This is a genomic window from Desulforamulus ruminis DSM 2154 (assembly GCF_000215085.1).
Lineage (GTDB): Bacteria > Bacillota > Desulfotomaculia > Desulfotomaculales > Desulfotomaculaceae > Desulfotomaculum > Desulfotomaculum ruminis.
This window is the reverse complement of the sequence record NC_015589.1, coordinates 2,249,190-2,306,654: the sequence shown is the minus strand read 5'-3', so window position 1 is coordinate 2,306,654 and position 57,465 is coordinate 2,249,190. Positions and strand designations below refer to the sequence as shown.

The following is a 57,465-nucleotide window of genomic DNA, read 5'->3' as shown; positions in this document are numbered from 1 at the left end:
AGAGGTTTGTACAATGTGTCGTGTTTTTTCTTTTAAATCCCTTGCTACTGTCGGTTTTTGTCGTGGGAAACCCCTTTTTAAATATTTATGGGCCTATTAAAATCAAGGGCTGGCGGGTTCGCAGAAGCCATCAATAATTTTATCCGTTCTCCGGGCCAGAGACCAAATGTTTGGCACAAGAATTGCGTTATAGAAACCAGAGGGGGTATCGAGTCATGCGTATTGAACAACATCCAATCTTGGAATTTAAAACCGGACGCAAGGTAACTTTTATCTTCGACGGTAAGAAACTTGAAGGATACGAAGGAGAAACCATCGCCGCCGCCCTTCATGCCGCCGGTGTCCGGACCCTGCGCGAAAGCGGGCATTTACACCGTCCCCGGGGACTTTTTTGTAATATTGGCAACTGTTCTTCCTGTCTGATGGTGGTGAATGGCGAACCCAATGTAAGAGTTTGCGTGGAGCGCCTGCAGGAAGGAATGGTTGTTGAAGCCCAGAAGGGGAAGGGTGAGTTGAAATGAAATATACCGAGATTGCCATTGTCGGAGGAGGACCTGCGGGTTTGGCCGCAGCCCTGAATGCTGCAAAACTGGGGGCCAAGGTGGTTTTAATTGACCGCAATGATTATTTAGGCGGTCAATTAATCAAGCAAACCCACCGTTTTTTCGGCTCCAAACAACAGCGAGCCTCTGAAAGAGGAATTGATATAGCCAGGGAACTGGCCGATGAAGTAATGGCCAACCCGCAGATTAGAGTGCTGACCGAAGCCACTGCCCTGGGCTTTTATGAAGACGGAGTGCTGGCGCTGGAGCAGCATAACAAAATTATCACCCTTCAAGGGGAACGCTTGATTATTGCCACCGGAGGGGCGGAAAAGTCCTTATTGTTCCCCAACAATGACCTGCCGGGGGTATACGGTGCCGGAGCGGTGCAGACCCTGGTCAACGTTTTCGGCGTAAAACCCGGCCAAAGAGTGCTTATGGTGGGCGCCGGAAACATCGGGGTTATTGTCAGCTACCAATTGCTGCAGGCGGGCGTAGAGGTGGCCGCCATTATTGAGGCCGGTCCCCGCATCGGAGCCTACTGGGTCCATGCAGCCAAAGTAGTTCGGGCCGGGGTGCCCATTTATACCCGGCATACCATTCAGCGGGCCCACGGGGAAAGAGAAGTAACCGGAGCCACTCTGGTGCAGTTGGATGATCGCTGGCAGCCCATTCCCGGTACAGAGAAGGAAATGGAGGCGGACGTAATCTGCCTGTCCGTGGGGCTGTCGCCGCTGACGGAACTGCTCTGGCAGGCCGGTTGTAAAATGGCCTTTGTTCCCGAACTGGGCGGGAATGTTCCCTTGAGAAATGAATATCTGGAAACTTCCAAGTCCGGTATTTATGTAGCCGGGGATGTGTCCGGCATTGAAGAGGCTTCCGCAGCCATGATGGAAGGAGCCCTGGCCGGGTTAAATGCTGCGGCCAGTTTAGGATACAGCAGTGATGGTCTGGAACTGGAGAGACAAAATGTCCTTGACCAGTTGGCGGGCCTGCGTTCCGGTCCGGTGGGGGAGAAAATTCGCCAAGGCTTAGCCCAGGCTATGCTTTAGGCTAAAAGGAGTGATACAGATGCTGGCAGTGAACGGCATTCCAACACCGGAAAATCTGGCCGAAGTCTTTCCCAGCCAGGAACGGTTGGCCAAGGGTCCGGTGGCCATTGCCGAGTGTTTTCAAAATATTCCCTGTGATCCCTGCTACCATAGCTGCAAGCAGGGAGCGATCCAGGAATTTGCAGATATTAACGAACGGCCCCGGATTCATTTCGATCAATGCAATGGGTGCGGCACCTGCATGAGCCGCTGCCCGGGATTAGCTATTTTTGTGGTGGATGCCACCTTCTCGGATAACGAGGCGCTGGTAAAAATCCCTTATGAATTCCTTCCGCTGCCCCAAGTGGATGAACGGGTCATTGCCGTGAACCGGGCCGGGCAGGAAGTGGGCGAGGTCCGGGTGATCCGGGTACAAAACAGCAAAATACAGGATAAAACCGCTATTGTATGGCTGGCGGTACCGAAGGAACAGATGATGGAAGTACGGCACTTCAAAATAAAGGAGGTGCGGTAAATGGCCGATGAAAAAAAAGACCTGACCATCCTGTGCCGCTGTGAGGATATTACCGCAGAGGAAATCCGCAGCTACATTGAGCAGGGTATCACGGATTTGGAGCAGTTAAAGCGATTGCTGCGGGTGGGGATGGGCCCCTGTCAGGGAAGAACCTGCACCCCTTTGATTGTTAACGAATTGTCCAGGGCCACCGGTCATCCGGTAAAGGATATACCCCTTACCACCTTCCGCCCACCCACCACACCGGTGAAGCTGGGTGTCTTGGCAGGAGGTGTTGAGCATGAATAAAACGGCGGATTATGTGGTTATCGGCGGTGGCGTCATTGGTTGTTCCATTGCTTATAATCTGGCCCGCAAGGGTGCCCGGAAAATTGTATTAATTGAAAAGAAATACCTGACCAGCGGAGCCACCGGTCGCTGCGGCGCCGGTCTGCGTATGCAGTTCGGCACCGAAACCAACTGCCTGCTGGCTAAAAAAAGTATTGAAATTTATGAGCATCTGGAAGAAGAACTGGATTACCAAGGCAGTATTGAATTGAAGCAAGGCGGTTACCTGCTGCTGGCCTACACCGAGAAAATGGTGGAGCAATTTCATAAAAACCTGGGTGTTCAGCATCAATTGGGCATTCCTTCCCGGTGGGTTACACCGGAAGAATCCAAGGAAATTGTACCCCATTTAAATACCCAGGGGCTGCTGGGGGCTACCTTTTGCCAGAAAGACGGGCACTGCAATCCCTTTAAAACCACCGACGCTTACGCCAAAGCGGCCAGCAGGCTGGGTGTGGAAATCATGACCTACACCGAAGTGACCCGGTTATTGAGCCGGGACGGTAAAATTACCGGAGTTGAAACCGATAAAGGAGTCATTGAAAGTCCGGTGGTGATTCTTTGCGCCGGTTCTTACTCCAAAGACCTGGCGGCTACCATCGGCATTGATCTTCCTTTAACGCCGGAGCGCCACCAGATCCTGGTGACCGAACCGGTGGAAATGATGCAGGAGCCCATGGTGATGAGCTTTTATCATGGACTTTATTGTCAGCAGGTGCCCCATGGGAGCTTTGTGATGGGGCTGGGAGATCCCAATGAACCCAAAGAATACAATCAAAACAGCAGTTGGCAGTTCCTGCATGAGATGGCGGCCAAGGTTACCTTCCTACTGCCTCCTTTGGCCAACCTGCGGGTGGTGCGCCAGTGGGCCGGGCTTTATGACCTGACCCCCGACCGCCAGCAAATTCTAGGCAGTGTGCCGGGTATTGAAGGCTTTCATCTAGCGGCAGGTTTTTCGGGCCACGGTTTTATGATTGCTCCCATGACCGGCCGCCTTATGGCGGAATATATCCTGGGAGAGGAAACCAGCCTGCCCATCAGTATGTTTGACTTCAGCCGTTTTGAACGCGGGGAACTCTATGTGGAGCCCTCGGTAGTGTAAAAAAGAATAGAACGCGGATTTAACGGATCATACGGATTTACGTGGATTAAAAATAATTTGAAAATTGCTTTTTAAAAAATCCGTGGAAATCCGTAAAATCTGCGTTCCATTGGTTCTCTTTTTTTGACAGCATTGGGCAGCATATAAATCCTAAATGAGAATGTATAGGGAAATAAATGGGTAAGAGCGGAAAAACTAAGAAATTGGCTGGTTGACGAGATTTCATTTCAGCGGTACTCTTTTCTTAATTATCAAAATAGTTGGAATAGGAAACGGGTGCCAGGGATGGGGAGTGACTCTGTGAAGGACCGTTCACAAATTCCAAGGCTAAAGCCAACGGGTGTGGTCATTAATCAGGCTTGGTGCAAAAAATGCGGTATCTGCATTGCTTTTTGCAACAAAGGGGTGTTAGCCTTCGGGGAGGGCAACCGGTTGGAAGTGGCTCAACCGGATAAATGCGTGGGGTGTGGTCTCTGTGAGAATTTCTGCCCCGACTATGCCATAACCCTGGAGGTGGCTGAACAATGAACCAGGAACCACGCCTGATGCAGGGGAATGAAGCCTGTGCCGAAGGGGCCATTTATGCGGGAATGCGGTTTTATGCGGGATACCCCATTACGCCTTCCACCGAAATTGCCGAGATTTTGGCCAGAAGATTACCTCAGGTAAACGGGAAATTTATCCAGATGGAAGACGAAATTGCCAGTATGGCGGCGGTGGTGGGAGCCTCTCTCACCGGAGCCAAAAGCATGACCGCCACCAGCGGCCCGGGATTTTCCTTAAAACAAGAAAACATCGGTTATGCCTCCATGGCTGAAATACCTTGTGTGATTGTAAACGTACAAAGGCTTGGGCCCAGTACGGGGGTTGCCACCGCTCCGGCCCAGGGGGATGTTATGCAGGCCCGTTGGGGGACCCACGGAGACCATCCGGTGATTGCCCTGGTGCCTTCATCGGTGCGGGAGACCTTTGATTTAACGGTCAGGGCCTTTAACCTGGCTGAAAGATTCAGAGTTCCGGTGATTCTTTTGATGGATGAAGTGATTGGGCACATGAGAGAGAAGGTCACGCTGCCGGAACCCGGCGATCTGCCCATTTTTAATCGCCTAAAGCCTGACTGTAAAAGGGATGGTTACTATCCTTTCCGGGCCGAGATCCATGAAGCGCCTCCCATGGCCTTCTTTGGTGAAGGCTACCGCTATCACGTTACAGGATTATTTCATGATGAAAGCGGCTTTGCTACCGAAAAATCCCAGATCATTGATACCCAGCTCAAGCGTCTGCATCAAAAGATCTACGCTCATCTGGATGAAATTGTGACCTATCACAGTGACCGGACCGAGGATGCAGAGCTGGTGGTCATCGCCTACGGCGGCACAGCGCGCTCGGTGGCTCGGGCTGTAAAACTGGCCCGGGAGGAAGGCTTAAAGGTGGGCGTTTTTAGACCCCAAACCATTTGGCCCTTTCCGGAAAAGGCGGTGGATCAATTGGCCGCAGCCGGAAAAAAACTGCTGGTGGCTGAAATGAACTACGGACAACTGCTGCTGGAAGTGGAACGGATCAGTCGGGGAAGATGCCTGGTGACCGGCTGTCTGCAGGCGGACGGGGAATTAACCAAGCCGGAAACCATTTTAAATAAAATCAGGGAGGTGTATGGAACATGCTCCCGGTGATTGAACAATATTTTCGTTTGGAGAAACTTCCTCATATGTGGTGTCCGGGCTGCGGGAACGGCATCATTTTACACTGCCTGGTAAAGGCCATTGATCAATTGTGTCTGGATCAGGACCGTACCACCATGGTGTCGGGTATTGGCTGCGCGGCCAGGGCCGCCGGTTACCTGGATTTTGATACCCTCCATACCACCCACGGCCGGGCTCTGGCTTTTGCCACCGGGGTTAAGTTTGCCAAACCGGAATTAAATGTTTTTGTGTTGACCGGTGACGGTGACTGCACCGCCATCGGCGGCAATCATTTTATCCATGCAGCCCGTCGCAATATTAACCTTACCACCATAGTATTTAATAACAACATTTACGGCATGACCGGCGGCCAATATTCACCCATGACACCCAATACCTGCCGGGCCACCACTTCTCCCTACGGCAACCTGGAACGCCCTTTTAATCTGGCGAACCTGGCCATTGCCGCCGGTGCAACCTTCGTAGGGAGGGCCACCACCTATCACACCAAACTGCTGACGGATCTGATCATTGAAGGATATAAAAATAACGGTTTTTCCCTGATTGAAGTGGTAACCCACTGTCCCACCGCCTTCGGGCGGCATAACAAAATGGGTTCGTCGGCAGATATGCTGAAGTGGCAGAAAGATCACGGGATCCCTGCCATGCGTTACGCAAATTTAACGCCCGGGGAACAGGCGGATAAATTTGCGGTGGGGATTCTTCACCGGGGCGAAGCGCCTGAGTATACAGCGGAATACCAGAAGCTGATGGAGAAATTCCAGGGAGGTAGTTAGTATGCCAGGAACATGGGAAGTTCGCTTAAGTGGGTCCGGAGGCCAGGGATTGATTCTTGCCGGAATTATTTTAGCCGAAGCGGCCATTATTGACGGCCAGAATGTGGTACAGACCCAGTCCTATGGACCGGCTGCCCGGGGGGGCGCCAGTAAGGCCGAAGTCATTATCAGTCCGGATGAAATTGATTATCCCAAGGTTGAACGTCCGGATGTGTTTTTAGGGTTAAATCAGGAATCGGTCCTGAAATACATGGGGGACTGTAAGGAGCGGGCGGTAGCCATTGTGGACTCCGGCCTGGTTGCCCATATTCCCCCGGGCAAAGCACGGGTTTACGCCTTGCCCATTACCGAGACGGCCCGTAAAGAAGTGGGCCGGGAACTGGTGGCCAATGTGGTGGCCTTGGGCGCTTTAGCGGCTTTATCGGGTATGGTTAACCGGGAGGCCGTTGCCACCGCCCTGCTGCGCAGGGTTCCCAAAGGGACCGAGGAAATGAACCGGAAGGCTTTGGAACTGGGCTTTGGCCTGGCAGACCAGGCCTTGGCTGGAGCGCAGGTCCATCAAAACTAAATTTTTTACTATTTACAACCTCCTAAGGGGGTTGTTTTTATTTGCTCCAATTTATGTTTTTACAGAAATAGTTCATTTAGAATAAGCTTCCAGTTTATGGTCAAACTAATAGCGGTGATGCGGATGAATATTTGGCAAAACATACGAAAGATTTTTCAGTTTGAGAGTGATGATGAGCGAGAAGGCTTTGTTTTAAAGGAAACACCCCGGGAAAAAAAAGAGGCCCCACAGGTTGGAGGTCAATCCGGGAGCGAAGGGGATAAAAAAAATTCTTCGGCCACAGAGGGGTCCTTGTGCAGTCGTCAAGAGGGTACGGAGAACCGGGGTAAACGCAAGAAGCCCGTTAAGGTATCCCGGTTACAGGAAAATCGCAGCAGCGGTAAAGAAGCAGCGGATGAGGACGGACAAAATCCACCGGAAAAAGAAGGTCATTGGAAAAAACCTTTATCCTTGTCCTGGGCTCAGAAACACCATAATCCGGACCAGGTCAGCAGCAACCTGGATTACAACAAAGAACGCATTGAAGAGATTTACCATCTGCCCCTCAACAAAGATTTTATCATCCGTGAGTTTACGGTGGCCCTGGAGCCTCCGGTGAAAGCCTTTGCGGTTTTTATGGAGGGCTTAAGCGATAAAAACTTGATTGATAATCAGGTCTTGCAGCCCATGATGCTGTTCTCCAATTTTCATGAGCAGGTGGACGGTTTTCTGTTGGAGCATATCCAAAACAGAGTTTTGACCGGTAATCAGGTGACGCCCCACAAAGAATATGAACAAATTATCGGCGGCATCAATTATGGTTCCACCGCCGTGTTTATTGAAGGTTGTGACCAGGCTCTGGTGGTGGAAACCAAGGGCTGGGAACACCGGGCGGTGGACCGGCCGGCCAATGAAACCGTGATACGGGGTCCCCAGGAAGCCTTTGGGGAAACCCTGAGGACGAATACGGGTCTGGTCAGAAAATACATTCGGTCATCGAAACTGACCACCGAAATGATGAAACTGGGGGATGTGGCCCAGAGCGACGTGGCCATCATGTACTTGCGGGGTGTGGCCAATGAAAGCCTGATCCGGGAGGTCAAACGCAGAATTCAGAGCATCAAAATTGATGCCGTCATCGACAGCGGCATCCTGGAACAATTGATTGAGGACCAGCCCTGGAACATTGCGCCTCAGGTCATGGCCACCGAAAGACCGGACCGGGTGGCTTTCATGCTCATGAGAGGAAAAGTGGCCATCTTTATGGACAGCAACCCTTATGTCCTAATCGTGCCTGTGACCATGTTCGACCACCTGCACACCCAGGAAGATTACTACCTGCGTCCCTTTTACGGGAGCTTTTTACGGCTGGTGCGGACGCTGGCCTTTTATGTCTCCTTCCTCACGCCGGGGGTTTACCTGGCTACCGTGCTGTTTCACAAGGAGATGATTCCCACCGAGTTGTTGCTGGCCATCTCCGGAGCCCGGGAGCGGGTGCCCTTTCCCAGTGTTATTGAGGTAATCATTATGGAAGGATCCTTTGAACTGATCCGGGAGGCCGGGGTCCGGGTGCCCGGCGTCATGGGGGCCACCATCGGGATTGTTGGGGCTTTAATTTTGGGACAGGCGGCGGTACAGGCCAACATTGTCAGTCCCATCCTGGTCATTGTTGTGGCCGTCACCGGACTGGCTTCCTTTGCCATTCCTTCTTATTCGCTGCAATTTTCCCTGCGCATCATTCGCTTTGGCTACATTGTCCTGGGTACCATGATGGGCTTTGTGGGCATTGTCTTTGGTCTGTTTGTTCAAATGCACATGATGGCCTCTCTTAAATCCTTTGGAGTTCCTTACCTAGCGCCCATGGCCCCTACCACCAAAAGCGGAGGGGATGTGGTGGTGCGCATACCGGCTTTTAGCTGGGAAAGACGTCCGGATTATCTAAATACCAAGGATGACCGGTTGCAAGGGAATATAGCCAGAGGCTGGATCAGGAAATCGACCCGGAAGAAGAAATAAACCCCAGCGAAAGTCTGTTATAAACTGTAGAGGATGAAACCCTTTGATCAGAGAAGGAAAATTTGGTTTTGCGGAAACCTTTTCCCTGTTGTTTATTTCCAATATCTACAGAATGTTTTTAACCGTGCCCGCATATGCCGTGGAGCAGGGCAAAACCACCGGCTGGTTATTAATCCTGTTAGGAACGCTCAATGGCGTGTTGGTATTCTGGATGATAACCCTGCTGATGAAAAGGCATGCGAATAAAACCCTGGTAGAGGCTACCGAAGAGATACTGGGGCCTTATCTGGGGACCGTTGTGAACATTTTTTTTTCTTTGTATTTTATTAATGTGCTTTTTATTGTTCACAGATCCTATTCGGAAGCCATTCTGACCACGGCGCTGCCCCAAACGCCCATTAGCGCGGTTCTGACAATCTTTATTCTGGGAGCGATTATCAGTTGCTACTATGGCCTGGAGGCCATGGCTCGGGTGGCAAGGGTCTCCGTCACCTTTATTCTGCTGGGGCTGCTTATCTTATTTGTCTCTCTGTTGCCCCGGGTAGATATCGATTTTCTTTTTCCTATCTGGAGCATGGGGCTGGGGGAGGCCTGGTTTTTGGCCGGGAAACACCATAGCGGGTTTAGTGAAGGGTTGCTGGCGGCCCTTATTGTTCAGGCGGCGGGAGGCTGGCAAAATATCCGCAAGGCCGGCGTCACGGCCATACTGGTGGGCGGGTTTTTTTTGATGATGGTGGTTTTGTTTGCCATCAGCATCTTTGGCACCCGTTCGGTGACGGAAATTCTGCTGCCATTCTTTGACCTGAGCCAAACCATTAAGCTGGGCCGGTTTTTCCAGCGACTGGAGGCGGTTTTCCTGCTGACCTGGGCCATGGTGGGCTTTATTAAAATTGCGGTCAGTCTGTATGCGGCCACGGTAATTATGGCCCGGATATTCCGCTTGAAGGATTACCGTCCCCTGCTGTGGATTATGGCCGTATTATCTTACAACCTGGCCATCCTGCCTCCCGATATGGCTTCCGCCACAGCCATAGAGAATAATTACCTGTTAACCTGGGGACTGGTTACCACGGCGTTGCTGCCGGCGTTATTGCTGGTGGTGTCGGTATGGCGTAAGAAAGGGGGAGGAATGCCGGATGAACAGGACCAAAAGTCAAGCTAAAAAATATCTGAGGATTTTTCTGGTGCTGCTGACGACTGTTCTGTTGAGCGGCTGCTGGGGCGGCAGGGAAACGGATGAAGTAGCTTTGGTATTGGCGGTTGGTTTTGATAAGGGCCAACATCAACCCTTGGAAGTCACTCTTTCCATCGCCAATCCCAAAGCCTTTTCCGCGGAGGCCGGAGGGCAGGAAGAACCTTTTTTTAACGTTAGTGTGGAGGGTCCCAGTATTTGGGAGTGCTATACGCTGTTGAACACCTTTGTATCCCGGGAAACCAGTTTTTTTCACACCCAGGCCTATATTTTTGGGGAGGATCTGGCCCGGGAGGGCATTGGTAGATATATTTACGCCATGACGCGCCAGCGGGAGGCCCGCAGGAACAGCTCACTCTATATTTGCCGGGGCAAAGCCAAGGATTTTATAGAAAAAAACAAACCTCCTCTGGAAACCTCCCTGGCCAAGGAATTTTATTTTATTGACAGAACTTCTCAATATACCGGTCTCTTTTACAACCATGATTTACATGATTACTATACCTCCTGGAAGTCACTGCATGGATCCACTCTAGCCTTAGTGGGCGTTCAGGAAAAAAACAATCAAGGTTCAAAGGATGACAGCCCCCTGAAGGTGCCTTACGAGGCCGGACAAATTCCCAAGAGCGGCGGTAATTTGATCGAATTTATTGGCACTGCCGTATTTAACGACGATAAAATGGTGGGGGAACTAACCGGGGACGAAACCCGCACACTGCTGTTACTGCAGGGAGAGTTTGGAGTATCCAACTTTACCCTGACCGACCCACGGCACAAGGATAAAATTATTATGATGCGGCTGCGTCAGGCCCGGAAGCCCCAAATTCAGTTCCGGGAAGAGGCAGGGCAGCTTAAAATTAGCCAGACCGTCTTTTTAGAAGGTGAATTTTTGTCCATCCAGAGCGGTGAAAATTATGAAGTTCCCAATAGACAGAAAATGGTGGAAGAGGCCTTTGATCAGGAGATGGAGGAACTGGCCCATGGGCTCATTGAGAAGACCAAGGAACGGAACTGGAACGATATTTTTCACTATGACAAGGCCTATCGAAGAAAAGTGAGCAGTTGGCAGCAGTGGCGAAGTATAAACTGGAACGATATCTACCAGCAGGCGGAATTTACCGTGGATTTTAAAACCAATATCCGCCGGCCCGGCACCATGCGAAATACTTCTGCACCGCTGCAGGGGGAGTAAGAAGATGAACTATTTATTGTTTTTGATTCCTCTGGCCGTAGGGATATACACCCTTTGCTTCGCCGCCTGGCTTTGGCGGCAAAAGAATCGGCGGGGGGCCCTGGGAACCTTTTTGCTGACGGTCATCACCATGGCAGTTTCTTTTTACACTATTTTCCTGAGGCAACCCTTTTAAAACTATAATCCATTGGTTTAATCGGTGGATTTTAAAAGGATATAAAGAACCTGGTGTGGAATACATACCCCTGAATACTATTTTTGGGGATGTGATGTCTTGGACATTAAGGTTCAGCCAAGGCCTGCGGACGAAGAAGAGAACTTGGCCAGAGCCCTGGAAAAATTATTTACCGAGGAATGGGGCGGCCCCAAAAGCGCCCTGGCCCTTGCCTACCTGCAGGACACCGTCCTACCGGAACTGATTCAATGCTTAAAAATCAACTGGTCTTTTCTGGATAACCCCACCTTCCGGGAGATTCTGGTGGCAAAGCTGAATTCCCAGTTTGCTTACCCCCCTGCCTTTGCCGAAGGACTGGCGGTGGATATTTTAAACTGCTCTAAGAAGATTTTGGGGAGGAGCCCGGTGGCCAGCAACCATCTTTGGCAGCCCTGGGAAGTGATCCTGCGTATGTTTACCATCGGCTACCGTCTGCCGGAGATTGCTGCCAAGACGGGTTATCCGGAAGCCTACCTGGAGTTGTTCCGTCTGCGCTACTATAAATTTCAGGATGTTGCAGAAGGGATGGAAGCTCTGGCCGAGGATACGCTTCTTCATCACCGTGAACTGGCGGGCTTTGGCGTAAATTTACTGCGTTTTATGGTGGATTTTCAAAACCGTTTTACGGAGTTTAATCATTACTACGAGCGGCTGCAGGCCGAGCAAATGATCAGCGATATTGAACTGCACATGGAACCCGACTGCCTGGTGCGAATTTTTACAGGACTTTTTGAGGTGGAAAGGCAAGTTAGTCTCCAACGCTTTGCAGATATTCTGAAAGGGGCTAAAACAGCCTGGTTGACCGGGGAGAGTTATTTTACCAAAACCCTTGGTTACGGTTTACTGGCCGATTGGCCCAGAAAACAAATTACCATGCTGCTGGAGCGCCTGCTGGAAAAAAACCTGCTGGTGCTGGAAGCCGGGAATGAAAAGGGCCTGTGCCTTTCCGAAGCGGCCGCCCGGCTGATTGCTCCCCAGGTGGTGCCCCCACTGGCCGATGAAGTGCAGAGCGCCTTACGCAGTAAAGCCCGGGACAAAATTTCCCGCAGCACCTCGGTGCTGCAGGGGAAAAATCCGGAAATTGCGGTTCACGTTATCGCAGAACTGGTAAAACGGGGGGACCCTGCTGTATTGACTTGTTTTAAAGCCTTGCAGCGCCGGGTGCCCAAAAAAGTGTTTTTAAAAATTATCTGGGCTTGCGGTCAATTGGGCGGCAAGGATGCCATCGGGCTGTTGAGTAAGACCGTCAGCGACAGGGACAGTCTAGTTCGGGTCCGCACTTGTCAGGCCATGAGGGAAATGGCCGATCCGGCCTTTTACTTCGCTCTGATCGCAGCGCTGGATGATCCCGTGGCCCTGGTCCGGCAAAATGCGGTCCAGGCCTTGGGACGCATCAAGATGGCCAGCGCCCTGAAGCACATGGAACGGCTGATGGAAGATCCTGCAGAGGATATCCAGGTCCAGCGGGCCGCCCGGGAAACCAGAATGATTTTACTTAGAGAAAAGGAATTAAAAGACGGAGAGTTCACCGAGTAAATTGTCGACAAGGCCATGGGCCTTGTTTTTTCATGAGATTACCTTTTTCTTACTGTTCCCAATTCTGTCTTGACGGAGTATTTTTAATAATGAGATAATATATATCAGTGGTTTTTTGGATCTATAAAAACCGTAAACATGGAGGTGCCCATTTTGCTAGAAAAGGAACTGGTAATTATCGGCGGAGGGCCGGCCGGGTATGCCGCCGGTTTATATGCGGCCCGGGCCGATATTGATACGATGCTGGTGGAGCGGGGTATGCCCGGCGGCCAGGCGGCTTCTACCGAGTGGATTGAAAATTACCCCGGTTTTCCCGGAGGGGTGGGCGGTGTTGATTTAGCCATGAAAATGGATGAACAGGCCCGTTCCTTTAATTTAGATGTGGAATTTGCCGATGTGGAGAGACTGGAGCAGCGGGAGGGCGGGTTTATTGTTCACACCACCCAGGGGTCCATCGGGACCAAGGCGGTTATTTTAGCCACCGGAGCTAAACCCAAGTTTCTCGGGGTAGAAGGGGAAGGGAAATTTCACGGCCGGGGTGTTTCCTATTGCGCCACCTGCGACGGAGCTTTCTTTCGGGATAAGACCGTAGCGGTGGTGGGAGGAGGCGACTCCGCCGTGGAAGAAGCCATTTTCTTAACCAAATTTGCGGCCAAAGTCTATATCGTTCACCGCCGTGGCCAACTGAGAGCCACCAAGATTTTACAGAAACGGGCGGTGGATAATCCTAAGATCGAATTTTTATGGCATGCGGTGGTTGAGGAAATTGTAGGGGAAAACAAAGTGGAAGTTATCAAGGTGAAAGATGTGCAGACGGGGGACCAGACCCGTGTCCTGGTAGACGGTATTTTTGTTTATGTGGGAACCCGGGCCAATTCCGAATTAGTGCAGGATTTGGTGAAGCTGGATGACCGGGGCTACATTATAACCGATGAAAACATGAGTACCGGTGTTCCCGGACTTTATGCCGCCGGAGACGTACGTCAGAAATCCTTGCGCCAGGTGGTAACCGCTACGGCTGACGGAGCCATTGCCGCCGTGGAGGTAGAAAAATACCTGGCAGGACACTAATAATCTTTCATGACAGAAAAAAAGGCTGTATCAAAAAATTGATACAGCAAAAAGGGAGAGGAGATTAGGTTGAGATATCAACCTATGGAACCTAGTATGCCCATTAAAACCAAAAATACAAACACCGTTACGGCGGTGTTTGTATTTTTTAATCATGACGTCAAACCGCAAGCAGCTCTTTTATTGGCGGCAGCTGGAATTAATGACCGGACCGATTTAAAGAGAGTTTATTAGGCATTCACCTTAAGGAAGCAGAGCTCGACTTCGAGGAATTCAAAGAAAAATGGGGTAGTAAATACCCTGTAGTAATTAAACCTGGGAAAACAACTGGGTTTGAATTAACCACCTATTTTCAATATTCCAGAGAAATACGCCGATGATTTACCTAAATTTTATAGTTCATTTTTTATTTAGTGGTTTTTAACAGGATACTTTGGGTTTTTAAATAGATAATGCAACATCATACTTGTGGTGGCTAACTTGTACCTTTTTTCGTAATCAATCAAATTAGCATCTTTCATAAAGTTTTCAACATCTTGCTTTTCCAATCCCGCATATAGTGATATAGTTTCATATTCAAGTCCAAATATTTGCACAAGCACTTCAATAACACCCTTTATTCTCTCATCTTCGCGAATCATTTTTATTCCTTCTGATAAAAAAATGACTATCTCGAACAGAGATCCATATTTTTCAACCCTTAAATCACTTATTTCTTTTTTTCCATTCACATAATCTAAAAGCCAATTAGTATCAATTCCAGTTACTTTATTTAGAGTATCTAATGTAATATGGTATTTTTTAATAGCTATCAATAATTTTTCTCTTATTATATCTTTAGGCATCTCTGTTCCAACGCTTTGCATTTCTTTCCCCTCTTTTCTATTTCCTATTAAATTAGATTTAAAGTAAAGCATTGTTATGGTCCAGAAAAACAAATAGCACAGGAACCGTGTTAATAGCTCGTTTTAGCATTGCAATCCTATTGTTGAAGTATACCTACATATATACAACTCTTTGCAGCTTAGTGTAACACTGTTTTTGATGCTGGTGCTTTAATTATTTGGCTTCTGAAATATAACATTATCAATTTTTTACCTAGATTACAAGCACCACATAAAAAACTTAGAACTTGTTTAGCGAGTAGGTGCAGATGTTCATGTTATGTTGACTAACATTCCCCGTGGTACTAAACCTTGAGGCAGGTTGACCTGCCCCCAGGTTTTGTACCACAGGGGATGTTAGTCACGAAATTTGTTCACAGGTTTTTTTAGCCAGATCTGTAGCATATTCTACTGGTGTTTTGTTGCTCAGTCCGCTATGTGGACGAACTGTATTGTATTCATGACGCCACTCTTCAATAATTCGACGAGCCTCACTTACGCCTCTGAACCAGTGTTCATTAAGGCATTCATCTCGGAGTTTTCCATTAAAGCTTTCTACATGGCTATTTTGCATTGGTTTACCGGGGTCTATAAACAGTTGGATAACCCTATGTTCATAAGCCCATTGATTCAAGGTCAGTCCTGCAAATTCAGGTCCGTTATCAGAGAGGATTTCTTTGGGATAACCTCTGTAAATAGCAATTCTATCTAGTACTCTTGTCACACGCCGTCCTGTTATTGAAGTATCCACTTCGCTGGCCAGACACTCTCGAGTTGCTTCATCAATCACTACAAAAACTCTAAATCGCTGCCCAGTTGCTGTTGAGTCACTAACAAAATCCATAGACCACCTTACATTCGGTTGAGGCGTAACTGTGGGGGGGCGGCCCCTTCCAGAGAGAACACGTTTTCTTTTGCGGCGACGGACAGCGAGTCCAGCAAGCCGGTATAGCCTATATACTTTCTTGTGGTTAACTTTCTGTCCTTCACGCTGAAGTAAGGCATGGATTCGTCTATATCCAAAGCGACGCCACTTAAAGGCAAGTTCAGATATTCTCGTTTTCAATGCCTCGTTCTCTTCTGAAGTAGAAGGAACATATCTATGACTGGAGCGTCCGATACCAACAAGCCTGCACGCTCTGCGTTCACTCATACCAAAAGTATCTTGGAGTTCTTTAACAAGCTTTCGCTTGCGAGCAGGCTTTACTTGTTTTTTTCAATAACCCACTTTAGAGCCTGGTTGTCGAGGGTTAGTTCACCTACGAGTAGCTTAAGTCTGCGGTTTTCCTCTTCCAACTGCTTAAGTTTCTTCGCATCACTTGCTTCCATTCCGCCGTATTTAGATTTCCAGCGATAAAAGGTTTGTTCGCTAATGCCATGTTGCCGAAGAATGTCAGCTACCGGCATCCCATTCTCATGGGAGTTAAGTATTCCAATGATCTGCTCTTCGGTGAAACGTTTTCTCATAACTGTCCCCTCCTGACTTAGTTATACTACATCAGGACTAACATTTCCTTTGGACCAGTTTTCGGGGAGCAGGTCAAGGTCAATGCGGATCTTATTTTTATAACAGAATAATAAAATAGGCTAAGGTTATCCAAACTACTAAGGCTCCCTGTAATTGCTTAGAAAACGCCCCAGGTAAACTTGTAAATCACTATTAGCTATAATTAAATAAAAAGGAATATCTCTAAATAAATAGAGATATTCCTTTTTGCTATTTCTTTTTAGTTTATCCAAGTTATATAGTTAGGAACTACAGTTGCTACTAGTTCTGCACCAAAAAAAGCCGCGCCGCTCAATGAAGCACTATATTGATGTCCTGAAAGATTAGAAGTAGGAACAGATCCATTAAAACTAACTACAGGAGTACGTCCACCACTAAGACCGGAAGTAAGGTCTGTCACTGTCATTATGCCTGAAAAAGATGATGCTGGAATATGCATTGTTATACTGTAATAAACCCTACCAGCAGATGGCCATAAATCTAAAGTTCCCGCATCACCGGGGAAAGTGGTCTCTGGTTGAATATCAGAATTAGAATTATTTATTGAAGTAAGCGGTATCTCGGCCTTTTCACCCTCCTTTAATTCTATCGTTGTGTCCCCGATCGTTACTTCATATATGGTATTTGCATCTATTTCTTTAGTAGATGGGGAATGAGCAAAGGCTGTTGCAGATATGGAAAGTATCGTTACTAATACAAGTATAATTCTAGACATTTTTACGAGTAAATTTTTCATAATATCCTCCTCGAAAAATAATTTTATTTCTACGGTATTGAATTTTAAAGCACATTAATCACCCCCAATCTGTAATTTTAAAATTTATTCGAAAACCACTTTTCTTTGACATTTCTGTTAATCAAAGTATAATCAACCAATTACATATTTCTAGTGTTTTTCCCTAAATAGCCATATAATGGGCGCAAATAACCATTTATATATTTATTAAGAACAAAAAATTCCCCTTTCTACAAAGGGGTAAACATTCGCCTATGTTTTTCATATTTGTATCTGCTCATCAAGGCAACCCGGTCATATCCGTCAAAATCAATCATATGTGACCGGTTGCCCACTTCTCTGATTCCCCTGATTTTATTAAGGTTCACAATGAATGATCTGTGAACCCTGAGAAAGTTGCTTCCCAGCATGCTTTCAAAGCTCTCCATAGTTTGGTATGATTTATAAATGCCGCTTTCAGTATGAATCAAACTGCACTTGCCCTGCTTCTCAATAAATATGATGTTTTCCAGAGATATAATATATTGTTTATTTCCTGCTTTAACGGTTATTTTTCTCGGACCATGCCCAGTGCCAATCTTGTCTTTCACTTTAACGGCAAGGTTACTAATGACTTCGTCTAGCTTACCCTCTTCCAAGGGTTTAAGAATATAGTCATAGGGGTGAACGGCAAAGGATTCAATTGCATACTCGGAATATCCGGTGATAAAAACAAAATGTGTTTCCGGATTTAAATAATCATGGATGGTCTTTGCCACCTGGATGCCATCCAAACCTTCCCCAGGGGCCAGTTTTATGTCCAGCAGAGCAATGTTTGGTTTGTATTTTCCGGCCAGACCGATTGCCTCTTTGCCGCTGGGAGTGTCGATAACCTTGTCCACCAGAGGATTGCCGGACACCAGTTGCTTGATAAACCTTCTGATATAGTGTTCATCTTCCAGCAGCAGGATGGTTACCATTTACACCAACCGCCTCCTAACAATATTATCAGTTCCTAAGTAATCATAGAGCACCCAAATGATAACTTTATCTTCAGACAGCCTTTTCCTGAAAAATGATCTAAACATAGACGGATGAAAAAGTCTTTTGGTTCAAATTTATACAAATTTTTTTGGAGTATTTAGTTTGTTGAACTGCCAAAGCCGGGACTTACCCGGAGCCTTATTATGGCTATCATGTATATTAAAGGAATAGCATGTTTTTTGGCGAATCTTTGTTCACAAAAGCCCTCTTTAATTAAGGGAGATCTACCATGAAATCGGAAACAATCGTCACCAAACTAAAAAATGGCGATATCGAGACCCTGAAGATTATTTATGAACTATTTTACAAGAGGATATTCCAGGCTGCTTATTTTGTAACCGGCGATATTGATCTGGCCGAGGATGTTGTGCAGGAAGTATTTTTAACGCTCAAGAATAAGATACATCAATTGGCCGACCCCTCCAAGCTGGGTTCATGGCTGTGCCGAATGTCCGCCAACAAGGCTCGGAACATCATCAGGCATCTTGCAAGAAGCTCGCTTGTTGAAGACGTGGGGAATATTTATAAAGAGGAACAATTGATGTCACCTGAAACAGCCGTTGTAACCGGAGAGAAAAGCAAAGAGATAATAAAAATGATCAATCGCCTCACTCCGGAACACAGACAATTAATTTATCTCAAATATTATAAGGATCTGACCTTAGATAAAATAAGTAACGTCACCGGTGTCCCAAAGGGAACTGTGAAATCCCGGCTATATTATGCCAGGAGGGAAATCAAAAGATTGTGGAGTTACCCTTGTTAAAAGGGTAACTTTTTTGGCTATATTATCCGGAGGGGTCTATTATCCGGAGGGGTCAGGCTTGACTTATTGACTTGTTTTGAACCTGGCTATACAAAGAACTAAGAAAACGATATCACCAATAACCAGAGGCCTTCAGAAAATGAAAGAATTAATAAAAAATAAATCAAAAAGTCAAGCCTGAACATCCCGCTCGATTTGTCAAGAGATTTTTATTTACCAGAGCCAATTCAGTAAAATATTGGAAGTTAGGCAGTTGAAACGACATCCCATTCTCCCTAGCTACCATAAAATTATGTAACAGGAGATTGTTTTTTTTCTTCGTATAGACGGTTGTTTTTTACCATGCTCCAAAAGACACGGGTAATGTGTCTACCTAACGAACGCAAGGCCTGATTGTGCCTTTTTCCTTCGGGCCGTTTCTTTTCATAATATGCTTTTGATTCAGCTACTTTGCGGATATGATGCCCCATGCCTACCATCATGGCTGCCTTAGCCCGTTTATTAACTTGTTGCGGCGATTTCGTTCCCTTATGCTTGCCGGACTGTTGTCAAGCGGAGCCATCCCTAAATAGATAGCTAGACTGGCTTCTGACGCAAATCGTGTCATCGTCCCAATTTCGCCACTGACCTCCGCTGCGCTGATCGTCCCGAACCCCGGGATGCTGTCAAGGATTCTTGCTAGTAAAGACTGTTTAACCAAAGCCTCCAGTTGGGCTTCCAGCGAATCAATTGCTTCCTTTAGTTGCAGCAAGCGTTTGGCGTCTTCTACAATCATCGGTCCCACCCAGGCAATTTCCGATCCAAAGACGGCGCTGGACTGCCATCGTGCCAACACCGCCGCTTTGGTCACGCCTATGCCGGGAATGCTTCGGATGGTGGCCGGCCTCAGTCTGGCTAGCTGGCGTAGATCGGAACGAAAGCTGAGGAAGCGCAATACATAGAGCGCATCCACTTTATGAATGATATCAAGAAATCCTGGGCACACAGATTGAAGGTCCACCTGCATGCGGTTTTGCACATTGACTTTCTCCTGTACTAACTGTCTGCGGCGGCGACTGAGCCGTTTGAGCTGCTGTTCGATCTCGCTGACGGTCAGTACGGGTTGCAGGGATTCTTTGACCTGCTCCATAAAGGGAGCCATCATCATAAGCGTGACCATCTGTTGTGCATCAATACTGTCCGTTTTGGCCGGAGACGCAAATATTTCTTTAAACCGCGCTAATTTTAAGTTGTTGACATTCAAGAGGGTATACCCTTTGTCTTTAACAAGTTGATCTAAGGGCCGGGCATAGCCGTTAGTGCCTTCCATACCGACGACAACCGGCAAGCGTTGGCGTCGTGCCTGTTCACTAACACGCCCAAAGAAATACGCAAAGCCGCGAGCGTCATGTGTGATTTCAAATTGTTCTGTGATCCCGCCCGGTCCACCAATGGCGACGTGATGCTTGCGGCACCCTACATCCACGCCGACTAACAGGTGCTGTTGTTGCATATACAACCCCTCCCTTTATGGCGCCACCCTGTTGTTATCCAACATCACGTCTACTAACAGAGCCACTTCCCGCAGGACGGCATCATCCCGGTAAATGTCATGGATAACAACAAAACGAGGGCGGCATTTCAGAGCCGAGTTAACTCATTTTCATGAGCAACTAACCCCACGAGCCACACCCTCGTCTGTTGTCAGTTTATCATCTTTTTATGGGTGTCGCTACCAATTTCCATGGTAGACCCCGGGGTCCTTTTATAATTTACAAATCGTATAAAATTGCATTAATAGGATTTTAAGGTGGTGGAGATTATGGACAAGTGTATTGAGTGGTACAGAGAAAATCAGATTGACAGAACCGTGAACCATTTGGCTAAAAATAATATGTTCGCTTGCTATGTGAGGGATGAAAGGGCACTCCTTGAAAAAATAAGGGAATTGGTCAAAGAAAATTCACTGGTGGCCGTAGGGGATTCCATGACGCTTTTTGAAACCGGTGTGTATCTCAGAAAGGCTAAGGTCCGGTTTTTTTGGATAAATACAGGGAAGGAATCACCCGGGACGAGAAGGATCAAATGTATAGAGAAAGCTTTTACGCCGATACTTTTTTATGCAGCACCAATGCGTTAACGGAAGCGGGGGAATTATATAATATTGACGGCAACGGCAGCAGAGTAGCTCCCATGATTTACGGCCCCAAACAGGTGATTATTGTAGCGGGCATTAATAAAATTGTTAAAAATCTGGAAGAGGCTGAGAAACGGGTTAGAAACTATGCTGCACCACTAGACGCAAAAAGGCTGAATAAAAAGACTCCCTGCGTATCCTTGGGCTACTGTGTGGACTGTAAAAGTGAAGAAAGAATCTGCAACAGCTTTGTGGTGATTAAAAGACAGTTTACAAAGGATCGAATCAAAGTCATCCTGGTTGGTAAATTCTTAGGATATTGACCAATAGGGATGAAATCTCTTGGGTCATAAACAAAAGCCGGATGAAGTTGCCCTTTGTTAAAAGGGTAATTTTTTATGATTTTTTGCTGTAAGGGAGTTATAATTAAATGTTTTCCAGCCCGGATAGTTATAAAAAACAGGGAAGCTCGATACAATAGATACAAACATACGTTCTGGATTGGGAGGGGAGAAAGATGTCACAGGAGGGGTGGAGCAAGGTTATTGAGTTAAGAGTACTGGGAGAGTGGCAGGGCCATCACCCGGCTACCGGCAGAGAGGTGGGAAAGAGCGGCTGTATTGAACTGGTTCGCTTGGCTCTGGACGTTAGTGCCAATCCTGCCATGTCCTTCATAAAGCCCGGAAGTCAGGACTCGGGCATCCGGTCATGGCCAAACCGCCGGTCCGGGGAGGGGGGAGAACCCTTTCCCTTGACCGTGAATTCATCCAGATCCGAGGTTTGGCTGGAAGGACGTTGTCTGGAATTGACCCGGACGCAAAAAAGAATCTTTTTCAAGCTGGCGGAGAGACCCGGTATTTATGTGGACCGGGAGGCGCTTTATTGGTCCGCCCGGGAGGACGGAACCGTCTATGGTCCTGCCGGTGAGGTAAAGGGACAGATTTGCCGGATTCGAAAAATATTGGGGGACAGCGGACAGATTCAGCGCTATATTCAAAGCAAGCGTTCTGTAGGCTACCGGCTGGTTAAAGAGAAGGTGCGGGTTATTCATGAGAAATAGGGGAGTGGTTTAACAGGAATAGAATACGGATTTCCACGGATTCTTACGGATCTTTTAAATCTTATTTAAATTTAAAATCCGCGCCAATCCGTGTTTTATTCTTTTTTATTTCTTAGAAAAGAAAGACTGAGTAATATTAAACCTCTCCTGTATTCTTTTTGTACCAGCCCCCACTTTTATTTTCCTGTTCCATAGAGGAGAACGGCGTTTCGGTGGCGAAAGAGATAATAAAAAAACAAAGTATTTTGTTTTACCCTGGGAGACCAACTATATGAAGTCAAGAGAAAAACAAGAGCAGGAAGAATAAAAGTAGTAGCGAAAAAAGGGCATGCTAAAGCACACTGTCGGGATATCCGGCAGCAAAAAGAGAAAGGAATGGTTAGGCCTGAGGAATAAAAATAGAGTTATTTTTAAGCAAACTAAAAACCACACGAACAAGTTTCTTGCCGACATGGCTCATAGCGACAAAGTGATGCTTACCCTCGGATTTTTTCTTCGCCATATAAGACTTAAAGGTAGGGTCGCGCATGGCAATGAGTCTAGCGGCGTTCATCAAAGCCCAGCGGAGATAAGAGGAACCGCGCTTGACCATCGGAGTGGAATTGGCGGAGAACTTACCGGACTGATAAGTAGAAGGATCCAGACCCGCAAAAGCAAGGAGCTTAGCCGGTGTGGCAAACCGAGCAATGTCGCCGACCTCGGCCAGGATGATGGCTCCAAGGGTATAAGAAATGCCCGGTACCGTGAGAATGGGAGAATCGAGCTCCACCATAACCTCCCTGATGCGGGCATCAATGGCAGTGATCTGAGTCTGGAGAAAGCGGACGGTTTGAATCGTCTGGATCAGCTCGAAGCTGAGCGCAGGAGAGCAAGAACCAATAGAAACTTTGGCAAGCTCGCGAATCTGGATGGCCTTCTCTCTGCCATATCTTCCGCGTGAGGCTTCTGCGAGGAGGTTCGTAAGACGAGCCAAATGACATTGGGCGATGGCCTGAGCGGAGGGGAACTGGCTGAGGAGGGCAAGACAAGAATTCTGATGGATGGACCAGACGGCCGTATGAAGCTCCGGAAAGAGGATCGTAAGCTGCCGGTTATAGGACGTTTTCAGTTTAGAGCGTATAGAAAGCAGACGAAACCGGTGCCGGGTTAGTGCTTTCAGCTCGGAGATATGATATGATGCGGGAGAATAGGGCTTGGTGTCATCGGAGAAGAGCATGGCAGTCAGGAATCTTGCATCCGACTTGTCGGTCTTGGTTTTTCTCAGAGTCTGTGCCTTACGGTATAGATTGACATGGAGGGGATTGAAGGTAGTGACTTCAAACCCCTGTCCATGAGGAAGTTTGTGAGATTCGTGCTGAAATGGCCGGTGGATTCCAGCCCTATTTTTACGTTTAGAGGCCTGGAAGCCGATTTTAAGGAAACAATGTTACTTATCAGAGTCTCAAAACCGTTGCGGTCATTGGTAAAGGTGAAGTTTTCAAAGAGGGCGGAGCCATCGCGATTCAGGATGCAGCAGTCGTGCTTCCGAGACGCTACATCGATACCCACGTAGATCAAAGAATCATCTCCCATTGATTGATTTTGGCGCTGTGTGTCCACGCACTTCAATGCTGAATGTATCCTTTTCCGATATTAAGCGTCAAATGCGCATGAAGCTGTGGTTGTAGCCTCTAAGGTAAAACCAGTCGGACGTACCGCTGTAGGTGATCAAACCAATCCACAGCGCAGGCAACATTTTAACCCATAATCGGGAGAAAGGTAATGGAGCCCTTTACGGACTCCATTATACAAGGTGTAAAGATGACGTCAAAGGAGTCCGGCATTGCGGCACTGGAGCGGGCCATGGATATTGTCATGATGTTCCAGCAGGAAAAACGGGAGCTGGGCGTTACGGAAATCAGCCGTTTGCTGGGACTGCATAAAAGCACCGTTCATCGTTGCCTGAATACCCTGGAACGCAGGGGGTTTGTGCAGCAGAATCCGACTACCAGCCGGTACTGGTTAGGAATTAAGTTTTATATCCTGGGCAGTCTTTACACCGAAACGATGTCTCTGTGTCCCATCGCTTCTCCCTTTATCCAGGAATTAGCCGATCAGTTAAATGAAGCGGTGCACCTGGCGGTTTTGGACCGGTTCTGCGGTGAGAATTTACAGGTCATCGTCATTGACAAGGTGGAAACGCGGCAGCGGTTAAGTATTACGCCGTCCATCGGATCCGGGGCTCCCGTGCACTGTTGCGGGGTCGGCAAGGCCATGATGGCTTTTGCCGGAGAAGAAACCCTGAACAAATTACTGCAATATCGCTTTACCCCTTTCACGGCTCACACCATTACGGACCGGGAGACCTTTTTGCAAGAACTGGAGAAGGTTCGTTCCCTGGGCTATGCCATGGACCGGGATGAACTGGAAATGGGCCTTACCTGTGTGGCCGCCCCTATTTTCAATCACCGGGGGGAAGTGGTGGCGGCGGTGAGCACATCCGGCCCTACAACCAGGATGGTAGCAACCCTTGAAGAAAAAATAATTCCCAGTGTAAAACAAATTGCCGACCGTATCAGTAGCAGGTTAAAATAAGAGAGAGTCTAACTAAAAAATTTTTGCAAAAAATATAGAACAATGTTCCGCATACTAGAACAAATATAGACGGAGTGATGATACGCTTGCTGATTTTAGCCATCAACCCCGGGTCTACTTCAACCAAAATAGCGGCTTTTCAGGGGAAACAAGGTTTATGGAAAGAAACTATTGAGCATTCCGTGGAGGAAGTGGGCTCCTTTTCCAAAATTACTGATCAGTCCGGGTTCCGAACCGCAACCATTTTGAATATCCTCAAAAAAAGAGGCTGCGAAATGGGACAATTCAGCGCCGTGGTAGGCCGCGGCGGATTGTTGAAGCCGCTGGTAGGGGGAACCTACCGGGTGGATGAATACCTAGTCAATGAACTGCAAAATGCCCCGGAGGGCGAGCACGCCTCCAACCTGGGCGGCATTATTGCTTATCAACTGGCTCAATCCGTTTCTGTTCCCGCCTATATTGTTGATCCGGTGGCAGTGGATGAACTGGAACCCCACGCCCGTTTGTCCGGTCACCCGGAGATACCCAGGGTCAGCCTGTCCCATGCTTTGAACATGAAGGCGGTTGCCCGCAAGGTGGCGGCGCAGAGGGGCAAAGACTACCGGGAAATGAATCTGCTCATGGCCCATTTGGGAGGCGGCATTTCGGTAGCTGCTCACAGGAAAGGGAGAATGATTGACGTAAACAATGCCAACGCCGAAGGTCCTTTCTCTCCTGAACGCTGCGGCACCTTGCCTTCCCGTCAACTGGTCAAACTTTGTTTCAGCGGCAGATATAATCAGGAAGAAATGTTTACACTTTTAAATAAAGAGGGAGGCATGTATGCTTACCTTGGCATTAAGGATGTGCGGGAAGCGGAAAAACGCATGGCCGGGGGAGATGAACAGGCCCGGTTGGTATTGGAGGCCATGTGCTACCAAGTGGCCAAGGAGATCGGGGCCATGTCCGCAGTCCTGGCCGGGGAAGTGGAATGTATTGTGCTGACCGGCGGCATCGCTTACTCGGATTTTATTACCGGCGAAATCGTCCGAAGGGTTTCCTTTATTGCTCCGGTGGTGGTGGTTCCGGGCGAAGAGGAAATGGAATCCCTAGCCCTGGGAGCCCTTCGGGTTTTGCAACATGAGGAAGAAGCCCTGACTTACCGGGCTTGATTGGGGGGTTCAGAATGTTGATAAAGAACTTTCAGCAGGTTTTGGAAGAGGTAAAGACCCTGCCCAAGATGCGCATCAGTGTGGCCAACGCTCAGGATGAAGCGGTGCTGCAGGCCCTGAAGGAAGCGGTCAAGGAGGGCTTTGCCGAGCCGGTTCTGGTGGGTTCCCGCAGTGAAATCGAACGGGTGGCCTGGGAGGTTGGCTTTCCTTTGAACGGAGTGGAGATTTGGGAAGCCGACGCCATGGAAGCTCCGGAAATTGCGGTAAAACTAGTGAGAAACGGCTTTGCCCAGGTGCTCATGAAGGGTTTGGTGAACAGCAGCACCTTTTTGAAGGCGGTCATGAACAAGGACTGGGGCCTGCGCACCGGGAAAATGCTCAGTCATATTTCAGTTTATCAGGTCAACGGTTACGACCGGCTGCTTTTTCTGACGGACGGGGGATTAAACATTGCTCCAGATCTGGAACAAAAGAAAAACATTTGCCAGAACGCCATTGACTTTGCCCGGGCTGTGGGAATCACGCAGCCGAAGGTGGCGATTCTCTCGGCCAACGAACAGGTGAACCCCAAAATGCCGGTTACCCTGGAAGCCCAGCAATTGACCCAGATGGCTCAAAAGGGAGAAATCAGAGGTGCTCTGGTGGACGGTCCTTTAGCCTTGGACATTGCCATTAATGAAAAGGCGGCCCAGCACAAAGGGATTAAAGGCCCGGTGGCCGGCCACGCCGATATTTTGCTGGTACCGGACATTGAAGCAGGCAACATGCTGGGCAAGTCCATCATTTATTTTGCCGGCGGGATCATGGCGGGACTGGTCTGGGGCGCCGCAGCGCCGGTGGTGCTTCCCTCCAGGTCCGATACCCCCACCAATAAGTTGATGTCACTGGCTTTAGCCTGCCTGGCAGGACACGGGGTGGCCGGACAGGACCATTACTTTCGATGCCGACAAATAGGGTAACTCTCTTTGGAGGAACTACGGCAGCGGGGAAGTAGGCAAGCCGGGGCTGGCCAATGGGGTGGATACTGGTTGGAATGAATTTAACTCCGGCGACGTGGTGGCGGCTAAAAGGCCGGAAACGCTGTCCATCAACCAACAGCCCTAGAAATAAGTATGAATCATGTAAAAGAGAACGGGTTGTAATGGGGCCGCCCATAAATTCCCATGGACGAAGACGGTTCCCCTTCGGATTTTATATAAAAATAAAGGATGGTGAGCCATAATGCAAGCCCAGGAAATTGTTATACAAATTCATTTTGTGGATCGTCTGGGACTGGCTCATGAAATCTTAGAAATTTTCAAAAACGAGAAAATCAGCCTCCTGGGTATGGAGGCCCAGACCAATCAGGTAATGATGGTGAAATTTGCCTGCCCTTCGGACCGGAAGCTGCAAAGGCTGATGGCTGAACTAAAAAAAATTAACGGCATACAGGCGGTGGCCCAACGGGATCAGATGCCCTACGAACATCGCGAACACCAACTGGAAACCATTTTAAACTCTGTCAGCGAGGGGATTCTGGCGGTAGACAGCCAGGGGCAAATTACTCACATCAACGATGTGGCCTGCCAAATTTTGGACTTTAGCAGGGAGAAGGTACTGGGCAAAACGGTGGAAGAATTGTTTTCCATTGAGATTCCCATTCAGGAGACCTTAAAAACCGGCCGGTCCTACCGATTTACGGAGATCAAAATGAAAAAGGGTTCCAAAGTCATTCACTATTTAACCAGCGGTGTGCCTGTGATTAACGAGAAAGGACAGATCATGGGAGCGGTGGCCACCGTAAAGGATTACCGCCAGGTGGAGGAAATCCTTTCCAAGGTGGAACTGGGGAATAAACGGCTGACCACTTTTGACGATATTGTTCACCAGAGCGGCAGGATGCGGCAGCTTGTGGAAACAGCCAAAATTGTGGCCAGAGGAAACTCTACCATTCTCTTGAGGGGGGAAAGCGGCACCGGCAAAGAACTTTTTGCCAGGGCTATTCACATGGAGAGCCACCGTTCTCTTGCCCCTTTTATTGCTGTCAATTGTGCGGCCCTGCCGGAAACTTTGCTGGAAAGTGAACTCTTTGGTTATGAAGAAGGAGCCTTTACCGGGGCGGCTCGGGGCGGCAAAAAAGGACTCTTTGAACAGGCGGAAAACGGCACTTTGTTTCTGGACGAAATCGGAGAGCTTTCCCCGCACATGCAGGTGCGGCTGTTGCGGGTTTTGCAGGAGAGTACCATCCGCAAAATTGGAGGTATTTTGGAAATCCCGGTAAATGTACGGATTATTGCCGCCACCCACCGGAATTTGGAGGAGATGGTCCGTCAGAAAACCTTTCGGGAAGACTTGTATTACCGCCTGGATGTCATTCCCCTGAGGATACCGCCTCTGCGGGAACGGCCCGAGGATATTCCTCTTACAGCCCAGCATCTGGTACGGAAAATTTGTGCCCGATTGGGTAAGCCGGAAAAATTTCTAACCAAAGAAAGCGCCGATTTTTTAATGAATCAGACCTGGCCCGGCAATGTGAGGCAGTTGGAAAATACCTTGGAACGAATCATCAACGTCAGTGACTCCACCGAAATATTGCCCCGGCATTTTAACCAGTGGGCCTCCACCGAACCCGGATCCTGCATCCTGCAGGGGAATGGGGGCCGGGGCATAAGCGTTCCCCTGGGAGATAAAATTCCGCCCCTTAAGGAAATTGTCGGTGAAGTGGAAAAGCAGGTTCTACAGCACGTGCTGGAAAAATATCCTTCCTCCCGTAAGGCCGGAAATGTTTTGGGCGTTTCCAATACAACCATTTTAAATAAAATAAAAACCTATGATATTATCCTGACAGAGAAAGAGTAAAAAAGGTCAAGAGGCGCTGTTGCAAAAAGAATCCGGAGAGGTTCCTTTTGCGCGGCCCCTCTTTTACTAAAAAATGAATAGGAATAGAACGCGGATTTTACGGATTTCTGCGGATTCGCGCGGCCTTTTAAAATTTTATTAAATTTAAAATCCGTTTATATACGCATCATCCGTGTTCTATTCCTTTTATCCGGTTGTTGGGTTATCTGCGTGTTCTTTGGTGTGTCATATAAAATCGTTTTGTAACACTCCTTTTTTCACCTAAACAAAACCCTGCTCACTTTTCCTTAACCGATAGAACACCGGCGGGTAGTAGAATGGGCTGAGAGAACAGGAAAAGGAGTGTTGGTGATGCCCGCAACCAGGAAAGGAATTCATCCGCTGGTGTACTTTCAGCCGGTGTATCTGCCCCAGGGGGACGGAACGGAATTTGCCGCCGTTTCGGGAAGTGTCCACCGGGATGCCAGAAATGCCCGTAGTTTTCGGAAATCCCTCTGCCGGGAATTTGCTTTGGATTATACCGCCCTGCGTAGGAAATACCGGGAACAGGGCGGTACAGGGCTGACCCCGCTGCTGCTGGCGCCGGAATATGTCCTGATTCCCATAAAAACCCGACCGGCCCGCTGTGGCGGAGATCCCTGTTACGGCTTCTTTAATTTGAACATGGTGAATTTTGTTGAGAAAAGAACAGACGCCCGGTTCCGTTCCGTCCTAAGCTTGAAAAATGGTCTGACCGTACCCGTTCTCAGCAGCGTAAAAACCATCAAAATGATGATGCTGATGGGATACAGCCTGGAGCAGGCCCTGAGGATTCCCCGGAGAGAAAATAATTCAGTTTCCGAAATGTTAATTCGTTTTCTCCGCATCTTAGAAAAGGAAAAAGAGAGAGAATAGAGAACTTTTAAAAAAATAAATCTTTTAGGTGGGAGACTGGGTGTAAAGATGAAACTATACGAGTACATGGGTAAGGAAATATTTCAGCGGGAAGGAATTCCGGTTCCCAGGGGAAAGGCCTTCCTTACTCCCGGGGGAGTGGCCGAATTTGCGGCGGAGCTTCCCTCCAGCGTAGTGAAGTGCCAGGTTTTGTCCGGGGGCAGGGGTAAGTCCGGCGGCATCAAGTTCCCGGCCAACCCTGCGGAGGCCGAGGAAGCGGCTCAGGAATTATTGGCTACCGTCATAAGGGATCTTCCCGTACAGGCGGTGCTGGTGGAAGAAAAATTGAAAATTGACAAGGAATATTATGTGGCCGTCACCGTTGACGGGGGAAGACGAAAGCCTCTGGTCATTGCTTCCGCCCAAGGCGGTGTGGATATTGAAGAGGTCTCCGAGGAACATCTGGTGAAAGCCCATGTGGATGTCCATGCCGGCATCCAGCCTTTTTTTGGCCGGGAAGTGGCCAGGCGCATGGGTTTGCCTGCGGCAGAAACCGGGCCTTTTGCCAGGCTTCTGGTAAAAATGTATGAGTTATTCCGCAAATATGACGCCGAGCTGGTGGAAATTAACCCCCTGGTGGTCAGTGGGGAGCAATTGATTGCTGCAGACGCTAAAATAACCATTGATGACGAGGCCCTTTTCCGGCTGCCCGGTTGGGTACCCAGGGTGGAGGAACGCAGCGAGCGGGAATTAAAAGCCGCGGAAATCGGCATCTCCTTTGTGGAATTGGGGGGGGACATCGGGGTGATGGCCAACGGGGCCGGCATTACCATGGCCACTCTGGATATCATCAACCACTTTGGCGGAAGTCCCCGGAACTTCATGGATGCAGGGGGCGGCGCAGGGACCGAAGCCACGGCCAAAGCACTGGAAATCTTGCTTTCTACCAATCCCAAGGCGGTTTTAATTAATATTTTTGGCGGCATTACCCGCTGTGATGACGTGGCCAGGGCCTTTGCCCAGGTCAAGAAGAATACCGGCATTCATGTACCCATGGTGATCCGGCTGGTAGGTACCAACGAACAGGCCGGAGTGGAAATATTAAATCAGCAGGGTATGAGCGCCTATCGAACTATTCACGAGGCAGTGGCCAAAGTGGTTGAACTGGCTGTGGGCAGGGAGGCTATATAAACATGGCAATCATCATTGATAAGGACGAAGTTATTTTAGTACAGGGTATTACCGGCAAGCAGGGGGCCTTCCATACCGGACAGATGCTGGCCTATGGGGCCAAGGTGGCCGCAGGGGTCTCGCCAGGCAAAGGGGGGCAGGAGGTTCAGGGGGTACCGGTTTACAACACCGTGGCCGAAGCCATGGAAAAGCACCCGATTACCGCCACCATCCTTTTCATTCCGGCCCCCGGCGTAAAGGATGCGGCCTTTGAGGCCATGACCGCCGGCATTCAAACCCTGGTCATTATTACCGAGCATGTACCTCTGCACGACGAACTGGATATCATGGCCTATGCCGAAAGGCTGGGCGTTATCATTGTGGGCCCCAATACCTTTGGTGTGATCTCTCCGGGACAGAGCAAAATGGGCATTATGCCCAACCGCATTTATATTCCGGGACCGGTGGGCGTGGTGGCCCGCAGCGGCACCCTCAGTTACGAAATTGCCTATAACCTGACCATGCATGACCTGGGACAATCCACGGTGGTAGGACTGGGGGGGGACCGGGTGGTCGGTTTGTCCTTTGTTGAAGTGTTAAAAAGGTTTGAGGCGGACCCTGAAACCAAGGTTGTGGTTCTGGTAGGAGAAATCGGCGGCAATGCCGAAGAGGAGGCCGCCCTGTATATAAAAGAGATGACCAAGCCGGTGGTGGCCTTTTTGGCCGGCAGTTCCGCTCCTCCAGGCAAACGGATGGGCCATGCCGGGGCCATTATCGAAAGGGGACGGGGGACTTTTGAAAGTAAGGTGGCTGCACTAACTGCCGCCGGAGCGAAAGTGGTCAGCCTGCCCTGGGAAGTGGCGGAACAGGTTAAAAACATACTAACCCAGAATGATGAGGTATGCTAAGGGGAAGTGGGGACCGCCATCAGGAATAAACTGTCAGATTTTCTGGCATATTGCGGTAGGGATAGGGAGAAGCTAGCATTACCCGTGGAAGGAGTTAGTAAAGATGAAACTTACTTTTCTGGGACATGCCGCCTTTTTGCTGGAAACCGCAGACCTGACGCTGGTCATTGATCCTTTTATTACCGGTAATCCGGTAGCCCCCCGGAACCTGGATCTTCATCCCGATTACATTTTGGTAAGCCACGGGCATGGGGACCACGCCGGAGACGCCCTGGCCCTGGCCCGGAAAACCAATGCCACCCTCGTTTCGGTATATGAAGCGGCCAATTATTTTATGCGCCAGGGGGTTAAGGCCCATGCCATGCACATTGGCGGAGCCCATGATTTTGGTTCCTTTAAAGTAAAATTGACCCCGGCCTGGCACGGCAATTCCACCGGCGGCGACACCGGCCCGGCGGAGTATCTGGGCAATCCCTGCGGTTTTCTGATTTATGCCGAGGGAAAAACCCTTTATCATTCCGGGGATACCGGTTTATTTGGAGATATGGGGCTGATTGGGCGGCTAAACGCCATTGATGTGGCTTTACTTCCCATCGGGGACAATTTCACCATGGGGCCGGAGGATGCCCTGGAGGCGGTAAAAATGCTGAATCCCCGCCAGGTGGTGCCTATGCATTATAATACCTGGCCGCTTATTGCCCAGGACCCCGAAGCCTTCAAACGGGCGGTAGAAGAACAAAGCCCCGGCAAAGTTGTGATCCTGCAGCCGGGAAGTGCCCTGGAACTATAAGGATTTCTTGTGTATATCGGATCTATAACTTATAGACGATGGAACCCCCGAAGGATAATATGAAAATGGGAAGCGATGAGTCAATGCTCAAGCTTCCCATTATGCTTATTTGATTTGGTTATTTTAAATTTTCAATCTCAGGATATTCTGATAATAATTTTTCATTGGCAGTTTCCAATTGCCGACAATGCTTGGCATAAGAATTACTTAACCTTTTCATCGCCGGTATAAAAACATCATAATACCCGCTTGTATTATTGAATTCTTTAAGCGTTGTTTGAATTTTGAACGCAGCAGAATTTTTATATTCATCCGACTTTTTATACTCAAGATACCATGCCAACATTTCCTGGTTTTCTGATAAAAACTGTTCAGGATTTTCAATAGACCTCTTCATTTTTTCATGCATATCACAAATATTTTCTACGCCGATGCTTTGCGTACTTTCATCCAGAAAGTTCCACAGTTCTTTTGAAAAGCTCAGTGCAGGGGCTTCATCAAGAAATGTTACGATTTTATCATAAGCAGCTTGTTGTTGCGGTGTTGAAATTGGCTCATTCAAAAAACGTGCAAAATGCAAGCAAAGAAAGCGGCCATAATACCCCGGAAATGCTTCTAACAGCTTATCCGTAATTGTTTTGTTCTGTTCAATGGCATTCAGAGCGGTTTCTATTTCTGCCAAGCTTTCTCCGGTACTAAGCCGGTCAAGGAGTACTTGTTTTGCTTTTTCTCTTTGTATACTTAACTCTTTTTTTACAGACATTTTCTGTAAAACAGCTTCTTTATCGTCTGCCAGTATAGCTTTAATATCTTCGGTGCTAAAACCAATTTTACGAAAAATAGAAATCCTCTTTAAAAGCTCTACATCATTTTCATTGAAATCCCGATATCCGTTTTCCAAAATTGCAGGGGAAACCAGCCCTTGACTTGTATAGTATTCAATGGCCTTTTTCGTTAAATTAGTTGCCTTTCGCGCTTCGTTAATGAACATTTCATCACCTCAAACCAATGGTAAGCTAACACCCAAGGGAATAGTCAATATGTTTTTGAAAAATATCTCTTCATCAGCGGCAACACCTTCCGGTGTGTTTGGACGCTTTGTGAATACCATCTATAATTTATAGAAACAGTGAAAGAAGGTATGAAAATGGGAAGCAATGAACTATACTAATTGCTTCCCATTATACTCACAAATCTAAGTATTTAATATTTTATTTCCGATCAACAATAACACCCCAAAGACCAATCAAATCTGTCGCTTGAAACATATTGACAATAGCTCCTTTCAGCTCGACCGGAGGGGATGATACCATTGGCATGGCAAATTCATTATTGGTAAAATCTACTGTTGCTAACATTGTTTTAAAGAAATTGTTTTTTACAAATTTGGAATCCCTTGCTTCAAACTTTTTTAGTTTTGCTTCAGCCATGGATGATTCGGTAAAGTCGATATGGTCAAATAAAACATCCATCATTTTTGTTTTGTCGAAATAGGAATACTGAAAATTTGATTGTTCAAAAGCAGTTTGCTTTACAATGGTATCGCGCATATCTACACCAACGCATTTACAATTAATAAATCGACATCGTTGATAATAGGCACCTGTAAATTTGCTGTTTGAGAAATCACAAGATTGAAATATAACATCAATAAAGCTTGCGTTTTCAAAGCTGCAATTACGAAAGGTACAATTCTCGAAAACACTCATTTGTATTTCGATTTTAAAAAATTCCATACCTTCGATTTGCTCGGCATAGCTCTTTATCGCCAAAATTGGTATCTCATCCAATAAAAAATCTTGAACGTAGGAAGAAAAATCATCAATAGGAGAGAGTTCTTTTAATATTTGTGGGCCGGTCATACTCATATTTTTTCTTTCCTCAGCATATGTTGTGGTCCTCGCTATAATGCGGTTGAATTAATGTATCTTTCGTCGCGCGCATAGATAAAGTGGAGGCCTGATCATCAATCCTGGTTATTGTACCATAAGAAGTTATGAGTTAAAAGTCTTTTTGTTCTTTGAAGGTGCCTTTCCCCGTAAGATATGTCCATATCCTTTTACAAAAAGTATGACCATAAGGATGCTTGATAGGAAGTCGGTTACAGGCTGTGCATACCAAAGGCCATCTGTCCCAATTGCCTTTGGCAGAAAATAAATGGTCAATGCCAAGATAACACATTGTCTTGCGATATTCAGCGATACCGCCGCCTGCACCTTTCCTGTCAGCATCATAAAGCCTATTCCAAATGTGGGAATCGCAGCAAGGGGAAGCAGCAGCATATATTTTCTGATTCCATTTACGGCGATACCTGCAAGCTCTACGTCACGGTTAAAAAGCCCCACTACAAATTCAGGGAATATCCATACTAGTAAGGTACCTACTGCCAAAATCATAGCACTGGATGCAACTGCAAGGCTGAGTGTTTTCATCGTCCGGTCATTGCGCTTTTTTGCCCAGTTGAACCCAATAATCGGTTGGAATCCCTGTGATATTCCGTAAACGGGCATCAGGAAAATGGACGCAATAGAGGCGATGACTGTCATGGCTCCGACTGCCAGCTCTCCTCCATATAGATTTAAGGAGTAGTTGCTGACAATTTGTGCGATACTGATAGATAATTGATTGGAGAAAGGGACCAGACCAATTAGAACAATTGCCTTCATTGTGTCAGGTTGAAGTTTGAAATTTTGTTTCATAAGCCGCAAGGTTGCTTTCCTTCTTCTGAAATAGAAAAACCCGAGGATTACAGTCACAAACTGGGATAACACAGTAGCTATGGCGGCACCTTGTATCCCCATATGGAACACAAGAATAAAAAGTGCGTCCAGACCTATATTGAGCACACATCCCGTCAGCGTAATGATTGCGGAAAAGGCGGGACTGCCATCGGAACGGACAAGAATGGGGAAGGCAAATCCTAACATGTTGAAAACCGTGCCTAACACGATGATCGTGATAAAAGCCTTGGCATAAGGCAACGTTTGCCCCTGTATCCCAAGCAAACCTAATATTTGATTTTGAAAAATTAGATAAAGTACTGTAATTGTAATGCCTGCTACAACAGTTAATAAAATCGCATTACCCGCTGTGTTCTCGGCTTCTTCCTGTTTGCCTTCTCCTAATCGGATGGTGATATTGGAAGCGGCTCCAAAAGCAATCAAAGCAGATAGCGCCAATATCACCGTGGTAATTGGTATAGTAAGTCCAATACCCGTTAAGGCCAATGCGCCAATATCCGGGATGTTTCCGATAAAAATCCGGTCAATGACCGTATAGAGTGAATTTACGAATAGGCCGAGTACAGCCGGTAACGAATACTGCACCAACAATTTCGCGACCGGTTTACTTTCGAGTTCATTGATCTTATTCATTAAGTTCTCCTAATAAATATATTATAGATATTTAATATCTGTAATACAAGCATAAAAATTATATACTTTTCGCATAAGCTTAATCTTTGCTTGCTTCACAGACCTTATCTCTTGAAGCCAGTTCAAAGAGCTTCTTGTCTTGTAAATACTGTTCCATGATGTTTTCTGCTTCTTTCATCACCTGATGAATAGGGCATCGCTTTTCTTCCTGAATCCCGCATTCAAATAGTGCGCCGGAACCTTCCGTTGCCCGAATGACATCCATAAAGGAGATGTTTTCAGCCCGTTTGCGCAATGTGTATCCTCCGCTTGCTCCAGAGGTTGATTCAATTAGACCTGCTTTTACAAGCTGTGTCAAAATCTTAGAAAGGTAGGTAACGGATACTTGAAAATGCTCGGCCAGAACATGTACACTTAATTTTTCGTGTTGTCCATGGTCAATCATGTACAACATTGTGTGCAAAGCATAATTGGTTGCCTTTGTATACTTCATTAAAATACTCCTTAAAGATATTAAAGACTGTATTTATCTACAATTATATTGGTCGCTGTTTATTTTGTCAATCGCGATCATTAACAATTTTATCTGTGGTAACAAATACCGCTGGTGGGCGCTCCGGGAGTAAGATAAAGAAGATGAAAAACACCTGACTGGTTCAGGTGTTTTTCATGTGCTATAAAAAACGGGTAGAGTTCCTCTGGCTTTATCGGAATTACTGCATCCGCTTTAGGGCTCTTTCTTCTTTATTTTTATCTCGCCAGGCTTGTTTACAGGGCGTAAATTTCCTCCGCAGGTGCATTTTTGCTCCTTTGTGTCTTGCTGAAATTTACGCAGAAATTCTATGATTTTTCCACACTGGCTGCATTGAAGCCGTATCATTTTGAACTCCTAACAAGGCAAGGGGAGTAAGGTTCCGGAACAGTAAAGGCGTGGCCGTAGCCATATTATTAAGTGTCATCGGGGGTTAGCTTACCTGTTTTTTTACTTTCAGCAGGGTAGGGATGTCTTCAAAAGCCCGGGTAGCGGTATTTTCCACCTGACCGTGGTCACACAACCGTGTAAACTCCGGATCGATAGGGAGAACCTCCAGCACGGTCAATTGATCCAGGACATCTCCCTTCTGCAGGGCCTTACCGAATAGCTCCAATCGCTCTCCACATTTGGGGCAGACGGCGTAGGCCATATTCTGCACAACGCCCAGCAGGGGTATTTCCATAATCCCGGCCATGTTAATGGCTTTTTTTACAACCATTAGAGCCAGGTCCTGGGGAGAAGTAACTACCACCATGCCATCCACCGGAATCTGCTGCATGACCGTTAAGGGAACATCACCGGTGCCGGGAGGCAGATCCAAAAGCAGGTAGTCCAATTCCCCCCAGTTCACATCGGTCCAAAATTGTTTTACAGCGCCGGCAATCATGGGTCCTCTCCAGATAACCGGTTCATCTTCCTTTTCCAGCAGCAGGTTTAAGGACATAATGGCAATGCCGGTGCGGCTGATGGCCGGGAGTAAAAGCCCCGGATTGGCGGGAATCTTTTTTAACCCGAACATTTTCGGAATGCTGGGGCCGGTAATATCCGCATCCAAAATACCTACTTTATAACCCTGCCTCTGCAAATTAACCGCCATCAGTGCCGTAACGGAAGACTTGCCCACCCCGCCTTTCCCGCTCATTACGGCAATGACATGGCCGATCCGGCTTTGGCCGCCGGGATAGAGTTTCGGCAAGGGGTTCATTTCTTCTTCAGTACAGCTTTTTTCTTTCGCTTCTCCACAACTGGAACACTGGTTGCTCATGATCCATCCTCCCTTAATCGTAAAATGACGTCTTATATACAGACGGCAGTTAAAAAAGCCTTTCATGGGATCCACAGGCCTGTGAATACAAATGAAATTAGATATTATTTCAATGTCATATTATAACTATTATGAACGGATGTCAATAATTAATATAAATTTATTGATTGATTTAAAGCCATGGATGAGTGCATTGGCCCTTCTTCAGGCCGTTCACGCACCCTCCAAGGGAGTCGGATTTTACCGGACATGGACGATAAAATATTCGCTAAATATAAAGCAAAAGTAAAACATTTATATTTAAATAAATAATAAGGATATAATTAAATAAATAATTATAATAATATTAAATAAATTATTTTATATATATATTGACAACGAATTTAAGTACAGCCTATACTTGTTTTGAGGAATACCTTAATTAACTAATTGAGGGGGAAATTACTTTTACCAGTAAAAACTTGGAGGTGTGATTTTTGGCTATTTTATTAAATGATATGGACTGGCAGTTTAAAAATGAAGTCCTGCAAAAGATATGTACAGACAAGCAACGTCCCGAGTTATATAACTGTCTGACCTGCGGCATGTGCAGCGCGGGGTGTCCCTATAACGGAGTTCATGACCATTCGGACCCGCGTAAGATTCTTAGGGAAATTGCCTTAGGATTAAAGGATCAAGCTTTAAATAACCCATTGGTTTGGACCTGTACCATGTGCGGCCGCTGTACGGTGGAATGCCCTATGGGGGTGGATGTGGCTACAGTGATCCGTACCCTCCGGGGAAACTTTGGACTGCAGTCGCCGGGATTTTTGCAGGATGTAGTCAATGCCCAGATCAACACCGGTAATCAGATGGAAGTGACCCAGGAGGATTATCTGGATACCCTGCAGTGGATGGAGGAGGAGCTTCAGGCGGAAGTGGACGACCCAACGGCCAAAATTCCGGTGGATAAGGAAGGGGCGGATTTTCTTTTTCTCTGGGACCCCCGGGAAATTAAATATTATCCTCAGGACGTACAGAGCATTGCCAAAATCTTTTGGTATGTAGGGGCCAACTGGACCTGCAGCAGCCAGTGGTGGGATGCCACCCATTACGGCCTGTTTAACGGCAATGATGAGGAATCCACCATTTTGATGAAAAGGATCGGGGAAGAAGTAAAACGTTTGAAAGTAAAAGAAGTGGTGGTAACCGAGTGCGGCCATGCCACCCGGGCTCAGAAGTGGGGGCCCAAGGTCTGGACCAAGGATCCCTTTTATCCGGTAAAAAGCATTATTGAGAAGTATAAAGAATGGCTGGATGCAGGCTTGTTGTTTGTAGATCCCTCCAAGAATACCGAACCGGTTACCCTGCACGATCCCTGTAACATGGTGCGGAAAGAAGATTTGGGAGAGACCCTGCGTTATGTGTTAAAAAAGGTTGTAACGGAATTCAGGGAAATGACGCCCCACGGCAGAGCCAATTACTGCTGCGGGGGCGGGGGAGGATTGCTGGCCATGGGCAAGGACATCCAGCCCTACCGCATGAGCAAAGGAAAGTTAAAAGCCGATCAGATCGTAGCCACCGGCTGTAAACTGGTGGCCTGTCCCTGCCACAACTGCTGGGACCAGCTCAACGATATTATTAAACATTTCAAAATCGACGCCAGACTGGCTCACCTGCATCACCTGATTAGCCCGGCGTTAATTTTGGAAAAAAGGCCCGTTCAGAACACTTAAAACCAAAAACCTCAGCTAAACCCGCAAGAAAATAAAGAGCTAAAGCGCAGTCTGGATTGTCAGACTGCGCTTGATATTTGTGCCTAGTTTCAACCCCTGTGTTTAAGGTGTAAATAGATTATGAAACCAGCTTTAAACCCATAACGGCGCCAAGAATCACCGAGATAAAAAAGATTCTGGATCGATCCTTTGACTCACCGTAGAATATCATACCAAGGATAGCTCCGCCGGCGGCACCGAGACCCGTCCAGACAGCGTAAGCGATACCCATGGGCAGGGTTTTCATGGCCAAGGTCAGGAATAAGAAGCTTGCACCAAAACCCGAGAGCAATAAAACAACTGCCTGCCAATTGCCATCCCGATGCAATTTATTGATCATAGCCACACCGCACATTTCAAAAATACCTGCCAAAAGCAAATAAAACCAGGACATTTTTAAGCACCTCCCTGCAGGCTGCTTTCTTTTTCCCCGGTTACAAGCTTCAATCCAATAACCCCCGCCAGCAATAAAAGGATCAAGGACAGTTTGATCCAGTTAAAGGGCTCACCAAAGAAAAGAATTTCGCTAAGAACCGTTCCGGCTGTTCCCAGGCCCACGAAGACGGCATATACCGTACCTACCGGTAATTTTCGGCCCGCCATAATCATGAAATAAAAGCTGAGTGAGACAGCCATGGCGGTACCCAGCCAGGTCCAGAGATTATCGGCGTGTTTGAGCCCTATAACCCAAAACACTTCAAAAAATGCTCCAATGAACACTTTTAACCACTGGAAAGTCATGTCTACTTCCTCCTTATTAAAAAATAAATAAGCCCGGGGATATCATCACTGATATCTCCCGGGCTTTTGTCCCTCCGTGTCACAGCTAGGCTGTGTGTTTTCTCTTGGACCAGTCCGATAATTTTATCGCGGAACCCTAGAAAACAAAAATATATATTTTATAAGATTATTTCACAGCAGTAAAGGATTTGTCAAGCAGCCTAAAAGTTTATTATGATAGACAAGAGCAACCGCAGCCCTATTTGTAACGACTTTGTAACGATTTTTATTCCATAGGGCTTTAAAATAAGATCAGAGGTCTATTGCAGATAAGATGAGGAGTGACTTTATGGAATTTAAAAAGAAGCTGGCCGCCCTTTTGCTGGCCGGGATCCTGCTAACCGGCTGCCGGCCTTTAACTCCCCCGGAACTGGTAAAACCGCCTGAAATGAATAGGAATCAGCAGGAATTACTGCAGGCAGCCCGGCAGTTTTTACCGGAAGGGGCCAGCTTGACCCTGCCCAAGGGGCCTGCTGCCAAGACCGGCTCTTTCCTGGAGGTGGATGTAGACGGGAACGGTACCCAGGAAACGGCTGTTTTTTACAAAAAGGAAGGGGAAGTCGGCCTGCTGATATTGGCAATGAAGGAAGGAAAGTGGGAACTGAGAGATCGTTTAAACGGTGAGGGCAGTGATCTGGGTTATGTTGTTTGGCAGGATTTCAATGACGACAAAATACCCGAACTTTTGATTGGCAGGCTCAGTAACTGGGAGCAGAATAATGATTTAACGGTATATCGGATGGCGGGCCAAACATATCAAGAGGTGAATCGCATCCCCTATGCCAGTTTCTCAGTGGGAGATGTAAAGGGGGACGGGCAGGTGCAATTAGCCGTATTAGCCAAAAGCGAAGCGGAATTCCCCACATCCCAATTAACCCTTTACAGTCTCCGGGAGCAAAAATTGGTTGAAACGCTGCAAAGGGAATATGACGGCTATCCGGAACAGGTTTTGATCGGCCGGGCCGATAAAAATCAGCCGGGAATCTTCTGCGACCTGGGGGTGGGAGCTCATTCCGCCTATACCCTACTGCTGATTTATCAAGACGGACAGTGGACGGAACGGTTTAATGAACTGGCGGATGGCAATGGACTGACCTTCAAAGCCTACCCGCTGCCTAGTAAAGATGTAGATCAGGACGGTATTGTGGAAATTGGCATGCAAAAAGAGCCGCTGGGTGCGGAAGATCTGCCCATGGTGGCCAAGCCATGGATTAATGTCTGGTATCGGTGGGATGGCCAAAAGGGCCTCTTAGCGGTGCGGGAGGATTACTCAGACTATGGCGAAGAGTACAGCTTTGTGATTCCCCGGAAGTGGATTGGAAAATATACCATTGAAAGAAGATCGGATGATGAGGGGGTAAAAGCGGTGGATTTTTATTATATCGGCCGGGATAAGAAATCCAGGGTGCCGCTACTGTCTATTTCTTATCAGCCCAAGGATAGGAACCAAGCTTCCGGGGAACTTCCTTCCAAGCGGCTTTATGTGAAGCTGGGAGAAAACAACCGGAATGTTTTATTCGCCGTTTTTCCTTCGGATAGCCCCAATCTGGCGGGAGATGAACTGCAGGAATACAAAGGGATGCTGTTAACGGAAGAAGAGGTGAAGGATTGCTTTAAAACCATCGATATGGCCAATCTGCTGGAGATGCAGTCATGACCAAAATTCTGGTAGTAGAAGACGAGTCCGCCATCCGGAGTTTTATTGCAGTGAATTTAAGACGGCAGGGCTATGATCCGGTGGAAGCGGCCAGCGGTGAAGAGGCCTTGGCAGTGATGGAACAGCAACAAGACATTGCCGTGGCCATTTTGGACGTGATGCTGCCGGGGATGGACGGCTTTGCGGTTTGCCGGGCCTTAAGGGAAAGATTCCCGGCAATGGGGATGGTCATGCTCACGGCCAAAGGCCAGGAACAGGACAAAGTACAGGGGCTGCAACTGGGAGCGGATGATTATGTGGTAAAGCCCTTCAGCCCCAAGGAACTTCTGGCAAGAATTGAGTCCCTGCTGCGGCGCCTGGAAAGGCCGACGGTGGAGTTAGGGAGCCGGCAGGAAGCTTCATTCACCTCAGGGCCTTTCATCATGCGACCGGACCAAAGGAAATTTTATAAAGATTCCAGGGAGATTGAACTGACTCCCAGGGAATTTGCCATTATCAAACTGTTTATGGAAAATCCCAAAGTTGCTTTAAGCAGGGATGACGTATTAAATTCCGTCTGGGGCAAAAATTATATCGGCGATTTAAAGACCGTGGATGTGAATATACGGAGAATCCGGCAGAAGATTGAGGACAAACCGGAAGACCCCAAATACATCCAGAGCATCTGGGGGTATGGCTACCGCTGGCTGGGAGGGGATTGACTTGCAAAGTATTAAAAAGCGGTTGGTCTGGCAGACCCTTCTGATAATCATTTTGATCGTAACTTTGCTGGAGGGATTTTTTATCCTGGCGGTCCGGCAATATTATTACGGCAGCACCGAGCAAATGCTGTTAAATCGTGCCGGGGTGGCGGTGAGTTTTTACAACCGCTACCTACCGGATGATTCCAGCGGCCTGCTGATAAAGGATAAGGCTCGCTATGTGTTGGAGAATATCCCCCGGGACGAAACGGCCAGGGTAGAGATCATGGATTGGAAAGGAAATTTGATCGCCGTTCATAACGGCTTGGTCACCCGGCAGAAGGTGTCCACACCGGATTTCCAGCAGGCGGTGAAGGGGAGCACCGGAATTTGGCGGGGACGGGAAGAAGGTTCCGATGAAAGGATTCTGGCGGTTTCCACTCCGCTGCAGAACTGGCAGAATGATGTGGTAGGAGTGCTGCGCTATGTGGCCTCGCTGGAAGATACGGACAAAACGGTTATAAAAATTACCTCCGCCGCTTTGACGCTGGGTTTATTGGTGATTCTGCTTTCCATGTTTTTAAGCCTCTGGCTGGCCCGGGGGATCATCCATCCCATTCAGGATATCACCGCGGTGGCCGGGCGGATGGCCGGGGGAAACTTTGACGTAAAAGCGGTAAAGCAGCGGGACGACGAGATTGGCCAACTGGCAGATACGCTGAATTATATGTCTGAAGAAATTGTAAAAAGTGACCGGGTGAAAAACGAATTTATTTCCTCCATATCCCACGAACTCCGTACTCCTCTCACCTCCATTAAAGGCTGGGCGGAGACGGTGCTGGAAGGAAGTTTGGAGGATAAACAAGAGACCCGGGAGGGGTTAACCATTATCTCCCGGGAGACAGACCGAATGATTGATCTGGTGGAGGAATTGCTTGATTTTTCCGGACTCCATACAGGAAGGATACAACTGCACCAGGGAAAAGTCCCGCTGGACCGGTTGCTGCAGGAGGTGGTCCGGCAGTTTACCATTCAGGCCGGAGAAAAAAATATTCAACTGGATTTGCAGACGGCTCCCATGGAAATTACCGGCGACTATAACCGGCTGAAGCAGGTTTTTATCAACCTCGTTCACAATGGCATCAAATTTACCCCGGCCGGGGGGAGGGTGGCTGTTTACAGCCTACAGACAGGAGAGGCTGTCAGAATCACGGTGGAGGATAATGGCGAGGGCATGGAAGAGGAAGACCTGCCAAGAGTAACGGAGAAATTTTACAAGGCCCGCATGAACCGACCGGGCAGCGGCCTGGGGTTAGCCATTGTTGAGGAGATTATTAAGCTTCACCGGGGGGAACTGGAGATACAGAGCAAACCGGGTTGGGGAACCAGGGTAACCATAACCTTAAACCAGCATCTGCCGGAGAATAAGATCAGTCCAAAGGAATAAGCCGCCTTAAATAAAAACTTCCCAAAACCCTTCATATGGGCTTTGGGAGTTTTTTTCGGCAATAAGACTTTATTAAAAAAATATTTTGATACAACCCTGTTAAAAACCCTGAGATTTTTAAACCCTTTAGAACAGTTTGACAGCCGCGAATACCAGTGTAATGATTCCGATACCGATGGTTGTGCCATAAATTTTTTTGGCAGCCGGATCGTTTTTTTCCTTGGCCAAATAAAAAGCCCCTGCGCCGATCAACCCGATACCCAAAAGAACGACGCCAATTTGCACAATCATTAAAAAAATCTCTTTCATTCTCTTTGCCTCCAATTCAATAATAAAGCAGAATTGATAATCACCCCCACAGAGCCGACATTATGCACAAGGGCTCCCAAAACCGGATTCAAAATACCGGTCATGGCCAAAAGAATGGCTGCAAAGTTCAGCAGCAGGGAAAGGGCTAAGTTAATGTGAATGGTTTTCATGGTCTTTTTGGCCAGGCGCAGCAAATGGGGAATGGCTTTTATATCATCCCCCACCAGGGCGATGTCCGCTGCGTCCACGGCAATGTCGCTGCCAATGCCGCCCATGGCAATTCCCACAGAGGCTTTTTTAAGCGCCGGCGCGTCATTGATACCGTCACCCACCATGCAGACCATCTGGTTTTGGTTTTGGTAGTGATCAATGGCGGACATCTTATCCTCCGGCAGACATTCAGCGTGCACATTCTTAATCCCCACCGTCTTGGCAATATGGAAAGCAGACTGAGGGTGGTCCCCGGTAAGCAGGATGGGTTCAATACCAATGGCCTGAATGCTTTTTACCATATGGACGGCGTCCGGGCGCAGGGTGTCGGAAAGGGCGATAAAACCGACGGCCTTGTCTACTAGGGCCACGTAAATCATGGTAAAACCGTCCGCTTGATAACGGGCTGCCTTGTCCATCATGGCCTGGGGCAGAGGAATCTTATGGTCTGCCAGCAATTCCGGATTTCCTGCCAACAGAACTTTGCCGTCAATTTCCGCCTGAACCCCCCGGCCGGCCAGCAGTATGAAATCCTTTGGCTCGTGCCTATGTATTTCCGGTATCGTCCTGGCGTGGACCACAATGGCTTTTCCCAGGGGATGCTCGGACCGCTGCTCGGCGGAAGCGGTGAGGGACAGCAGTGCTGACGGAGAAACCTCTTCCTGAAAGCTTTCCACCGCCACAACCACCGGCTTGCCGTAGGTCAGGGTACCGGTTTTGTCAAAAGCAATTTTGCTTACCTTGGCCAGCCGTTCCAGGGCGTCGCCTTCACGGACCAGCACACCGTGCCTGGTAACGTTGCCAATACCGGCCATGATGGCGGTGGGCGTTGCCAGCACCAGCGCGCAGGGACAAAAGACAACCAGAATGGTGACCGAACGGATAATTTCATCGGTGATAAACCATGTACCCAGGGCTGCCAGCAAAGCAATCACAACAATCCAAGTGGCCCATCGGTCGGCCAGACCCACAATTTTGGCCTTGTTGGCGTCGGCGGATTCCACCAGACGAATCATTCTTTGCAGGGAACTGTCCTCGCCAACCTTGGTTGCCTTCATCTCAAAGGTGCCAAATTGATTGACGGTGCCGCTGGAGACTTCGTCACCCACGCCCTTATCCACCGGCAAAGATTCACCGGTCATGACCGCTTGATTAATGGAGGTTTGTCCGCTGATAATTACCCCATCCACCGCAATGGTCTCTCCGGCCAGCACCCGCAGGATATCGCCCACCTGTACCTGTTCGGCGGGGACAATTGTTTCCGCTCCATCCCGCACCAATCTGGCGGTGCGGGGCGTGAGGTGCACCAGCCTTTCAATGCCCGCCCTGGCCTTGGCCACCGTCCGTTCCTCCAGCAGCGCGCCAATGGTCATAATAAAGGCCACTTCGCCCGCGGCAAAGATTTCACCGATAATCACCGAGGCAATCAAGGCCAGGGATACCAGTACATCGGCTTTAATATCAAATTCGGTCACCAAACCTTCCACAGCCCCTTTGATAATAGGTAATCCGCACAAAACAATAGCCACCCAGGCGGCATCAAAGGGGAGGCTCCAAAGCTGAAAAAAGCTTACGATAAGGGAAAGCCCGGAAATCACCGTAAAAAGAATGGCCCGCTTTTCCTCATCCACCCACCAGTTTTTCATCCCTAACAGCTCCTCCAACAAATATACATTATACCCCTATAAGGTATATTAAGGCTTTGAAATTGTCAATAACTAACGAATAAAAAAAGCCTTGATAAAGTTTCGCTTTATCAAGGCTTGTTGGTTTAACTTAGGCGGGAAAAATGTTCCACCGCTTTCGCAAAGTCCTTAATGGTTTTATCCGCATCGCCGTGTTCGATACCGTCCCGGACGCAATGCTGCAAATGCCCCTCCAGGATTATCTGCCCGACCTTATGGAGCGCCGATTTAGCAGCATTAATTTGAATCATGATTTCATCACAGGGGATATCCTTATCCACCATTTCGGAAATGCCCCGAACCTGTCCCTCAATGCGCTTTAACCGGGCGCGCACCTTTGGTATATCCATACATTCTCGCATGTTTAATCACCTTTTTATGGAACCATTTTGCTACCCTATACCCTAATAGAGTATAGAAATCAATGAATTTTGTCAACGAGGAAAAGATAAACTTGGTGTGCTTCTGTTTTTTGCTAATAAACAGATTTAACAACAAAAGTGTATTTTTGCGAAGATATGGGGAGAAAAAGAACATAGGCTCCTGCTAAATATTTGCAGTTATTAAAAAATAATTTTAATTTTTCACTCAAATCTACTGTATTTAAGCTTTTTGAGCTTTGACAAGGCTGCCATATTATTTCTATAATTACTTAAATACCTAACTAGCTGGGGTATACCTGGCTATGAGGGTATAACAACGCGATTGGTTTCCCTGAGGAGAAAGGCAGATGCCTAGGCCAAGGGGTATACCGTTAACGCTGTATTTATGCAGTGTGTTTTTTCGGTGTACTTTACCCGTCTATGCCTTTTTCCGGCTGGACGGGTTTTTGGTTTTGACGAAAGAATACAAGCAATGAGGGAGCCACATCCAATCCCAAATTTTTCGTAGGAAAGGTAGGTTAGTATGATGGCGGAGTCCTGGGTGGAGCTAAGAAAACAACAACATGAAGAGGCGACTTTTATTAACCATGGAAAAATTATTTCATTACTTGAACAGGGAAGAAATTTTTCAAAAGTTGAGTTAGAAGCCATTATTGAAAAAGCCAGAACAGCCAAGGGCCTTAATCCGGAAGAAGTTGCAGCATTAATTCAGATTGAGGATGAAGAATTGTTAGAGAAGATGTTTGCCGCCGCTTTAGAGATTAAACAAAAGATTTACGGGAAAAGATTGGTACTTTTCGCCCCTCTTTACCTGAGTGACCACTGTGTAAACAACTGTGTATACTGCGGCTATCGTTGTTCCAATAAAATTACCAGGAAAAAGTTAACCATGGAAGAAATACGGGAAGAGGTAATAGCCCTTGAGGAGCTTGGTCACAAACGTTTAATGTTGGATATGGGGGAGGACCCCAAAAAGACTCCCATTGAGTATGTGCTGGAGGCAATGAAAACCATCTATGAGACGACAAAGGACAATGGCGCCATTCGCAGAATAAATGTTCAGATTGCGGCAACAACCGTTGAAGAATACCGCCAACTGAAAGAAGCGGGTATTGGTACGTATATTCTGTTCCAAGAAACCTTCCACCGGGAGACCTACGCCCAAATGCACCCCTCCGGACCAAAGCGGGATTATGATTGGCACACTACCGCCATGGACCGAGCCATGAAAGGCGGTATTGATGATGTCGGTATGGGGGTACTCTTTGGCCTCTATGACTACCGCTATGAAGTAGTGGCACTTATGTTGGGCGTTTTACATTTAGAGGAGAGATTCGGAGTAGGCCCGCATACTCTTTCCTTCCCGCGGATGAGGGAAGCTGAAGGCGTCAATTTAGAAACCTTTCCTTACTTAGTAAGTGATGATCAATTTAAGAAAATCGTGGCGGTTATGCGTCTGGCCGTTCCTTATACCGGGCTCATTATTTCCACCCGGGAAGAGCCTAACTTCCGTGATGAAATCATTGACCTTGGAATTTCACAAATGAGTGCCGGTTCTTGTGTAGGAATCGGTGGCTATAAAAAACAACTGGAGAATATTAAAAAAGGCATTACGACCGCTGCAGACGAGGATGATGCACAGTTTGAAGTGGCAGACCATCGCACCCCGGATCAGATCATTCGCCGCATCTGCGAATCGGGTTATATTCCAAGCTACTGTACTGCTTGTTATCGTAAGGGAAGGACCGGGGACAGATTTATGCCCCTGGCTAAATCCGGTGAAATACAGAATGTTTGCCAACCTAACGCCATTTTAACTTTTAAGGAGTACCTGATAGACTACGCCGGTCCCGAAACGAAAGCAGCGGGTGAACGGACAATCCAAAACCACTTGGCCGAGATTAGAAGCGATCAAATTAGAAAAATAACGGAAGATCGACTGATACAAATTGAGAACGGGGAAAGAGATTTGTATTTTTAACAAAGGGTATTAGGAATAAAACCGGCTCCCAAAGGAGAGCCGGTTTTATTTCATGCCTATTCTTCCCAAACTTTAACTTCTTTCATCTTATCCCCGGGTTGAATTTGATCAACGTATTCCTGTCCCTCAACCACCTGACCGAAAACCGTATGTACACCATCCAGGTGAGGGAAGGCATCATAACAAATGAAGAATTGACTGCCGCCGGTGTCTTTGCCTGCGTGAGCCATGGATAAGGCGCCCTTTTGGTGTTTGTGGGGATTTCCTTTGGTTTCACATTTAATGGTATACCCGGGACCGCCGGTGCCCGTCCCGTGTGGGCAACCGCCCTGGGCGACAAATCCGGGGATGACTCGGTGGAAGTTTAAACCGTTGTAAAAACCCTCGTTGGCCAATTTTTCAAAATTGGCGACGGTGCCGGGAGCTTCCTTGTCAAAAAACTCAATTTCGATTTTCCCGCCCTTTTCCAGTTCAATACTACCCTTTTTCAAATGAAGTTCCCCCTTCATATAAACTTCATTCATTTTACTATAAATAGGCTAAATAGACAAATTTTACTTGCCGTGGGCGCACTCTTTGAGCCACTCCAGGGTGTCTTGCCAGGTATTGAGACTTTTCAACTCTTCCAGACGTTCCGGATGCTCCGGGCGGTTTGTTAGGGTTTCCAGGCATTCACCCATAAGCAAAGTATTGCGCACCCAGTGGGAATGAGGAAGGCTGCCGGTCAGTTCAGCCATGGCCAGTTCTTCCCTGGTTTTATACCATAGCAGCGCCAGGGGATGCAGCCCGGCAGCGCCTTCGGGATTCCACCCCTCGATTTTATGCACTTCTTCTTTAATAAAAGCAGCGCCCAGGGCTTGCTCCAATAGTTCCAGGGATGCGGCAAGACGTGTAATCTCATTTTTCAAAAAGGAAACCTCCTCTTAGATAAGGGGTATTTTTTGGTTCCGGCGATTGGCTATCGGTTGTCGGTAAAAAGCCGAAGGCCGACCCCAAAGGAACCCCGATTAATTTCAATTGTAGGCAGGATATCCATCTTACGCAATAGAATTGAGAATGTTCAGGAGAAAAATTGGGGGTATTCAAAGGGATGTTTTCATTTGTAGCCGTCGACCTGGAAACCACCGGACTGGATTCCGGCCGTGACCGTATTATTGAAGTTGCCTTGGTGAAAGTGATCGACGGAAAGGAAGTCGCTTTTTTTCAATCCCTGGTAAAGCCCCGGGGGTCCTTACCGGTAAAAATAAAACGCCTGACCGGACTGAAGGATGAGGATTTTGCCGGAGCGCCGGATTTTACAGACATTCAACAAGAAATTCTTACTTTTATTAGCGACCTGCCCTTTGTGGGGCATAACATAAAATTTGATAAGGAATTTTTGGATCAGGCCTTGGGCTTTCAAGGGACCTATGAACTGTATGATACCCTTGAATTGTCCAGGTTATTGCTGCCTGCCGCACCCAGCCACCGTCTGGGCGAGCTGTGCAAAAGGGCGGGTTTCGAGCTGCAGACCGAACACCGGGCTCTGGACGATGCCCGGGGAGCTGCGCAATTGCTGTTGAAATTGCTGCAACAGGCCGAAGAAAACGAAGCGGACGTCATCTGGCAATTAAGCCAGTTATTGAAGCAGGCGGAATCTGCCTGGTATCCCTTTTTTCACTCCCTTTACAGTAAGGTTTTAAAGGAATTTCCCGGTGGGAAAATCAACCGCAAGATTCCCGGGGCCTGCTACGAAAATAACCTGCCGGAGGAAAAACCCTATCCGGAAAAGATGCCGCTGGCCCTTGAGGACTGCCTGAAGATCCTGGGGCCCGAAGGGACCTTGGCTTTGTCCATGGCTAAATTCAATCACCGCCCCCAGCAGTGGGAGATGACCCGCTCGGTGGTGGAGGCCTTGAACCAAAGCCGCATTCTGCTGGTGGAGGCCGGAACGGGAACCGGCAAATCCCTGGCCTATCTGGTACCCGCCATATTATGGGCGCGGCATAATGGTGAGCGGGTGGTGATTTCCACCCATACCATTAATTTGCAGGAACAGTTATGGAAAAAGGATATTCCCCTATTGGAGGAAGTTGCGGATTTCTCCTTCAAAACCGCTTTATTAAAGGGGCGGAGCAATTATCTCTGCCTGCGGCGCTGGTACGCCATGCTGGCGGAAACCCATCATCCCCCGGCCGAGGCCTGGTTTTTAGCCCGATTAATGATCTGGCTTCAACAAACCCAAACCGGGGATAAAAGTGAACTCTTTATTCCTTATCAGGAGATGGAATATTGGTATCGGATCTGTTCTGAAACGGACAGTTGCCTGGCCACTCGCTGCCGTCATTTTGGGCAGCAGTGCTTCTTTAATGCCGCCCGGCGGGCGGCTGAGCGGGCGGATGTGGTGATTATCAACCATTCCCTGCTGCTCAGCGATGCCAATGCGGAAAACCGTTTTTTGCCCTCCTTTGGGCCGCTGATTGTGGACGAAGCCCATCACTTGGAGCAGTGCGCCACCGAACATCTGGGCAAAAGCACCGGGCGGGGAGAAATGATGCGCTGGCTGTCCTCCAAACTGCCGTTGCGGCTGGAGCAGATAGAGGATTCCACAGACCCCGGAAACTGGCAAAAAGCCCTGCAGCAATCGGCGGAAATTAGGCAAAGAGCCAGGGAAACCGTTAACAGTTTCTTTGAATTACTGTACCGCTGGGTGGAAAATGTTCCGGGAGCAGAAGAACCCGGTTGGCTGACCCTGAGGTTTGCACGGGAAGGAAATCCTGACGGGGTGGCTTGTTTATCCCCGGCGGTGGAAACAGAGCTGGATAACTTACTGGTACACCTAAGGTCACTGGTGCAGATTAATCTGCGCATGGCCTCCCGCCTGGAGGACCTGACCGTTCTTGCCGGGGATCACTCGGGACTGGCTAAAGATTTATTGTCCTGGGCCATGATGGGGGAAAAACTGGCGGATCGTTTGGAGTTTATCGGCCGTTGTGCGGAAGATGAATATGTCTACTGGATTGAGGGCGTCCGGGAGGAGCGGGAAATGATCCTGCGCTGCGCCCCTGTTGACGTGGGTCCGCTGCTGCAGGACCGGCTTTTTTCAGAACAACGGCCTGTAATCTTAACCTCCGCCACTTTAACGGTGGACGGCAGTTTTAATTATTTTCAAAAAAATATCGGCCTCGATTTACTGCCCGCCGGTGCCGTTATGGAAAAGCAATTAACTTCTCCCTTTCATTACAGTGAGCAGGTTCTTTTATGTGCTGTAAAGGATATTTTACAGCCCAGACAAATCGGGGATGCCGCCTACCATGATCAAATTGCGGAAGCGGTCTATCAAATATCCCTGATGGCAGGCGGGCGAACCCTGGTGCTTTTTACCTCCCACCGTTCTCTCCGGGAAGTCTATTTCCGTTTGAAGACCCGCTATGAAGAGGAAGACATCTGTTTGCTGGGGCATGAATTGGACGGCAGCCGCGGCCGTCTGGTGGAGCAGTTTATGGAAGGAGAAAAAACCGTGCTTTTTGGCGCGGCAAGTTTTTGGGAAGGGGTGGATATACCGGGAGACTCCCTGTCCTGTGTCATCATGGTGAAACTTCCTTTTGCCCCGCCCAACCAGCCTACCATTGAGGCTCGGCTGCAAAAACTGGCGCGGCAGGGGAGAAACGGTTTTCAGGATTACCAACTGCCCCAGGCCGTGATTAAGTTTAAGCAGGGATTTGGCCGGCTGATCCGGGATCCGGAGGACCGGGGAGTGGTTATTTTATTAGATAGCCGTCTGGTGGAAAAGAAGTATGGCCGCAAATTTTTTAATTCCCTGCCCTTGGGGGAGCACGTAAGAGGCAGTTGGCAGCAGGTGGTGTACAAAGTCAAATCCTGGTTTCAACAAAATTAAGAATAATTTAAGTATACCTCTTTCCCTGAGATCATTTGAATGATAAAATATGGTGTGACCCTTTTTGGTATTGATAAGAGATACCAGCTTGGGAACTCTCAGGCAAAAGGATAAGAAAAATAGCGGGAGGTTACCCCATGAAGGGAAAACACATTCCCAATCTGTTTACAATGGGAAACTTATTGTTTGGTGTCTTTGCACTGGTGCTGGCGCTTCAGGAGGAATACGTCCAGGGCGGCATCATGATCTTGATGGCCGGTATAATGGACTATCTGGATGGAAAAGTAGCCAGAAAATTACAAGTATCTTCTGACTTTGGTAAAGAATTGGATTCCCTGGCGGATCTGGTATCTTTTGGTGTGGCTCCTGCGATTCTGGCCTATGCCCTAAAACTCTCCGATTGGGGTTATCTGGGTTTGGCCATTGCATTGGCCTTTGTTCTGTGCGGCGCTTTGCGGTTGGCAAGATTTAACGCCAACACCTTTACCGGTTGTTTTATGGGGGTTCCCATTACGGCTGCCGGTGGAATTATTGCTATTTTGATTATTTATTTTGGAAATATCCCGACCTTGGCCTTACCCTTGGCCATGCTGCTGCTTTCGTGTTTAATGGTGAGTAAGATAAAAGTACCCAAGTTTTAATTATTGGTATTTTCTTCTCCGGTCCGTCATAATGTTACACAGATGCACAAATCCGACCCCACCTAAATACACTAATAGAGGATTTAATTTAAATGAGGGGTGATAGGAATTGCGCGTGTACTTTGTGCGGCTTCCCAGTTTTCTCCGGTCCTTGTTGCTTAAATTCTGGAATTAGTATCAAGGCAGGCCAACTAATGGCTTGCCTTGAACCTTTTTTTATGGGAAGAATAGGACTAAAGTCTTATTAGGACAAAAGTACTATTTTGTAGGACGCCAATCGGCCGAGAAGGATTACAATACAGTGCGTCGAATTTACAATATATAACAAATATACCAAACAAGAGGGAGGATGACCCATGCCAAGGATTGGATTGTGGGGAATCGTGGTTCTTCCTGTCACCGGAATGATCGGTTTGTTCCACTGGGCATTGGGCACATTCCATCTGTCCCCATGGCTAATCGTTTTCCAGGCATTGGCGGAAGTTTTGCTCGCTGTGGCTGTTTTCTATTTTGTTTTTATACGTGGGGAAAAGAAAGAACGGGAAAAAGAGCATCATTACTGGGATAAACAGCTTGCCGATCATAAACAATTGCTTGAATATCTGCCTCTGGCGGTATTGTTTGTGGACCGGCAGGGCACGATTATGCATATGAATAATCTAGCCAGAGAAATTGCCGATATAAAAGACAATGTTAAGAATATCTATCAAAATCCCCACGGTGCGGAGGATCCCCTTGAGTTATTAAAGAAAACCCTGGAAAGCAAACAGGTTTTTCAGGAATATGATTATACCTGCCGTCTGGTGGGAGAGTCCAAATATTACCGGCTGAACACCAGCCTGATCCAAGATGAAGATGGGCAGCCCCTGGGAGCGCTGCTTACGGGTTTTAACATATCGGAACAATTTTTGCTGGAAGAGCAGCTAAGCCAGCGGGGAAAACTGGCTATGATCGGTGAACTGGCTGCAGGAACCGCCCATGAAATCCGCAATCCTCTTACCTCGGTGAGAGGATTGGTGCAAATTCTTGGTCAAAGACTGGATAAGAATGATTCGGCCCAAGAATATATAAAAATGATGTTGTCGGAAATTGATCATATTAATTACATTATTAAAGAATTGTTGCTGCTGGCCAGACGCACCAGTCCCAATTTAAGCTTTATTTCCTTACCGGCCCTGTTGGATGACGCCCTGTTGCTGTTGGAAGGACAGGCTAACAGCAAAGGAATCTTTGTATATAAGGAATACAGCAACGAATTGCCACTGGTGGTTTTAGACGAAGATCAGATGAAACAGGTGTTTATCAACCTGGCCACCAATGCCATTCATGCCATGCCCGACGGCGGGGAACTGGTGGTTTCCGCCGAATATGTGCAGCAGGAGGAAAGCATCGTAGTTAAATTTAAAGATACAGGGATCGGCATTGCCAAGGAAAACATCTCCCGTATTTTTCATCCCTTTTTTACAACACGTCCCGAAGGAACCGGTTTGGGGCTGCCTGTAAGCTATCAAATTGTGGACAATCATGGCGGTAAATTGATGGTTGAATCCATCTCCGGTTCAGGCAGCACCTTTATTATAAAAATTCCACTGGTAAACCGGGAAAATATAAAAGCCTCTTAGATCTCCCTAAGAGGCAAGGCTTATGCCAACCATTCCCCCGATGGCTCCGGCCAGCAAGGTTAAGGAAAGTTTGCCTAAAGCGCCCACCAGCAAAATGTGACCCGGTAAAAATAATCCGGCTAAAATCCAAATAATAATAAAAGTGGTAAAACCAACCCCTAAACCGTTGAAGAGCCCCTTATTGCGGGCTTTTTTAGCGGCATAAGCACTGCCCGAAGCAACACTGATAAATAAAATTCCTGTGGCAACCCAGGACATGGTATTTTCGGAAAGATTGGTAAAATAATAGGTTAATCCTACTAAAACGCTAAAACCCAGAGATAACCCCAAAGATACCAAGGTGCCCCGATAAATGGAAGGAACGTGCAGTACGGGCATGGAAGGTTTATCTTGTTTAAGAGGCGGCATCCTTTGAACCTCCTTACACTTTTTAACATATAACTATTGAATTAGAGGTTCATTTATGACAGAAAGATGGGAGAGGCAATAAAATGGACAGGCAATTTACCATTAGCTATTTAATCGGAGACTCTTTATACCTGAATATAACCAATCGTTGTTCCAATGGCTGCGCTTTTTGTATCCGGAAGACAGAGAAGGGGGTTGGCTATGATTTATGGCTGAAAGAAGAACCCACTGCCGAAGAGGTGCTGGCTGCTGTGGAGGAACCCCAAAAATATAAGGAAATTGTATTTTGTGGTTACGGGGAACCTTTGTCTCAACTGGAGGTTCTAAAAAAGGTTGCCGCTGCATTAAAGCAAAGGGGAGTTCAATCCATACGGGTGAATACCAACGGCCAGGCCAATCTTTATTATGGTCGGAACATTGTACCCGAGTTGGCCGGTCTGGTGGATACCATCTCTATTTCTCTCAACGCTCAAAATGCCGCCGCCTATGTTGCCCTGTGCCGCCCCCAAAAAGGGGAAGAGGCTTATTATTCTCTGCTGGATTTTACCAGAAAATGTGTCGGAGTGATTCCCAGGGTGATCCTTTCCATTGTGGAGTGGCCGGGGGTTGATGTGGAGGCCTGTAGACAGATTGCCCGGGATTTGGGCGTGGAATTCCGGGTAAGAAAACCCATCTCCTAGATGGGATTGTGAAAGTGTATTTATAATCATTATTTTAATGGGAAAGCCCCGGGTTTTAGCGTCCCGGGGCTTTGTCGATTATTCGGCCAATGGGTTATCTCCGGTGCCGCCGGAACGATTTTTTTTGTTATTGGTGTCGTAAAAATCGTGTTCCCAACGACCGTCCGTATTGATATGGGTGGCAGAACCGGTTGGCTCATAAATAAATTTTTTTCCGGTATCATAGTGGTGTTCCTCTTCCAATTGATATTGGTTTCTTTTATCTTTATCCATATCCATCCTCCTGAGTTATCTTATTTAAAAAATATTTAGTGAAATATTTAAAATTCAATTATAAATAAAATAGATATTTGTATTTAATGCTATGAATGATTGACACCGGTTCCGGATCGGTATAATATGACAGTATCTTGATATTGAAAATCATTATAGATCTCCTGCGTAAAACCTGTTAATAATACGGAGGGTTTGTTTTTTATTTTGACCGGGGCAGCCCTTGCTTATACCAAGGGCTGGTTGGCAAAGTCGGTAATTTTACATTGACCGGAAGATTCCTCAAGGGGTAAAATCTGGATAACGTGAATCCATAAAGGGAGTCATCTTGATGAATACGAAAGAAGCCCGTTTAAAAGTAACCGGAATGAGTTGTGCGGCTTGTTCTTCCCGATTGGAGCGAAACCTCGGCAAACTGGCCGGGGTGGAAAAGGCTCAAGTGAATTTGGCCGGCGAAACGGCCACCGTAACCTATGATCCTGATCAGCTATCCACGGATGAAATTATTCATAAAATAACGGAAACCGGTTTCGGCGTGGTTCAGGAAACCTTGGAACTGAAGGTTAAGGGAATGAGCTGTGCGGCCTGCTCCAGTCGGCTGGAAAAGGCGCTGAACCGGGCCCGGGGTGTTTTTAGCGCCGTTGTGAACCTGGCTACGGAGAAGGCGGTCGTAAGATATAATCCCGGAGAAACTTCCCCCGGAGAAATCCGCAGAGTGATCCGGGATGCCGGGTTTACTCCCGAGGCTTTGACGGAAGACGGCGATCCGGACCGGGAACGTCTGGAGAGACAGCGGGAGATTACACGGCAGAGAAGGCTTTTTTACCTGTCGGCGGTTTTATCCCTGCCGTTGCTTTTATTTATGATGACCATGCTCTTTCAGTGGCATGAGGCCATGCGTTGGGGTATTTTTCACCCTTATGTACAGTTTGCCCTGGCCACGGCCATTCAGTTTGGTCCCGGACTGCATTTTTATAAGGATGCCTGGCGTTCTCTGCGGGGCGGCGGCGCCAACATGTCGGTTTTAGTGGTGCTGGGCACCAGTGCCGCCTATTTTTACAGTGCGGCAGCCACCTTTTTCGGCCATCAAATTGGCCAGCATGAAGTTTATTATGAAACCGGCGGTTTAATCATAACCTTGGTATTGCTGGGTAAAATGCTGGAGTCCTCAGCCAAGGGGAAAACTTCCGAAGCCATCCGAAAATTAATGGGGCTGCAGCCCAGAACCGCCAGAATTATTCGCGGGGGACAGGAACAGGAAATTCCCATTGAAGAAGTACAGGTGAAAGATCTGCTGATGGTTCGGCCCGGGGAGAAAATCCCGGTGGACGGAACCATGGTGGAGGGTTATTCCACCGTAGACGAGAGCATGCTTACCGGCGAAAGCGTTCCGGTGGACAAGCAGCCGGGGGACCGGGTGATTGGGGCCACCCTCAATAAGCTGGGCACCTTTAAGTTTGAAGCCACCCGGGTTGGCCGGGATACCGCTCTGGCTCAGATCATCCGTATTGTGGAAGAAGCCCAGGGCAGCAAGGCGCCCATTCAACGGATGGCCGACGTCATTTCCTCTTATTTTGTGCCGGTGGTGGTGGGCGTTGCCTTGATTACCTTTGGCCTGTGGTACTTTTTGGCACAACCCGGCGAACTGGCCCGGGCTCTGCTGGCTGCCACCGCAGTTCTGGTGATTGCCTGCCCCTGCGCCCTGGGACTGGCTACCCCCACCTC

General features: G+C 47.8%; 54 protein-coding genes, 3 pseudogenes and 1 riboswitch (1 of these 58 cut by a window edge). Of the genes and pseudogenes, 37 read left to right on the top strand and 20 right to left on the bottom strand.

Annotated elements, in window-relative coordinates; genetic code table 11:
• Window positions 1–215: 215 nt before the first annotated feature.
• The 16 genes and pseudogenes from DESRU_RS11535 to DESRU_RS21780 all read left to right on the top strand — a co-directional run.
• A complete protein-coding gene (locus DESRU_RS11535) occupies window positions 216–521 on the top strand; it encodes a (2Fe-2S)-binding protein (protein WP_013842286.1) in 306 nt (101 codons plus the stop codon).
• Window positions 518–1,594 carry an NAD(P)/FAD-dependent oxidoreductase gene (locus DESRU_RS11530; RefSeq protein WP_013842285.1) on the top strand — a complete coding sequence of 359 codons (1,077 nt, stop codon included), beginning with the start codon at window positions 518–520 and terminating at the stop codon, window positions 1,592–1,594. The genes DESRU_RS11535 and DESRU_RS11530 overlap by 4 nt, the downstream gene beginning before the upstream one ends.
• A 19-nt stretch (window positions 1,595–1,613) precedes the next feature.
• Window positions 1,614–2,108, top strand: a complete 495-nt coding sequence (locus DESRU_RS11525; protein ID WP_013842284.1) for a 4Fe-4S binding protein — start codon at window positions 1,614–1,616, stop codon at window positions 2,106–2,108.
• Window positions 2,109–2,396: a (2Fe-2S)-binding protein gene (locus DESRU_RS11520; protein ID WP_013842283.1), complete on the top strand. Its 288-nt coding sequence runs from the start codon at window positions 2,109–2,111 to the stop codon at window positions 2,394–2,396.
• Window positions 2,389–3,537, top strand: coding sequence for an NAD(P)/FAD-dependent oxidoreductase (locus tag DESRU_RS11515; RefSeq protein ID WP_013842282.1), 1,149 nt, complete (start codon window positions 2,389–2,391; stop codon window positions 3,535–3,537). Before DESRU_RS11520 ends, DESRU_RS11515 begins: the two co-directional genes overlap by 8 nt.
• Before the next feature lie 300 nt (window positions 3,538–3,837).
• Complete coding sequence (locus tag DESRU_RS11510; protein ID WP_013842281.1) at window positions 3,838–4,065, top strand: 4Fe-4S dicluster domain-containing protein; 228 nt, start codon at window positions 3,838–3,840, stop codon at window positions 4,063–4,065.
• The gene (locus DESRU_RS11505) at window positions 4,062–5,210 is read left to right on the top strand and encodes a 2-oxoacid:acceptor oxidoreductase subunit alpha (RefSeq protein WP_013842280.1); all 1,149 of its coding nucleotides are present in this window, start codon (window positions 4,062–4,064) and stop codon (window positions 5,208–5,210) included. The genes DESRU_RS11510 and DESRU_RS11505 overlap by 4 nt, the downstream gene beginning before the upstream one ends.
• Window positions 5,198–6,016, top strand: coding sequence for a 2-oxoacid:ferredoxin oxidoreductase subunit beta (locus DESRU_RS11500; RefSeq protein ID WP_013842279.1), 819 nt, complete (start codon window positions 5,198–5,200; stop codon window positions 6,014–6,016). The genes DESRU_RS11505 and DESRU_RS11500 overlap by 13 nt, the downstream gene beginning before the upstream one ends.
• 1 nt (window position 6,017) lies before the next feature.
• On the top strand, window positions 6,018–6,584 hold the full coding sequence (locus DESRU_RS11495; RefSeq protein WP_013842278.1) for a 2-oxoacid:acceptor oxidoreductase family protein: 567 nt from the start codon (window positions 6,018–6,020) through the stop codon (window positions 6,582–6,584).
• A 123-nt stretch (window positions 6,585–6,707) separates the two neighbouring features.
• A complete protein-coding gene (locus DESRU_RS11490; RefSeq protein WP_041275392.1) occupies window positions 6,708–8,579 on the top strand; it encodes a spore germination protein in 1,872 nt (623 codons plus the stop codon).
• A 43-nt stretch (window positions 8,580–8,622) separates the two neighbouring features.
• On the top strand, window positions 8,623–9,741 hold the full coding sequence (locus DESRU_RS11485) for a GerAB/ArcD/ProY family transporter (protein WP_013842276.1): 1,119 nt from the start codon (window positions 8,623–8,625) through the stop codon (window positions 9,739–9,741).
• Window positions 9,716–10,963: a Ger(x)C family spore germination protein gene (locus DESRU_RS11480; protein WP_013842275.1), complete on the top strand. Its 1,248-nt coding sequence runs from the start codon at window positions 9,716–9,718 to the stop codon at window positions 10,961–10,963. The genes DESRU_RS11485 and DESRU_RS11480 overlap by 26 nt, the downstream gene beginning before the upstream one ends.
• 4 nt (window positions 10,964–10,967) lie before the next feature.
• Window positions 10,968–11,138 (top strand): hypothetical protein, encoded by a 171-nt coding sequence (locus DESRU_RS20880; RefSeq protein ID WP_013842274.1) that lies wholly within the window; start codon window positions 10,968–10,970, stop codon window positions 11,136–11,138.
• Window positions 11,139–11,237: 99 nt separating this feature from the next.
• The gene (locus tag DESRU_RS11475; RefSeq protein ID WP_013842273.1) at window positions 11,238–12,713 is read left to right on the top strand and encodes a HEAT repeat domain-containing protein; all 1,476 of its coding nucleotides are present in this window, start codon (window positions 11,238–11,240) and stop codon (window positions 12,711–12,713) included.
• 153 nt (window positions 12,714–12,866) lie between these two features.
• On the top strand, window positions 12,867–13,784 hold the full coding sequence (gene trxB, locus DESRU_RS11470) for a thioredoxin-disulfide reductase (RefSeq protein ID WP_013842272.1): 918 nt from the start codon (window positions 12,867–12,869) through the stop codon (window positions 13,782–13,784).
• Between the two features lie 213 nt (window positions 13,785–13,997).
• Window positions 13,998–14,161 (top strand): annotated as a pseudogene (locus tag DESRU_RS21780) (transposase); the annotation flags it as partial.
• Window positions 14,162–14,194: 33 nt separating this feature from the next.
• Here DESRU_RS21780 and DESRU_RS11465 read toward each other — a convergent pair.
• From DESRU_RS11465 to DESRU_RS11445, 4 genes are all read right to left on the bottom strand, one after another.
• Window positions 14,195–14,701 (bottom strand): HTH domain-containing protein, encoded by a 507-nt coding sequence (locus tag DESRU_RS11465; RefSeq protein WP_238446279.1) that lies wholly within the window; start codon window positions 14,699–14,701, stop codon window positions 14,195–14,197.
• 328 nt (window positions 14,702–15,029) lie between these two features.
• Window positions 15,030–16,135 (bottom strand): IS3 family transposase gene (locus tag DESRU_RS11460; protein ID WP_143758753.1). Its coding sequence is split into 2 segments (ribosomal slippage): window positions 15,030–15,886 and window positions 15,886–16,135, totalling 1,107 coding nucleotides; the frame shifts between segments, so codons are not numbered across the junction.
• A gap of 260 nt (window positions 16,136–16,395) precedes the next feature.
• The gene (locus tag DESRU_RS11450; protein WP_013842270.1) at window positions 16,396–16,911 is read right to left on the bottom strand and encodes a hypothetical protein; all 516 of its coding nucleotides are present in this window, start codon (window positions 16,909–16,911) and stop codon (window positions 16,396–16,398) included.
• 230 nt (window positions 16,912–17,141) lie between these two features.
• A complete protein-coding gene (locus tag DESRU_RS11445; RefSeq protein WP_013842269.1) occupies window positions 17,142–17,870 on the bottom strand; it encodes a LytR/AlgR family response regulator transcription factor in 729 nt (242 codons plus the stop codon).
• 293 nt (window positions 17,871–18,163) lie between these two features.
• Here DESRU_RS11445 and DESRU_RS11440 point away from each other — a divergent pair, with 293 nt between their 5' ends.
• Window positions 18,164–18,700, top strand: coding sequence for an RNA polymerase sigma factor (locus DESRU_RS11440; protein WP_013842268.1), 537 nt, complete (start codon window positions 18,164–18,166; stop codon window positions 18,698–18,700).
• Between the two features lie 478 nt (window positions 18,701–19,178).
• Here the strand turns inward: DESRU_RS11440 and DESRU_RS11435 are convergent, their stop codons facing one another.
• On the bottom strand, window positions 19,179–20,192 hold the full coding sequence (locus DESRU_RS11435; protein WP_207635940.1) for an IS110 family transposase: 1,014 nt from the start codon (window positions 20,190–20,192) through the stop codon (window positions 19,179–19,181).
• A 309-nt stretch (window positions 20,193–20,501) separates the two neighbouring features.
• Here DESRU_RS11435 and DESRU_RS11430 point away from each other — a divergent pair.
• Together DESRU_RS11430 and DESRU_RS11425 are read left to right on the top strand one after the other, a co-directional pair.
• Window positions 20,502–21,139 (top strand): annotated as a pseudogene (locus tag DESRU_RS11430) (lactate utilization protein).
• A gap of 194 nt (window positions 21,140–21,333) precedes the next feature.
• Window positions 21,334–21,876 (top strand): winged helix-turn-helix domain-containing protein, encoded by a 543-nt coding sequence (locus DESRU_RS11425; protein ID WP_013842267.1) that lies wholly within the window; start codon window positions 21,334–21,336, stop codon window positions 21,874–21,876.
• Window positions 21,877–22,255: 379 nt separating this feature from the next.
• Here the strand turns inward: DESRU_RS11425 and DESRU_RS11420 are convergent.
• Window positions 22,256–23,433: pseudogene (locus tag DESRU_RS11420) on the bottom strand (IS110 family RNA-guided transposase).
• Between the two features lie 204 nt (window positions 23,434–23,637).
• On the opposite strand from DESRU_RS11420, the gene DESRU_RS11415 reads away from it, so the two are divergent.
• The 8 genes from DESRU_RS11415 to DESRU_RS11380 all read left to right on the top strand — a co-directional run bounded on the left by DESRU_RS11415 (window position 23,638) and on the right by DESRU_RS11380 (window position 32,180).
• The gene (locus DESRU_RS11415) at window positions 23,638–24,450 is read left to right on the top strand and encodes an IclR family transcriptional regulator (RefSeq protein WP_013842266.1); all 813 of its coding nucleotides are present in this window, start codon (window positions 23,638–23,640) and stop codon (window positions 24,448–24,450) included.
• A gap of 86 nt (window positions 24,451–24,536) precedes the next feature.
• Window positions 24,537–25,601: a butyrate kinase gene (gene buk, locus DESRU_RS11410; RefSeq protein ID WP_013842265.1), complete on the top strand. Its 1,065-nt coding sequence runs from the start codon at window positions 24,537–24,539 to the stop codon at window positions 25,599–25,601.
• Between the two features lie 14 nt (window positions 25,602–25,615).
• Window positions 25,616–26,560: a bifunctional enoyl-CoA hydratase/phosphate acetyltransferase gene (locus tag DESRU_RS11405; RefSeq protein ID WP_013842264.1), complete on the top strand. Its 945-nt coding sequence runs from the start codon at window positions 25,616–25,618 to the stop codon at window positions 26,558–26,560.
• Between the two features lie 262 nt (window positions 26,561–26,822).
• Window positions 26,823–28,439 (top strand): sigma 54-interacting transcriptional regulator, encoded by a 1,617-nt coding sequence (locus DESRU_RS11400; RefSeq protein WP_013842263.1) that lies wholly within the window; start codon window positions 26,823–26,825, stop codon window positions 28,437–28,439.
• 351 nt (window positions 28,440–28,790) lie between these two features.
• On the top strand, window positions 28,791–29,333 hold the full coding sequence (locus tag DESRU_RS11395; RefSeq protein ID WP_013842262.1) for a hypothetical protein: 543 nt from the start codon (window positions 28,791–28,793) through the stop codon (window positions 29,331–29,333).
• Between the two features lie 48 nt (window positions 29,334–29,381).
• Window positions 29,382–30,503 (top strand): ADP-forming succinate--CoA ligase subunit beta, encoded by a 1,122-nt coding sequence (gene sucC / locus DESRU_RS11390; RefSeq protein WP_013842261.1) that lies wholly within the window; start codon window positions 29,382–29,384, stop codon window positions 30,501–30,503.
• 2 nt (window positions 30,504–30,505) lie between these two features.
• The gene (gene sucD / locus DESRU_RS11385) at window positions 30,506–31,390 is read left to right on the top strand and encodes a succinate--CoA ligase subunit alpha (protein WP_013842260.1); all 885 of its coding nucleotides are present in this window, start codon (window positions 30,506–30,508) and stop codon (window positions 31,388–31,390) included.
• Window positions 31,391–31,493: 103 nt separating this feature from the next.
• Window positions 31,494–32,180, top strand: a complete 687-nt coding sequence (locus DESRU_RS11380) for a metal-dependent hydrolase (protein ID WP_013842259.1) — start codon at window positions 31,494–31,496, stop codon at window positions 32,178–32,180.
• Window positions 32,181–32,298: 118 nt separating this feature from the next.
• Here the strand turns inward: DESRU_RS11380 and DESRU_RS11375 are convergent, their stop codons facing one another.
• The 5 genes from DESRU_RS11375 to DESRU_RS11355 form a co-directional block, all read right to left on the bottom strand.
• Window positions 32,299–33,171: a MerR family transcriptional regulator gene (locus DESRU_RS11375; RefSeq protein WP_013842258.1), complete on the bottom strand. Its 873-nt coding sequence runs from the start codon at window positions 33,169–33,171 to the stop codon at window positions 32,299–32,301.
• A 220-nt stretch (window positions 33,172–33,391) separates the two neighbouring features.
• Complete coding sequence (locus DESRU_RS11370) at window positions 33,392–34,048, bottom strand: pentapeptide repeat-containing protein (protein WP_013842257.1); 657 nt, start codon at window positions 34,046–34,048, stop codon at window positions 33,392–33,394.
• 126 nt (window positions 34,049–34,174) lie between these two features.
• Window positions 34,175–35,554 (bottom strand): MATE family efflux transporter, encoded by a 1,380-nt coding sequence (locus DESRU_RS11365; protein WP_013842256.1) that lies wholly within the window; start codon window positions 35,552–35,554, stop codon window positions 34,175–34,177.
• A gap of 79 nt (window positions 35,555–35,633) precedes the next feature.
• Complete coding sequence (locus DESRU_RS11360) at window positions 35,634–36,047, bottom strand: RrF2 family transcriptional regulator (protein ID WP_013842255.1); 414 nt, start codon at window positions 36,045–36,047, stop codon at window positions 35,634–35,636.
• 472 nt (window positions 36,048–36,519) lie between these two features.
• On the bottom strand, window positions 36,520–37,353 hold the full coding sequence (locus DESRU_RS11355; RefSeq protein WP_013842254.1) for an Mrp/NBP35 family ATP-binding protein: 834 nt from the start codon (window positions 37,351–37,353) through the stop codon (window positions 36,520–36,522).
• A gap of 476 nt (window positions 37,354–37,829) precedes the next feature.
• Between DESRU_RS11355 and DESRU_RS11350 the strand changes: the two genes are divergently transcribed.
• Window positions 37,830–39,068, top strand: coding sequence for a (Fe-S)-binding protein (locus DESRU_RS11350; protein ID WP_013842253.1), 1,239 nt, complete (start codon window positions 37,830–37,832; stop codon window positions 39,066–39,068).
• Between the two features lie 118 nt (window positions 39,069–39,186).
• Here DESRU_RS11350 and DESRU_RS11345 read toward each other — a convergent pair whose 3' ends face one another.
• Together DESRU_RS11345 and DESRU_RS11340 are read right to left on the bottom strand one after the other, a co-directional pair.
• The gene (locus DESRU_RS11345) at window positions 39,187–39,501 is read right to left on the bottom strand and encodes a DMT family transporter (RefSeq protein WP_013842252.1); all 315 of its coding nucleotides are present in this window, start codon (window positions 39,499–39,501) and stop codon (window positions 39,187–39,189) included.
• Between the two features lie 2 nt (window positions 39,502–39,503).
• Window positions 39,504–39,848 carry a DMT family transporter gene (locus tag DESRU_RS11340; RefSeq protein ID WP_013842251.1) on the bottom strand — a complete coding sequence of 115 codons (345 nt, stop codon included), beginning with the start codon at window positions 39,846–39,848 and terminating at the stop codon, window positions 39,504–39,506.
• A gap of 53 nt (window positions 39,849–39,901) precedes the next feature.
• A riboswitch (guanidine-I (ykkC/yxkD leader) is annotated at window positions 39,902–39,999 on the bottom strand.
• A gap of 177 nt (window positions 40,000–40,176) precedes the next feature.
• On the opposite strand from DESRU_RS11340, the gene DESRU_RS11335 reads away from it, so the two are divergent.
• From DESRU_RS11335 to DESRU_RS11325, 3 genes are read left to right on the top strand one after another with little or no spacing between them, the layout of a single operon-like run.
• Window positions 40,177–41,544 carry a hypothetical protein gene (locus tag DESRU_RS11335; protein ID WP_013842250.1) on the top strand — a complete coding sequence of 456 codons (1,368 nt, stop codon included), beginning with the start codon at window positions 40,177–40,179 and terminating at the stop codon, window positions 41,542–41,544.
• Window positions 41,541–42,245 (top strand): response regulator transcription factor, encoded by a 705-nt coding sequence (locus DESRU_RS11330; protein ID WP_013842249.1) that lies wholly within the window; start codon window positions 41,541–41,543, stop codon window positions 42,243–42,245. Before DESRU_RS11335 ends, DESRU_RS11330 begins: the two co-directional genes overlap by 4 nt.
• Window position 42,246: 1 nt before the next feature.
• On the top strand, window positions 42,247–43,671 hold the full coding sequence (locus DESRU_RS11325) for a HAMP domain-containing sensor histidine kinase (protein WP_013842248.1): 1,425 nt from the start codon (window positions 42,247–42,249) through the stop codon (window positions 43,669–43,671).
• Between the two features lie 126 nt (window positions 43,672–43,797).
• Here DESRU_RS11325 and DESRU_RS11320 read toward each other — a convergent pair whose 3' ends face one another.
• From DESRU_RS11320 to DESRU_RS11310, 3 genes are all read right to left on the bottom strand, one after another.
• A complete protein-coding gene (locus DESRU_RS11320; RefSeq protein ID WP_013842247.1) occupies window positions 43,798–43,980 on the bottom strand; it encodes a hypothetical protein in 183 nt (60 codons plus the stop codon).
• Window positions 43,977–45,836: a heavy metal translocating P-type ATPase gene (locus tag DESRU_RS11315; protein ID WP_013842246.1), complete on the bottom strand. Its 1,860-nt coding sequence runs from the start codon at window positions 45,834–45,836 to the stop codon at window positions 43,977–43,979. Before DESRU_RS11315 ends, DESRU_RS11320 begins: the two co-directional genes overlap by 4 nt.
• Before the next feature lie 125 nt (window positions 45,837–45,961).
• Complete coding sequence (locus DESRU_RS11310; protein ID WP_041275391.1) at window positions 45,962–46,237, bottom strand: metal-sensing transcriptional repressor; 276 nt, start codon at window positions 46,235–46,237, stop codon at window positions 45,962–45,964.
• Window positions 46,238–46,781: 544 nt separating this feature from the next.
• Here DESRU_RS11310 and hydG point away from each other — a divergent pair.
• Window positions 46,782–48,239 (top strand): [FeFe] hydrogenase H-cluster radical SAM maturase HydG, encoded by a 1,458-nt coding sequence (hydG, locus tag DESRU_RS11305; RefSeq protein WP_013842243.1) that lies wholly within the window; start codon window positions 46,782–46,784, stop codon window positions 48,237–48,239.
• A 56-nt stretch (window positions 48,240–48,295) separates the two neighbouring features.
• On the opposite strand, the gene DESRU_RS11300 is transcribed toward hydG, so the two are convergent.
• Complete coding sequence (locus tag DESRU_RS11300) at window positions 48,296–48,730, bottom strand: peptidylprolyl isomerase (protein ID WP_013842242.1); 435 nt, start codon at window positions 48,728–48,730, stop codon at window positions 48,296–48,298.
• Window positions 48,731–48,793: 63 nt separating this feature from the next.
• Window positions 48,794–49,147 carry a hypothetical protein gene (locus DESRU_RS11295; RefSeq protein ID WP_013842241.1) on the bottom strand — a complete coding sequence of 118 codons (354 nt, stop codon included), beginning with the start codon at window positions 49,145–49,147 and terminating at the stop codon, window positions 48,794–48,796.
• Window positions 49,148–49,329: 182 nt separating this feature from the next.
• Between DESRU_RS11295 and DESRU_RS11290 the strand changes: the two genes are divergently transcribed.
• The 3 genes from DESRU_RS11290 (at window position 49,330) to DESRU_RS11280 (ending at window position 54,379) form a co-directional block, all read left to right on the top strand.
• A complete protein-coding gene (locus DESRU_RS11290; RefSeq protein WP_041275390.1) occupies window positions 49,330–52,116 on the top strand; it encodes a helicase C-terminal domain-containing protein in 2,787 nt (928 codons plus the stop codon).
• Between the two features lie 137 nt (window positions 52,117–52,253).
• Window positions 52,254–52,757: a CDP-diacylglycerol--serine O-phosphatidyltransferase gene (pssA, locus tag DESRU_RS11285; RefSeq protein WP_013842239.1), complete on the top strand. Its 504-nt coding sequence runs from the start codon at window positions 52,254–52,256 to the stop codon at window positions 52,755–52,757.
• 356 nt (window positions 52,758–53,113) lie between these two features.
• Window positions 53,114–54,379, top strand: coding sequence for a two-component system sensor histidine kinase NtrB (locus tag DESRU_RS11280; RefSeq protein WP_013842238.1), 1,266 nt, complete (start codon window positions 53,114–53,116; stop codon window positions 54,377–54,379).
• Between the two features lie 6 nt (window positions 54,380–54,385).
• Here DESRU_RS11280 and DESRU_RS11275 read toward each other — a convergent pair whose 3' ends face one another.
• Window positions 54,386–54,787 (bottom strand): TIGR04086 family membrane protein, encoded by a 402-nt coding sequence (locus tag DESRU_RS11275; RefSeq protein ID WP_013842237.1) that lies wholly within the window; start codon window positions 54,785–54,787, stop codon window positions 54,386–54,388.
• Between the two features lie 83 nt (window positions 54,788–54,870).
• Between DESRU_RS11275 and DESRU_RS11270 the strand changes: the two genes are divergently transcribed.
• Window positions 54,871–55,467, top strand: coding sequence for a TatD family nuclease-associated radical SAM protein (locus tag DESRU_RS11270; protein WP_013842236.1), 597 nt, complete (start codon window positions 54,871–54,873; stop codon window positions 55,465–55,467).
• Window positions 55,468–55,545: 78 nt separating this feature from the next.
• Here DESRU_RS11270 and DESRU_RS11265 read toward each other — a convergent pair whose 3' ends face one another.
• The gene (locus DESRU_RS11265; protein WP_013842235.1) at window positions 55,546–55,740 is read right to left on the bottom strand and encodes a hypothetical protein; all 195 of its coding nucleotides are present in this window, start codon (window positions 55,738–55,740) and stop codon (window positions 55,546–55,548) included.
• Window positions 55,741–56,071: 331 nt separating this feature from the next.
• Here DESRU_RS11265 and DESRU_RS11260 point away from each other — a divergent pair, with 331 nt between their 5' ends.
• Window positions 56,072–57,465, top strand: the 5' portion of a protein-coding gene (locus tag DESRU_RS11260; protein ID WP_013842233.1) for a heavy metal translocating P-type ATPase. It continues 1,033 nt past the right edge of the window; 1,394 of the gene's 2,427 nt are visible here — the first part of the coding sequence; its start codon is at window positions 56,072–56,074; its stop codon lies off the right edge, out of view.

Excerpts from the sequence above, each read along its gene's own strand:
- DESRU_RS11535 (WP_013842286.1), top strand. The coding sequence starts at position 216 with ATGCGTATTGAACAACATCCAATCTTGGAATTTAAAACCGGACGCAAG.
- DESRU_RS11530 (WP_013842285.1), top strand. The coding sequence starts at position 518 with ATGAAATATACCGAGATTGCCATTGTCGGAGGAGGACCTGCGGGTTTG.
- DESRU_RS11525 (WP_013842284.1), top strand. The coding sequence starts at position 1,614 with ATGCTGGCAGTGAACGGCATTCCAACACCGGAAAATCTGGCCGAAGTC.
- DESRU_RS11520 (WP_013842283.1), top strand. The coding sequence starts at position 2,109 with ATGGCCGATGAAAAAAAAGACCTGACCATCCTGTGCCGCTGTGAGGAT.
- DESRU_RS11515 (WP_013842282.1), top strand. The coding sequence starts at position 2,389 with ATGAATAAAACGGCGGATTATGTGGTTATCGGCGGTGGCGTCATTGGT.
- DESRU_RS11505 (WP_013842280.1), top strand. The coding sequence starts at position 4,062 with ATGAACCAGGAACCACGCCTGATGCAGGGGAATGAAGCCTGTGCCGAA.
- DESRU_RS11500 (WP_013842279.1), top strand. The coding sequence starts at position 5,198 with ATGCTCCCGGTGATTGAACAATATTTTCGTTTGGAGAAACTTCCTCAT.
- DESRU_RS11495 (WP_013842278.1), top strand. The coding sequence starts at position 6,018 with ATGCCAGGAACATGGGAAGTTCGCTTAAGTGGGTCCGGAGGCCAGGGA.
- DESRU_RS11490 (WP_041275392.1), top strand. The coding sequence starts at position 6,708 with ATGAATATTTGGCAAAACATACGAAAGATTTTTCAGTTTGAGAGTGAT.
- DESRU_RS11480 (WP_013842275.1), top strand. The coding sequence starts at position 9,716 with ATGAACAGGACCAAAAGTCAAGCTAAAAAATATCTGAGGATTTTTCTG.
- DESRU_RS20880 (WP_013842274.1), top strand. The coding sequence starts at position 10,968 with ATGAACTATTTATTGTTTTTGATTCCTCTGGCCGTAGGGATATACACC.
- DESRU_RS11465 (WP_238446279.1), bottom strand. The coding sequence starts at position 14,701 with ATGCTTTACTTTAAATCTAATTTAATAGGAAATAGAAAAGAGGGGAAA.
- DESRU_RS11450 (WP_013842270.1), bottom strand. The coding sequence starts at position 16,911 with ATGAAAAATTTACTCGTAAAAATGTCTAGAATTATACTTGTATTAGTA.
- DESRU_RS11445 (WP_013842269.1), bottom strand. The coding sequence starts at position 17,870 with ATGGTAACCATCCTGCTGCTGGAAGATGAACACTATATCAGAAGGTTT.
- DESRU_RS11440 (WP_013842268.1), top strand. The coding sequence starts at position 18,164 with ATGAAATCGGAAACAATCGTCACCAAACTAAAAAATGGCGATATCGAG.
- DESRU_RS11435 (WP_207635940.1), bottom strand. The coding sequence starts at position 20,192 with ATGCAACAACAGCACCTGTTAGTCGGCGTGGATGTAGGGTGCCGCAAG.
- DESRU_RS11425 (WP_013842267.1), top strand. The coding sequence starts at position 21,334 with ATGTCACAGGAGGGGTGGAGCAAGGTTATTGAGTTAAGAGTACTGGGA.
- DESRU_RS11415 (WP_013842266.1), top strand. The coding sequence starts at position 23,638 with ATGGAGCCCTTTACGGACTCCATTATACAAGGTGTAAAGATGACGTCA.
- DESRU_RS11405 (WP_013842264.1), top strand. The coding sequence starts at position 25,616 with ATGTTGATAAAGAACTTTCAGCAGGTTTTGGAAGAGGTAAAGACCCTG.
- DESRU_RS11400 (WP_013842263.1), top strand. The coding sequence starts at position 26,823 with ATGCAAGCCCAGGAAATTGTTATACAAATTCATTTTGTGGATCGTCTG.
- DESRU_RS11395 (WP_013842262.1), top strand. The coding sequence starts at position 28,791 with ATGCCCGCAACCAGGAAAGGAATTCATCCGCTGGTGTACTTTCAGCCG.
- sucC (WP_013842261.1), top strand. The coding sequence starts at position 29,382 with ATGAAACTATACGAGTACATGGGTAAGGAAATATTTCAGCGGGAAGGA.
- sucD (WP_013842260.1), top strand. The coding sequence starts at position 30,506 with ATGGCAATCATCATTGATAAGGACGAAGTTATTTTAGTACAGGGTATT.
- DESRU_RS11380 (WP_013842259.1), top strand. The coding sequence starts at position 31,494 with ATGAAACTTACTTTTCTGGGACATGCCGCCTTTTTGCTGGAAACCGCA.
- DESRU_RS11375 (WP_013842258.1), bottom strand. The coding sequence starts at position 33,171 with ATGTTCATTAACGAAGCGCGAAAGGCAACTAATTTAACGAAAAAGGCC.
- DESRU_RS11370 (WP_013842257.1), bottom strand. The coding sequence starts at position 34,048 with ATGAGTATGACCGGCCCACAAATATTAAAAGAACTCTCTCCTATTGAT.
- DESRU_RS11365 (WP_013842256.1), bottom strand. The coding sequence starts at position 35,554 with ATGAATAAGATCAATGAACTCGAAAGTAAACCGGTCGCGAAATTGTTG.
- DESRU_RS11360 (WP_013842255.1), bottom strand. The coding sequence starts at position 36,047 with ATGAAGTATACAAAGGCAACCAATTATGCTTTGCACACAATGTTGTAC.
- DESRU_RS11355 (WP_013842254.1), bottom strand. The coding sequence starts at position 37,353 with ATGAGCAACCAGTGTTCCAGTTGTGGAGAAGCGAAAGAAAAAAGCTGT.
- DESRU_RS11345 (WP_013842252.1), bottom strand. The coding sequence starts at position 39,501 with ATGTCCTGGTTTTATTTGCTTTTGGCAGGTATTTTTGAAATGTGCGGT.
- DESRU_RS11340 (WP_013842251.1), bottom strand. The coding sequence starts at position 39,848 with ATGACTTTCCAGTGGTTAAAAGTGTTCATTGGAGCATTTTTTGAAGTG.
- DESRU_RS11335 (WP_013842250.1), top strand. The coding sequence starts at position 40,177 with ATGGAATTTAAAAAGAAGCTGGCCGCCCTTTTGCTGGCCGGGATCCTG.
- DESRU_RS11330 (WP_013842249.1), top strand. The coding sequence starts at position 41,541 with ATGACCAAAATTCTGGTAGTAGAAGACGAGTCCGCCATCCGGAGTTTT.
- DESRU_RS11320 (WP_013842247.1), bottom strand. The coding sequence starts at position 43,980 with ATGAAAGAGATTTTTTTAATGATTGTGCAAATTGGCGTCGTTCTTTTG.
- DESRU_RS11315 (WP_013842246.1), bottom strand. The coding sequence starts at position 45,836 with ATGAAAAACTGGTGGGTGGATGAGGAAAAGCGGGCCATTCTTTTTACG.
- DESRU_RS11310 (WP_041275391.1), bottom strand. The coding sequence starts at position 46,237 with ATGCGAGAATGTATGGATATACCAAAGGTGCGCGCCCGGTTAAAGCGC.
- hydG (WP_013842243.1), top strand. The coding sequence starts at position 46,782 with ATGATGGCGGAGTCCTGGGTGGAGCTAAGAAAACAACAACATGAAGAG.
- DESRU_RS11290 (WP_041275390.1), top strand. The coding sequence starts at position 49,330 with ATGTTTTCATTTGTAGCCGTCGACCTGGAAACCACCGGACTGGATTCC.
- pssA (WP_013842239.1), top strand. The coding sequence starts at position 52,254 with ATGAAGGGAAAACACATTCCCAATCTGTTTACAATGGGAAACTTATTG.
- DESRU_RS11280 (WP_013842238.1), top strand. The coding sequence starts at position 53,114 with ATGCCAAGGATTGGATTGTGGGGAATCGTGGTTCTTCCTGTCACCGGA.
- DESRU_RS11275 (WP_013842237.1), bottom strand. The coding sequence starts at position 54,787 with ATGCCGCCTCTTAAACAAGATAAACCTTCCATGCCCGTACTGCACGTT.
- DESRU_RS11270 (WP_013842236.1), top strand. The coding sequence starts at position 54,871 with ATGGACAGGCAATTTACCATTAGCTATTTAATCGGAGACTCTTTATAC.
- DESRU_RS11265 (WP_013842235.1), bottom strand. The coding sequence starts at position 55,740 with ATGGATAAAGATAAAAGAAACCAATATCAATTGGAAGAGGAACACCAC.